The sequence below is a fragment of the Rhodococcus sp. 05-2255-1e genome (assembly GCF_002259025.1).
Lineage (GTDB): Bacteria > Actinomycetota > Actinomycetes > Mycobacteriales > Mycobacteriaceae > Rhodococcoides > Rhodococcoides fascians.
Window position 1 is genome coordinate 1 of sequence record NZ_NOZE01000005.1, and the last position, 54968, is coordinate 54968.

Below are 54968 nucleotides of genomic sequence, written 5' to 3' on the forward strand. Positions count from 1 at the left end.
CCAACAGGGATGGACCCCACACGCCGTGGGCTGATCAACCACGCACACCACCCCGAAGAAGTGCTCTACCCACCCGACCACCACAGCGACACAGGCGACGAAGAACCACGACAACCCGCCTGACGACCCACACAAGCGTCAGGGCACAGCTCTGTCTGTTGTCAGTACATCGCGACCGACCGCACCGGCGTGCGCGAAAAATAGGAGGGCTCCCGAGTCGGCGCCCGCGTACGGTGACCCCATGATGGTTCTCGCCAGCAGGACTGCGGAGTTGTCGCCGCCGGTCTTCTTCGTCTGGAAGGCACTGATGCGCCCAGATGTGCATCCGAAGAATCAAGGGTTCGCCTGGCCGGTGATGTTCGAGGGTGCCGCTCTGCCGCGCATCGTCGAGAGTAGTGAGTTCGACCGCGTGGTGTGGAGCTCGCCGTGGCCGAGTCTTCCCGACATCCTGGTGCAGTTCGATCTGACCGCAGCAACCCGACTTCGCTGGACGCTGTTGGCCCACACACCCGCCCCCAACCCGCAGACGGTTGAATGGCTCCGCGACCAGGTAAGCCATCTGATCAACATCGACCTACGCAATGCGACTGGACACTGAACTCTCAGCTGTTGCCGCCGTTCACCCCATACGGATAGCGCTTCCCGACTGCGAACCACAGGATCGGGCCGACGATGGGCAGGATCAGTGTCACCACTACCCATGCCAGCTTGATGAGCCAGTTGGAGCCTGTGTCACGGACGATCGACACGAGAGCAATGCCGAAGAGAGCCAATGCAATCGCGCCGCCGGCAGAAGTCATGGTCGCACCTTATGCCTGCGTCGTGGCTAGTCTTGCCCTGAGGTGAAAGGAGTCGGAAGACCATGGATGCTGACGGTAACCCGGCTCTGCCGTTATGGTTCGATCTCGCATGGATGGCTGGGATCGTGTTGTGGCTGCTACTCGTCGGTGTCGCATGGGTGTCGATTCTTCGGAGCAATCAGGCTCGTCGGGGATCCGCGTTCTGGTGGTGTCTGCTCGTGTTGCTGATGCCCATCTCAGGCGCACTGATATGGTTCGTCGCTCGCCCGCGTAAGCCCGATACAGATCAACGGTTGAGTTCGTAGCGGGACAGCCACAGTCCCGGCAACACCTCTTGATTCTGGCTGTGCACGAAGCCGAGTGACTCGTACAGGCGACGGGCCGGGGCATTGTCTCGCCCGGTAGCCACCAGCACACGTTCTCCGGCAATGTAATTCAGTGCCGCGGTAACCAAACCGCGACCGATGCCCTGGCGATGTGCGTGCGGAGCCACCACCAGACGGTCGATCTCGGATCCGGACCACGCTGCGGCACTGAGGATTTCGTCCAGATCGCGCGCGACGAGCCAGTGGACCTGTGCTGCACACAGATCATCCACCGACTCGTGCAGTAGTGGGATGCGGTCGTCGCCGATGAGCTCGGCCTCGACAGCGTACGCACTCCTCTGTACGGCCAGGATTTTCTCGGCCGACAACCGATCCGTCGACGGATCGACCTGCGCTATCTCAATACCGGCCACCAGCGGGCTCGGGCAACGTGTCGAGTGCGGCGAGGTGCTCGGAGCTCAACGTGAGCGAGGCGGCACCGGCGTTCTCGTCCAGACGTGAAGTGCGGCGAGTGCCGGGAATCGGCACCACGTGCTCTCCCTGCGCCAGCACCCATGCCAGGGCCACCTGCGCAGGCGTCGCACCGAGCTCGTCGGCGATGGCCGCGATGGCGTCGACGATGACGAGGTTCGCATCGAGGTTGTCGTGACTGAAACGCGGCAGTCGAGAGCGGAAATCATCTGCAGCGGGTACGGTTCCGCGGAAGTTGCCCGTCAGAAACCCTCGGCCCAGCGGCGAGAACGGCACGAATGCCGCACCGTTGTCTTGCGTCCACTTCAGCGACGTGGCCAGGTGGTCGCGTGTCCACAACGACAACTCCGACTGCACAGCGGATATCGGATGCACCCGCTGAGCCCGATCGAGCTGCTCGACGGTGAACTCCGAAACACCCAGTGCGCGAACCTTTCCGGCCTGCACGGCCTCCGCCATCGCGCCGATACTGTCTTCGACGTCGACCTCAGGATCGGGACGGTGCAGGTAATACAGATCGATGTGGTCGACGCCCAACCGTCGGAGCGAATCGTCGATGGCAGACCGCAGATGCTCGGGCTTGCCGTTGGGGCCGGAAATGACCGGCTCTCCGGCGTCGCCGATGTGGGAGGTCAATCCGCCCTTGGTCGCGAGCACCACCTCGTCGCGTCGACTGCCGATGGCTGCGCCGACGACTTCCTCGTTGGTGAACGGTCCGTACACATCGGCGGTGTCGATGAAGTTCACACCCAGGTCCAGGGCGTGCCCGATGACGCGATCGGGGGACTCCGTTCGGTCGTCTGCCTTGTATGCCCAGGTCATTCCCATGCAGCCCAAGCCGATGGCACCCACCTCGGGGCCGTCGTTCCAGAGGGTGCGGGCGGGGGTGGAGCCTGCGGAACGACCAAGGGGTGGCCAGGGTACTGTGCGTTCGCTCATGTACTCGACCATAGAGAAGTAAATGCGTTGTCGCTTGGACTCACCGGGCGACTAGCATCGCCGCATGGCACTCCCGCACTCGAAGGTGTATTTCGGCGACAGACTGGTCGATGCGAAGGACGCGACACTCGGGGTCGCGACCTCGGCCGTCCTCTACGGCCTGAGTGTCTACACCGTGTTTCCGGTGCAGGTGGACGGAGATCGACGCACCGCTTTCCGGTTGCTCGATCACTACCAGCGACTCGTCGAGTCCTGCAAGATCATCGGCATCGACACCTTCGCGTCACAGTGGAGTTTCGAGCGGTTCGTACAGGCGACACGCGACGTCATCGCCGCCAACGTCCCGACCGACGAGGTGTACGTGCGGGCAACCGTCCACGTCGACGAGTCCATTCCCGGAACACGGGTCCGTGGCCTGCACACGACAGTGTCGATCTTCCTCTATGACGCCAATCCCATTGTGCCGCAAAACGGTATGAGGTTGAAGACCAGTGTGTGGCGTCGCATCCCCGACTATGCGATCCCGTCGCGCGCGAAGGTCAACGGAGCATACGTCAATTCCGTTCTGGCGAAACAGGATGCGATCGACAGCGGTTTCGACGACTGCATTTTCCTCGACATCAACGGACACGTCTGCGAGCTCAGTGCCGCCAACATCTTCCTCGTCCGGAACGGAGTGCTCGTCACACCCGACGTCACCAGCGACATTCTCGATGGCATCAACCGTCGAATGCTCCTGACGTTGGCGCGCGAAGAAGGAATGACGGTTCAGGAACGCACGGTCGACCTCACCGAGCTGTACATCGCCGACGAGGTCTTCGTGTGTGGCACGTCGGCCGGGGTTGCCCCGGTATACGAAATCGACGGCCGCGCAATAGGAACTAAGGAAACCGGACCGGCGACTCTCACTCTGCGGAAGCGTCACCAGGCTGCACTCACGAGCGACGAAGTGCACGGCTGGGTGACGACCCTCTAGCTACGCCGGGCAGGTCGATGCCAGTCCGGCGATCAGTGCTTCGGATGCGGGTTGTAGCAGCGGATCGGTGCCCGGGGTCGGCGCGGCTGTGGTCCAGGCCAGTGACACCTGACGGCTGCCGTCGGGACTCGAGAACTGGAACGTGCGATATCCGAAGCCGTTGCCGCGCTGGCCGAACACCAGCTCACCGGACTCTGGATCGCAGGCGTCGATTCCCAGCAGCAATCCGAGGCCGTAGCCGGAGGGGCTGACCACCTGCATGTCGTCGACTATGTTGCGAGGTAGCAGTGTGCCGTCGAACAAAGCACGAAAGAACGTGTTCATGTCCTCTACGGTGGAGACCACTGCAGCAGCGGCAGACCAGATACTCGCGTCGTATTCGGTGACGTCGGTGTAGATCCCGTTCTCCAGCACGTAGCCGTGCAGTGCATCGCCGGCGATATCGGCGTCGGTGGGGTAAGTGGTGTCGGTCATCTGCAGAGGTTCGATGATCCTGTCCTGCAACGACTGTCCGACGGGCTTCCCATCGAGATCGGCCACGATCCGCCCGAGTAGAACGTAGTTGGTGTTCGAGTAGCTGAACTCCTGGCCCGGTTCACTTGTCCACGGCATGGCCGACGCCTTCGAGATCAGCTCATCATCGGTGACGGAATCATCGGCGCGAGAAGCGATCTGCTGCGCCGTATCGAGTCCGGTGAGGTAGTCGGGTATTCCGCTCGTATGGTCGAGCAGTTGTCGGACGGTGACGGACTTGGACAGCAGGCCCGGAAGGAGTTCGTCGACCCGCTGATCGAGCTGCAGTTTTCCCTCGTCGACGAGCTGCAGCACCACCGCCGCGACCATCGACTTGGTGACGCTTGCAATGCGCACCGGATCGTCGGCACCCGCCGGCTCGGTGCCATCACGCTCGACGAGTCCTGCCGCTCCCGACCAGGAATCCTCGCCGTCGCGCACCTGCGCGACGGCGGCGACGGACCCTGCATCGACCAGGGCGTCCAGAGCCGCCTGGACGTCGTCGGTCCTGATGCTCCCACTCGACGTCGTCGTAGAGGTCGCCTGCACGGCTGAGGGCTCGTCGGACGACGTGCATCCACTGACCAGCAGGGGCGTCGAGACGGTGAGGGCGGCGAGGACTCGTAGCTTGCTCATGGATTCGACACTAACGTCCCGAATCGGACAATTTCAGTGTCAAATGTCAGTGATCCGCGATGCCGGTCACTTCGCGCTCGAATTCAACAGAACCTCGGCCGCAGTCTTTGCTGCAGAGGCGGATTCGGCCAGTTCGGTGATGGCGGCGGTGGTTTGAGCACCCTCGGCGAGAAGTGCGATTTGCAGACCGACGGTCGGCTCGCATCCGTCTTCGACGGCCAAGGCGGTGACGTACTCGATGAAACGTTTCTTGTGCTGATGCGCGGCGTCGGCGACCTCGGGCATGGTTGCGCCCAGTTCGCCGAAGGAGTTGATGAACGCGCACCCGCGAAAGTCGTCCTCTCGGAACCATCGATCCAGGAAGTCGAAGATGGACAACAACTTTCCGCGCGGTGTGTCGTGTCGATCCGCCTCGGCGCGGATCCCGTCGTTCCACTGGGCAGTGCGGCCACGGAGGACCTCGGCCACGATGGCCGTCTTGGACGGAAACAGTGTGTACATGCGTTTGAGGGAGATTCCCGCTGCGGTGCGCAGCTCATCCATGCCGACGGCCTGGATGCCGCGCGCATAGAACAGTTCGTCCGCGGCGTTCACCACCTGTGCCCGTCCGATTTCCGTACTGGTCATCGCTTACCCCTTGCCGAGAGAACCAACGTTCTCTACAGTAGTCCACACACGGAGAGAACGACCGTTCTCCCGCTCGATGCTCAGGACACAGGAAGGCAGGATCATGGCGTACATCAACGTCGGAACCGAGAACTCCACCCCCGTCGAGGTCTACTACGAGGATCACGGCTCCGGCCAGCCGGTTGTGCTCATCCACGGCTACCCGCTCGACGGCAACTCGTGGGAGCGCCAGTCGCGTGCGCTGCTCGATGCCGGCTACCGCGTCATCACCTACGACCGCCGTGGATTCGGGCAGTCGAGCAAGCCCACCGTCGGCTACAACTACGACACCTTCGCTGCAGACCTGGACAAGGTGCTCACCGAGCTCGACCTGAACGACGTCATCCTCGTCGGATTCTCCATGGGCACAGGTGAACTGGCTCGGTATGCCGCGAAGTACGGCACCGATCGCGTCGCCAAGTTCGCGTTTCTCGCCTCGCTCGAGCCGTTCCTGCTACAGACCGACGACAACCCCACCGGCGTTCCGCAGTCGGTGTTCGACGGCATCGAGACCGCAGCGCGCGAGGATCGTTTCACCTGGTTCGAGAACTTCTACAAGGACTTTTACAACCTCGACGAAAACCTCGGCAGCCGCATCAGCGAGGCCACCGTGCGCGCCAGCTGGAACACCGCCACCACCAGCGCACCCGTCGCGGCCTATGCCGTCGTGCCCACTTGGCTCGAGGACTTCCGCGGTGATGTGGAGAAGGTGCGCGAATCGGGCAAGCCGACGCTGATCCTGCACGGCACGGCCGACAACATCTTGCCGATCGATTCGACGGGACGTCCGTTCCACGAGGCGTTCCCCGAGGCGACGTACGTCGAGGTCGAGGGCGCACCACACGGACTGCTGTGGACACACTTCCAGGAAGTGAACGACGCGCTTCTCGCGTTCGTGAAGTAGCACCGACGTCGTACAAGACGCAAAAGAAAGGGACGGCACCGCGGCCGTCCCTTTCGCGTCGGATCAGACCGCGACCACTCCGTCGTGATCGCTGTAGACGATCTCGCCGGGGGTGAAGGTGACGCCGCCGAAGGTCACCGGCACGTTCTTCTCGCCTGATCCCGTCTGCGTGCTCTTGCGTGGGTTCGTCCCCAATGCCTTGACGCCGATGTCGAGGGTGCGCAGAATCGCCGAGTCCCGCACAGCGCCGTTGACGATGACGCCTGCCCAGCCGTTGTCGACACCCCGCCCGGCGATGATGTCGCCGACCAGCGCGGTGTGGATGCTGGCGTCGCCGTCGACCACGAGAACGCCGCCGTTGCCGGGCTCGCTCAACGTCTGCTTGACCAGCAAGTTGTCCTGGAAGCAGCGGATGGTGGTGATGGGTCCGGCGAACTCGGTGTGCTTGCCGAACTGGATGAACTGGGTGTCGCAGCTGCGGATGTCGGGACCGATCTCGTCGGCCAGATCAGCGGTTGCTTTGAATTCCACAGGTGAAGTCATGCGCAGAAGACTAACGTCCGATCGTCAGCCGCGGCCGTGACGTCGCTCGTAGTCGTCCCGGGTGCGGTCGACACGGCTCTGCGCCTTGGCGTTGATCAACTGGGGATCGAGGCCGTGAATCAGCAACCGGTGCCGCCGATATACGTTCATCAGCGCTATCGCGAAGTACACCAGCGGAATGAACAGCAACGCCATCATCGCCAGCGACATCCACAGTGGGCCGGGAATCAGCAGGAACAGCAGCAGCAACGGGATGACGGGAACCGTGAATCGAGCCAGGTAGCGCACCTGGGCACCGTTGCCGACGAGGTCGTTTCGGACCCAATCTTGCATCGACGGGGGCAGGACCCGACCGAACGAGTACCCCAAAAATTGCACAGGACTGGGCTTCGTACGTTCGGTCGTCATCGCGCCATGCTAGTCCTACATCAGTTGGTACAAGTCACCGTTGACTGCGAATATTCTCATATGTGACGATAGCGTCAGTTCGGACCGGGTGGTGTCGACGACAAGGACGTGGACCGTGATCGACCGCAGAACCTTGCTCGGCGCGCTCGGTGCAGCCACGCTCTCGGGAGTCGCCTTGTCCGCAGCGACCGCGTCGGCGTCACCGACGCCTGCCGCCGGGGGAGTAGTGGACGTGCACTCGCACATGGTCCCCGACTTCTACCTGCGGGAAGCGCTCGCGTCCGGCATCGTCTTTCCCGACGGCATGCCGAAGTGGCCGTCCTGGTCGGTGACCGAGCATCTGCAGATGATGGACCGGTGTGGGATCGACAGGGCGATCCTGTCCGTGTCGAGCCCTGGGGTGCACTTCGGCAACGACGGCCAGGCTTCCGATCTGGCCCGACGGGTCAATGACTTCGGAGTCGGAGTTGTCCAGGGTCAGCCACGCCTCGGATTCTTTGCGTCGCTGCCCCTTCCGAACGTCGTCGACTCGACGGTCGAGGCCATTCGGGCTCTCGATCAGCTCGGTGCCGACGGGGTCACCGTGATGTCGAACGCCGGCGGCATGTATCTCGGCAACGCCATGCTTACGCCGTTGCTCGCGGCGCTCGATGCGCGTTCGGCGGTGGTCTTCGTGCATCCCACCTCGCCGCCGAATGCAGCTGCGGTAGCGCTCGGTAGGCCCGCTCCGATGGTCGAATTCCTCTTCGACACAGCGCGAACCGTCATCGACTTGATTCTGCTGGGCGTGGTCGATCGGTTCCCTCAGATCCGTTGGGTGTTCACTCATGGCGGCGGAGTGCTGCCGCTGTTGGCAGATCGGGTCGACTTCTTCCGGACGCAGGTCGGTCTCGGTACCCCGTCGACGCCGAATGTACTGCAGCGCTTGTGGTTCGACCTCGCCGGTACGCCGGTTCCGCGGCAGCTGCCGGCGTTGCTGTCGGCGGTCGGACCCGATCGTCTGGTCTACGGCAGCGACTTCTGCTTCACCCCGATCGGCGCGGTGCAAGAACAACTGCGATCACTCGACGCCGGTGCCGCGGACGGTGGACTGGAGAACTGGCGCGCCGTCACATCCGACAATGCCCGCAGTCTGTTGAGTGTCTGATCCGTACGGGAGTTCGATGAAAGCACAAGCACTACAACCGTTCTCAGAGCACTGGGATTGGCAGATGAATGCCGCTTGCCGCTCGCGTCAACCCTGACGAGCAGCGTTCGCCCGGACATCTACGCCCCGGGTCGGAATCCGCACCTCCTGCAGGGGGTGCGGATTCCGAAAAGGGGTGCGGATCGAGACGCGTCAGCTCTGACGAGCGGCGTTCGCGACGATGACGTCACGGAGATACTGCGCCAAACCGTCGGCGATACCGTTGTAGTGCTTGGCAAATCGCTCGTCGGCGATGTACATCTCCGCCAGGTTCACCTGCATCTCGTAACCGCAGTCGTAGTACCGCTCGATCGACGCGCGATGACGCTCGGCCAGTACCCCGGCTTCGGGGGAATTCGGCGACACACCCCGCTGCATCGCGGCAGCGAGATCGGCTTCGAGGAGGTCCGTCTCTTCCTTGACGGCCTTCCAATCGTCCTTGGTGAACGACGCCGTACGCTGCTGCGACTGCTTCCACTCGTCGGTTTCGCCCCAGCGCTGCTCGGCCTCCTCGGCGTATTCCTCGCCGGGCCAGTTGTCGCCGAAGATCTCTCGCTGCTCCTCGGGAGTCAATTGCATACCCATCTTCTTCGCCTCCATCATCTTGTCCACGGCCGCAGCCATTGCGTGCAAGTGGTCGATCCGCTCGCCGAGCAGGTCGCGCTGCCGCCGCAGATGCGCCATCGCGTCGACGGCCGGGTCGTCGAGCAACGCTGCAATGACCTCGAGCGGGAACCCGAGCTCGCGGTAGGTCAGTACCTGATGCAGCCGTTCGACATCGGCCGACGAGTACGTCCGATAGCCCTTGGGGGTTCTGCCCGACGGCACCACCAACGCGATCTCGTCGTAGTGATGCAGCGTTCTGACGCTGACACCCACCAACTTCGAGACCGCGCCGACCTGCATGCCGACCTGGACGTCAACCGAACTGTTCGCGGACGAATCACTCACGAAGGACACTGTGCTGCCTCCCGTGGCGTGAGGGTCAAGACGAAGAACGATTCGTTATGGACCTCTAGCGAATCACACGTTCGCAACCCGAGGTGGGTACTCCGGCCAGGCGTTGTGCCAACCAATCGTAGGCACCGGGACGGCCGTTGGTCTGGGCCAGCGAATGATCCCCGGGAATCTCTTCGAGTCGGACCGACGCCCCGGCCGCGCACCACTGATCCTGCACGGCCTCGGCACCTTCTTTGGGAATGAGGAAGTCCTGCAGGCCCTGGTAGATGTACACCGGCGCGTCCGGCTTCGTCTGGCCCATGCGGTTTTCCTCGACGACGGCCGTGGTGATCGGATGCGCGAAGACGTCCGGGACGTTGGAGAGATTTCGCTGGTCCAACAGCAGTAGTCCGCTGTAGGACAACACATCCACGCATTGATCCTTCTGTGCCAGCGCCAGTCGCTTGCCGTTGTCGTTGGCGAGCTGCCGCATCTCCGGGTACTCCCGGGACAGTCCGATCGTCGCCGCAGTGAACAAGCCCGACCCGATCTGACCGTTCAACGACGTCTGCAGAATCTTGTAATCGGTGGGCGGACCGCCGAACGCGACTCCGGCGATGTTCAGCTCGGGTGCGTACTCGGGTGCCAACTGCGCCGCCCAGCCCGAGGCGATCGCACCGCCGGAATATCCGGTGATGCCGATGGGTGCATCCGCGCTCACGCCTGCAGTCCGGGAGGCACGCAGACCGTCGAGCACGGTGTGCCCCGACACGAGACCGGCCGAATACGCCTGACGCGGCCCCTGATAATCCGTCATCACCACGGTGTAACCGCGGCCGAGGAGGATCCGGACCTGATCGATCTCTTTGTTGTTGCCCCGCGGGAGGGTGTACGACGGCGCGCACGTGTTCCCGAGTGAATCCGTCGCCTCGTTGTATGCGATGACGGGGCGATCTCCACCACCGGTCCACGGCGCAGTGGGAGTCAGCACCGTCGTCGCCGCTGCGATGGGACGATTCTTCGAATCGGTGGAGCGGAAGAGCAATTGGACGGACGAGGCCTCGGGCGTCACCGCGACATCGCGTCGAGCGAGGACAGTGCCGGGCACGAGATTCTCGTATCCCGCCGGCGGATCGAACCACGGATCGCCGAGTGACGAGGGGAGATACGCAGCCGGATCGCTCGGCGGAGCAATGAAATCTTGGACCGGATCTGCCTGCGCAGACCCCGCGAATGCCACCATCAGTGCTGCTGCTCCGGCCAGAACTAGTGCCTTGCGCATGGATTCCCCACCCTGTTGCTTCCGAACGCCCCGACGTCGGAGTAGACCACCGCCCATCGTGCCACAGGGCCAGGGAACATCGGCCCTGTGAACTGAGCCGAAGACCAGGTAGGTTGTCTGTTACTCCGAACACTACTCATCAGTAGGGATGCAAAAATGCCTGCTCCGTCCACTGCGACCTTTTCCCGGCTCGCTGATCTCATCGCCATTCCCGACGCGGACTCGCGTCCCACCAAGACGATCACCGAGGTGTTCACCGGTAAGGAGCTGGCGACCATTCCGGTCGGTACGGCTGCAGATGCCCTGGCTGCGATCGCGCGCGTCCGCACCGCCCAGGCGGTCTGGGCCAAGCGTCCGGTCTCCGAGCGCGCAGAGATCTTCCACCGCTACCGCGACCTGGTGCTCGCGCACCGCGACGAGCTCATGGACATGGCGCAGGCCGAGACGGGCAAGTCCCGCGCCGCCGCCCTCGAGGAAGTCCTCGACATCTCGATGACCTCGCGGCACTACGCACGCACCGCCGCCAAGCTGCTGGCCCCGAAGAAGGTCACCGGCATGCTTCCCGTGCTGACCAAGACTCGCGTTCGGTACCAGCCCAAGGGCGTCGTCGGAATCATCTCGCCGTGGAACTACCCGATGACTCTCGCGGTGTCCGACGCCATTCCGGCGCTGCTGGCCGGTAACGGCGTCGTGCTCAAGCCCGACAGCCAGACGCCGTACTGCGCGCTGGCCTGCGTCGAGCTGCTCTACAAGGCCGGTCTGCCCCGCGACCTGTTCGCCGTGGTCCCCGGCCCCGGCTCGGTGGTGGGCACCGCAATCGTCGAGAACACCGAATACGTCATGTTCACCGGCTCCACGGCCACCGGTCAGCTCCTGGCCGAGCAGGCGGGGCGTCGACTCATCGGTTTCTCCGCCGAGCTCGGCGGCAAGAACGCCATGATCGTCGCCAAGGGCGCCAACCTGCGGGAAGTATCCGACGCGGCAGTGCGCGCCTGCTTCTCCAACTCCGGTCAGCTCTGCATCTCCATCGAGCGCATCTACGTCGAGAAGTCGATCGCCGCCGAGTTCACCGAGAAGTTCGGCCAGCGGGTACGCAACATGACCGTGGGTGCCGATTACGAGTTCGGCATCGAAATGGGCAGCCTCATCTCCGAGGACCAGATCAAGACGGTCTCGGCGCACGTCGACGACGCCAAGGTCAAGGGCGCGACGGTCGTCGCGGGCGGCAAGGCGCGTCCCGACATCGGCCCGCTGTTCTACGAGCCGACGTTGCTGACGAACGTCACCGAGGACATGGAGTGTGCGGCGACCGAAACCTTCGGGCCGTTGGTGTCGATCTACCCCGTCGCGGACGTCGACGAAGCCATTGCGAAGGCCAACGACACCGACTACGGATTGAACGCAAGTGTCTGGGCCAAGACGAAGGCTCAGGGCGAGGCCATTGCGGCACGTCTGCACGCGGGCACGGTCAACGTCGACGAGGGCTACGCGCCGACGTGGGGCACCACCGGTGCACCGATGGGCGGAATGGGCGTCTCCGGCATGGGCCGCAGGCACGGAAACGAGGGACTGCTCAAGTACACCGAGCCACAGACCATCGCGACGACCCGCCTGCTCAATCTCGGTGGACCGCGCGGACTTCCGCCGAAGCTGTGGGCAAAGATCATGCCTCCCTTCGTCAAAGCGCTGAAGTACATACCCGGCCGGTAGTAGTCGGTAGACGGACGAGAAAAGGCCCCGCACTCCCTTTCGGGTGTGCGGGGCCTTTCGCTGTTCTGTGGCAGATCAGTTGACGCTGTGGCCGTTCAGTCCGGCGTTGGCGTAGTGATTGTGGCTGTCGGGAATGTGGTTGTCTCCCAACACCCGAGCCACCTGCTGCTCGCTGAGTCCGAGTCGGCGGAGTCGCTCGCACACTGCATCGAAGTCGAGCATCTTGGCGTCGAGCTCCTGTTGCAGCTCGATCACCTCGGCGCGAATGGCCTCGGCCTCGTCGAGTGCGGTCAACGTGTCCTCGGGCTGGGGCAGCAGCAGCGTGAGCAGTCGATCACGGGCATCGGTGCTCAGTCCATCGAAGGGACGCTGACCCGGCTGAGCCTCGTGGCGACCTTCGTTGCGACGCTCGAAGCGCCGTTCGTTGCCGTACTGCGCTCCGACGTAATCCTGAGTCGCCCCGAAGGACGGGATCTCGGCGAGCTGCTCCCGACGCTCGGGCTGTGCCTGAGCAGCACCGTCGAGATCGTTCTGGTCCAGATCGGTCTTGTCCAGATCGGCGACGGGTCCCTGCGCCGGTGCCGACGCGATGTCGATCGTCTTGCGCAGCGGGCGGTTCGGGATGAAGACCACTGCGATGAGCGTGACGATCGCAACGAAGCCGGCGATCATGAAGATGCGTCCGGTCGCGTCGCCGTATGCGGTGCGGATGACGCTGACGATCGGAGCCGGCAGTGCCGTGAGGTCGAGCGATCCGCCGCCTCCGGCCGAACCGTCCACACCGAGCTGCGCCAGACCGGCTGCCGACTTCTCGGCGACCCGGGTTGCCAGCAGCGAACCGAGAACCGAGACGCCGATCGCTCCGCCGAAGGTACGGAAGAAGGCAACCGTCGACGATGCTGCACCGACGTTCTGCACACTGACCGTGTTCTGCACTGCGAGAACGAGATTCTGCATCAGCATGCCGGTACCGAGACCGACGATGGTGATGAAGATGCCGACCGTCACCAGGCTGGTGGCGTGGTCGATGGTGCCCAGCAGCAGGAATCCGATGACCAGCAAGATGGAGCCGGTGACGATGAACGGCTTCCACTGACCGAACTTGGTGATCAGCTGACCGGAGCCCACGGAGGCGACGAGCATGCCGAACACCAGTGGGATGGAGAGCAATCCAGCTTCGGTGGGGGTGTAGCCGCGAGCAGTCTGGAAGTACTGGCCGAGGAACGTGGTGGCTCCGAAGAGGCCGACGCCGACCGCGATGGACGCGATGATGGCCAGGCCGGTGGTGCGCTCGGTGACGATCTTGAGCGGGATGATCGGCGACTTGTGTCGAGCCTCGACGATGATCGTCAGGACGAGCAGCGCAACTCCGCCGCCGACGAGGTACGCGGTCTCACGAGAGATCCAGGCGTAGTAGTCGGCCTTGCCTGCGAACGAAACCCACACGAGGAGAACGGACACGCCTGCGGTCAGCAGAAGTGCGCCGAGCCAGTCGATGGAGACGTTGTCCTTGCGGACGGTCTTGATGTGCAGCGTCTTCTGCAGCAGGCCGAGGGCGATGACAGCCAACGGGACGCAGACGAAGAAGCACCAGCGCCACCCGAGGGGGCTGTCGACGATGACGCCGCCGAGGATGGGGCCACCGGACATCGATACGGCCATGACGGCACCGGTGTAACCGGAGTAGCGGCCACGATCACGCGGGGAGACGATGGTTCCGATGATGGCGATGACGAGTGCCGTCAGGCCACCCATGCCGATGCCCTGCACCACACGTGCGGCGAGCAGCACCGGAACGTTGTGCGCGAAGCCGGCGATGAGCGAGCCCGCGACGAAGATCAGAATCGAGCTCTGGACCAGGACCTTCTTGTTGAACAGGTCGGCGAGCTTGCCCCAGATGGGCGTCGACGCGGCGTTGGCCAGCAGTGCGGTGGTGATGACCCAGGCGTACGCGGTCTGCGAACCCTTCAGGTCACCGATGATGGTCGGCAGTGCGGTCGAGACGATGGTGGTGCTCAGCAGCGCGGTGAACAGCGCGGCCAGCAGACCGGTGAGGGCTTCGAGGATCTGGCGATGCGTCATCGCATCGGGATCGGCGACTGCCTGATTCGGCGGATTCTCCGCGGATGTGGTGGTCATGTCTTATCTCGCAATCAATTCAATGCGGGCCACGTCCTGGTGCTGGGCGTGGGCGTCTTCGGTGAACGTGTCGTTGAGCTTGCGGATGGAATCGAGAGCATCCAGTGCTTCGGTTTCACTCCACTCGCTCAACATCTCTGCCAGGCGACGAGCTCGCCTGTCCCAAATCTGTTTCAGTCGAGCCTGGCCGTCGTCCGACACGCAGACCCGGGACGCTCTTCTGTCGTCCGGATCGGGATGCCGATCGATGTAGCCGAGTTCGACGAGGTCCGCGATCTGCCGGCTGAGGGCGGACTGGCTGACGCAGAGCCTGCTGGCGAGGTCGGTCTGTCTGCATTCACCCTCTGTCGCGAGGATGGCCAGAACTCCGGTCAGCGCCTGCGGCAACGGTGAATCCTCGACTCCGGTGGTCACGGCCCGCTTCAGCGTGCGCCCGAAGAGGAAAACCTCTTCGACGAGCGATTCCGCTGTCGTGGATTGAACTGCCATGAGTACTCCAACGCTGAGTTCGATTTACTTGCTGTCTGCAACCATATATATACATACATGCGCTAAGCAAACAATATTCCTGTCTGGTGGGTCACAGCGTCGTGGCGAGGTGGGGCCGTGGTGGGGGATCGGCTCCCCCGATCTGGATTCCAGCCTGCGATCGGCGGCACAAATCCGAAGCTGGGGAGCCGATCTGGGGCCCAGGGGAGGGCGATACAGTCCGAACATGGACGTTGTGCGCGCGATGCCCCTGCTCACGGTCACCGATCTCGATGCGGCGCTGGACGCGTATGTCCAGGTCACCGGCATGGAGGTGGTGATGAACCACGGTTGGATCGCCACACTTGCGTCACCGGGAGACAGCACCGCGCAACTGAGTCTGATCACCGTCGACCCCACCGGCCCGGTGAATCCGTCGGCGTCTCTCGAAGTGGACGACGTCGACGCGGCCTACCGCGCCGCGGTAGATGCGAATTTCGAGATCGTGTACGAGATCACCAACGAGGAGTGGGGCGTGCGCCGATTCTTCTTCCGAGACGCAGGCGGCAACGTGGTGAACGTGCTCGCGCACATGTGAGATCAGCTGGGCTGCAGCAGTTTTCCTCGCCACACGCCTCGGAGGGTTCGAGTAGCGACAGTGATCCAGGCCGTCACGAGTACGACGTACAGCAGTACGGCAAGGGCACGGACCGCGCCGAAATCGAGGGCATTGCCCAGTGCGGTCGCTCCGGTGACGCAGGTGCCGATCGGGAACGTGAACGACCACCACGTCAGTGAGAAGCTCAACCTCCTCCGTGCCGCGTGCACTGTCAGCGCAGTGGCCAGCGCGAACATCAGCGCGCCGAATCCGCCCATGATCAGTCCGTAGCCGATCCCGACCACGTGCAGCCCGACGGCGATCGACGACTGTGTCTCGGTGAACACCGTCGCTGCATCGGTGCCCAGCAGATTGGCCGCCGTGACCGACTGGCCGATCAACCCCAGCGTGATCCAGACCGTCGGAGCCGCGTCGACGCACGGCAGACCGCCGTGCAGCAGGCGTCCGTAGATCAACGTCATGGTGAGCATTCCGACGATCAGCGACAGCCCGAACATCGCGTAGCACGCGCACAGCAGCGCCAACCGCCACTGGCCGTCGGGCAGGTGGGGAAGCAACAATGCGCCGGTCGACGCCGAGACCATCGGCGGAACGACGGGCATCAACCACGCCGGCAATGCCGTGACCTGCTCTCGGGGACCGGCCGTAATCATGCGAAACGGCACCGCGACGCTGGTGAGCAGGCCGGTGATCGTGCCGACGACCCAGAGGACTGCGAACAGTGCCGTGGCCGCCGTGGGACCGACGAGGTCTCCGCCGAGCAGGTCGGCCCCGGCACCGACGGTGAGCAAGGCCATGGGCGGTGCGCCGTAGAACTGCATCATCACCGGGTGCTGCGCGTAGTCGACTGCGCGTGCGCGGTAACCGATCCAGTGCCGCACGAACGCCGCGCCGATCACTACGAGTGCACCCGCAGCGAGCACCCAGACGACGACGGCGAAGACGCGCAACGCAGGAAGGTCGACGGGCAGTGTGGCGGCCGCGGTGGCGACGATGCCGGTTCCCATGACGGCGGCGAACCAGTTGGGGGTGATGTGCTCGACGGTCCGCCTGCGCGACAGCCGGGGTGCATACGAGACGGACTCGAGGACGGTCATGACTTCACTGTGCGCGACGCGGCCCACGTCCGGTAGACAGCAATTCGCTAGCCAGCCATAACTGAAGATTATGACTGGATGGACCCAGCGACCGTCAGAAGTTCCGCGGCCGGGCCGCTGGGCTCACGGCCCGATCGCCAGATCGCGCGCAAGTCTCTGTGCAGGGACAGATCGGGGAGCGGCACTCCGATCAGACTGCCCGCCGCCAGCTCCGTCGCGACGGCCAGTGAACTGAGGACGGCACCGCCGATCCCCGCCGCCACAGCTGACTTGATGGCCGTCGTCGACGACACTTCCAGCAGAGGAGTCGTGGGCGGGCCGAAACCTGCTGCAGCAACCGCACTCTCGTACACGGACCTGGTTCCCGACCCGGCCTCGCGGGTGACCAGCGCCGTCTCGACTACCTGCTCGGTCGACGGTGCAGTGTGTGCCCACGGATGTCCGGGTGCCACGACGAGAACCAGTTCGTCGGTTGCGACGGTGCGGTACGTGAGTTCGGCCTGGACACTGGGGTTTTCGATGAACCCCAGGTCTGCGTCTCCGGCGAGCACCGTCGCGGCGACCACCGCCGAATTGCCCGAGCTCAGCGTGGGCACGATCTGGGGCAGCGTCGTGTGCAGTGTGACCAGCCATCGCGGTAGAAGGTACTCGGCGACAGTCTGACTGGCCGCGATCTGCAGGTGGCCGATGCGCTCGGCGTGCAGCGTGGCGATCGCCGTCGCCAAGTCCTCGGCCGACCGGACGACCGGCGCTGCCCAACTCGCGACCAGCTCGCCGAACTCGGTCAGCACCGTTCCGCGTGCGCCCCGCTTGAACAACGGCGCTCCGACGCGACGCTCCAGCGCGCGAATGCGAGAACTTGCCGCGGGCTGCGACATGCCGTGGGCGTGTCCGGCACGGCCGATGCTGCCGAGCTCTGCCACCGACAGCAACAAATCGATGCTGGTGAGATCGGCAACGTGAGGGGGAAGCGGCACAGGTCGAGCCTACGGCGACGGGAGTCAGAAGTCGCTGAACAGGTCCAGCTCGGCGTCGGACTCGGGTAGGTCCTCTGGGTCTCCGGGGTCGTCTGGATCCTCGGGATCGCTACGTTCGTGCAGCACCGAACCCACCAGGGCGGTGACGTCGATGGCCGCGGGATCGGGAATGGGGTGACCCTCGACGAAGGCGAGTCGCTCCGCAGACAAATACGCCAGCCGCACGGCCTGCACCACCAGGACGCGTCGCAGACCCTCGGACACCTCACCGCGCTCGCGAGTGACCGCAGCCAATCGGGAGATGGTCTCCGCGCGTCGCGCGATCCGAATGTCGGGGTGACCGCGCTCTATTCGGGTCTGCTCGGAGATCAGCGACCGCCGCAGTGACGCAGGCAGAGTGATGGGCTCGGAGACCGGCGGGATCTTCTCGTTCAGGATCGCCTTGTGACGCGACCTGTCGATGGCCTCGAGGTACGCCGTGTACTCGTGGGCATTCAAGTCTCGTTCAGCTGTGCGGAATTGTTCTGCGCCGTCGGACTTCTTGAGGTCCTCGTACTGCCAGAGCGGCCAGATCTCGATCTCCGCGACCTCGAACACGTCCAGCACTCGCATCGCGACGGCGTCGGTCCGCTGATTGGTCAGATGCCGCTGCACCCGAACGCTGAGCTTCTCCTTGGTCTGCCCCACGTAGATCGGCTCGCCGTCGTAGTCGTAGAACGCATACACGCCCCACTTGGCCGCCGACCAGACGCGCCCTCGATCGTCCTTCTCGCTCAGCACTTCTCGCAGTGCAGCTCGAAATGACTGCACATCGTCCGCAGGCAGACTGCTCTTGCGCGGCGCGACCGCCGACGCCCGCAGCGAGGACTTACCGTGACTGGACATGCGCAGCAGTTCCATTCGGCGCGATGGAACCGAGTGTCCCGTTCACCAGGGGCATCAGGTAGTGCTCCGCCAGCCACGCGACCACCGGAACGCACACCGCATCACCGAAACCGAAGAGCGCCTGGTTGTTTCGCAGACCGCCGAGCGTGTAGCCGCCGGCTCCCATCAAGCGGGCGTACTCGAGAGGCGTCATCCAGCGCACCTGCAACCGGCCGTGGCCGATCTTGACCACCGCCTGCTTCGACGACCCACCGCGCGCAGTACGCAGGCAGCCGGAGATGTCGTCGGGGCGGGCCTCCCACACCGCGACGCCGTTGCGGGTACGACGGTAGGCGGTACGGTAACTGACCTTGCGCGCCTTCTTCAGAATCTCGATGCGCTGCAACTGAATCGGAGACAACGAGCGTACGAACGCGTCGGTGCGGTCTGCATCCCACCAGCGCTCGTCGCGATAATCCATCCGCTCGACCAGATCGCCGAGACCACTGGTCAATGGGATCGGCGGGCTGGGCAGCGGAGCCCGATGCGTCGACAGCGTCGAATCGCCGTAGACCGCCTGCAACCAATCCGGACGCAGTTCACTGTTGGGATCGCGGGCATCCTCCGGCGGATGTTGCGCACCGATCAGGAACAAACGAGGACGGGACTGCGGGACGAACCGTCGAGCATCGATGGTGAGGACGTCCACCGAATAGCCGAGTTCGTTGAGCTCACGGACCGCAGCCGCCAGATCGTCGCCCCCATGACTGGTGGCCAGACCGACGACGTTCTCCAGCGCGACCACCTCGGGACGACCGTCACCCATTTCGTCCAACACCCGAGTGAAGTGCCGAAATGTCGAGGAGTTCTTGCCCGCGAGACCGGCCCGGCCCCCGGCCAACGACAGATCGGTGCACGGAAACGACGCCCATGCCAACGACAGACCGTCCGGCAGATCGCCGCCGCGCGTGCTGGCGACATCCCCGAGCTGGAAATGGGCCGCGTCGTCACCGAAGTGTTGGCGATACATGTGGTGCTTGTCGCGCTCGATGTCGTTGGCCCAGCACACCTCGAAACCGGCCTGCTCCAAGCCCATTCGCACCAAACCGATACCGGCGAAGAACTCGGCGACCGTGGGAATCCGATCGCGCGCGGACACCGAGGAACCACCCGGCACCACAGTCAACTTCGGCATGCACTCAGGCTAGTACAGAGCCCCGACAGACTCGCTTAGGCCGTGGTCGCCAACGCCGCCGCCAGTCCGAACGCCACCGTCAGCAGACAGACATGAGCGGCAGCTCGTCCCACCGAGTAGTCCGCCGTGGAGCGGTGCGCAGTGGCGGTCGGCAACCACGTGCGGCGGATCCGAGATGCCAGGGCCACCAGGATCACGGTCATCACGACTTTGGCGAGAACGATTCGGCCGTAACCAGTCTCGATCGCAGCCGCCGGGCTCTCCAACTTCAGTACCGCGTCGAATACGCCCGTCAGGGTCACCCCGACGACGCACCACAGCGCGATCCGGGAGTAGGCCGGTAAAAGCGTCGCCCAGGCTGTCTTGGTCCGCAGACTCAGCGCCATCGCGCCGAGCACACCGAGCCACACCGAGGCGCACACCACATGCACGGCAACGGCAATGGACCCGAATGCGAATTGCGACATGTGTCCGGTGATCGGTCGCGCGACCAGGGCCAGCGCCGCCGACGTGACCACGGGAACCGGGGACCAGGATGCGTCTCGTCGATATCCGAGAACGCCCATGGCGCACAGAACGAGCGCGAGGAGCACCGTCGTCGCGCCGAGTCGACCGACGGAGATCGACGCGACGAAGGCCGCAAATGCACTCGGCGACAGCGCCGTCACTGCTCGGCCCTCGGCCTCGGCTGCGGCCGCTGCCAACAGGACGAACTCGGCCACCGCCCACAGACCCGACAGGAACCCGATCGACCGCCACATCACCAGCGAGTCGAGGGCGGGGCGTCGAGATGCGGAATTACCGTCCAGGACAGCGAGAATTCCGAACCCCAACACCACCGAACCCGACGCGACAGCGATGACGCGGAGCCACGACGACCCGCTGGGAAAGGTGGGGTACGCCAGTGCGAACGCTGCCGCGACCCCCACCACCGCCGAGGCTGCGGCGGCGAGCACGAGCCGAACGCTCCTCTCGCTCACCGCAGCCACGTCGGATCTACTTCTCGCTCTTCGGCTTACGCTGGTCTTTCGGCTTACGCAGTGCGAATGCCAATGCTCCGCCGAAGGCGAGGACCGCAACCACGACCAGCACGATGGGACCGTAGCCGCCGAGGAACCCGTCCTCGGACTCTTCCGAGGTGCCCGACGCATCGGCCGGTGCCCCGGGTGTTCCGGACCCTTCCTGCGTCAGCGTGAACGTGGCCGTGCCGCTCACCGGATGACCGTCGGCCGAGGTGATGCGGTAGGCGAGGGTGTACTCGCCGGCAGGGCCCAGATCGCCGACGTCGACGATCACGCTCTGGCCCTCGATGCGTGCATCGCCCTTCGACCAGATGTTGCCGTCGGGGCCGACGACGTTGAGCGTGGCGAACTGCGACTGCGGCACCTCGTTGAAGGTCACCGATGCCGTCGCCGGAGATGCGTCGAGCGAGGAGCCGTCGGCCGGGCTGTACCCGGTGACCTGCGAATGAGCCGAGGCAATCGGAGCCGCGACCAGCAGTGCCAGCAAGGCCACCGCCGATACGACCACCGCTTTGGCGGACACGGTCAGCGCCCTCACGAGCGTCGGCTCCGTACGGTTGCACCGATTCCGAGGCCGGCGCCGACGGCACCGAGAACGAGCCCGGCACCGGCAATCCACCGGGCGGTGGTGTCCGAGGAGGACGTGGACGTCTGCTCGGCTGCGTCCGTCGTCTCGGCGTGGGCTCCGCCGTGCGCGTCACCGCTCGATGCTGCGAGGGTCAGTGTGGGAGCGGGCAACTCGGGCTCGCTGCCGTCCTCGGTCATCGGCTCGTTCCACTGCACGACCTCACCGTCGGTGTAGGTCTGGGTGGCCGGGAACGACACGGTTTCCTGCTCGGGCAGCGGCCCCGCGGAGAGCAGGAACTGCTGGAACTGGCCCGGACCGACCTCGGCACCGGGATTCGCCGTCCAGGTCACCGACACGGCGAGATCGGCGGAGTCCTTCTCGACGGTGGACGTCCACCCCGGAATGGGCTGGGTGCGAGCAGAATTGAGGCCGGGCAAGGTGACCTTGACCGAGTTGGTCGATGCGGTGTCGGACTCGGTGGGGACGCGGAACGTCAGGACCGAGTAGCCGCCCTGCGCGGCGTCGGGCGCGGAGACGACCACATGGGCGGAGGCTGCGCCTGCGCCGATCAGCAGTGCGCCGACGGTGGCACCGGATACGAACAAGGCACGCGGAATGGAACTCTTCATGAGTGTTGGGTCATTTCTGTACGGAGGTGGAAAGAGGATGTCGGATCAGAGTTACGAGCTGATCGACATCGGAGGCCCACGACGAGAAATGGCCCAGTCCAGGGCAATACCGTGCACCGACGGCATCGCGACGGAGAACCGGACGCGACCGACAGCAGAACCGTCGGGCAGGGGAGTGAGGAGCGCGAGAACGGCACGAACAATCGATGTGATCGGGCCGTAGAGACGTTCGGCTGCGGCGATCAACAGCGCGGCGACCAGCGACGCGGCCGCGTGAAAGCCGATCATCGCGGCGCTGGGCAGCAGCGAATGGCTGTGTGACGAGCCCGACATGCCGGCCATGTCGCTCAGGCTCAGTGCGGTATGAGCGAGGAGTTGGCCACCCATCAGGGCGGGCAACAGAACAGTCGAGCGACGCGGAACGGCAGTCATGGCACCGACGCCGAGGCTGACCACGATCAGCAGAGCCAGGCCCGATCCGCTGAGATAGCCGCCGCCCGCCATTCCGTGCGCAGCAACCGCCAGCGCGGCGGTGACCGTACCGACAGCTCCGCCGCGAAGCGGTGCAGCAGAGCCGTCGGTCATCGGATGGTCGGTGAGATCAGCGCACGCCGAGGCGAGCGAGCACGTCCGCTTCGATGCCGTCGAGCTCAGCGGAAATGGCGGCGTGGGCAGTCTTGCGGCGTGCCGGCGGCATCTGCTCGGCGGCGCGGACAGCGGTGGTCAGATCGTCGAGACGCTCGCTGATCGCGGCACCGAAACTCTTGGTCTCCGGATCCGAATGACGCGATCCGATGGTGCTCAGCGACTTCTCGGCACCGGCGATCCGGGCACTGAGCTTGCCGCCATGGCCCGAGTACTCGCTCAGCTGGTCGGGTGCGACACCCAGCTGCTGCGCCTTGCGGTTGTCGAGCTGCCCGCGAACGACGGTGGCAGCGCGGTAGGCGATCGGAGCCAGCACCGGCAGCAGAAGCCGAGCAATACCGAGATACTTACGAATCTGTGCCACGTTCAGCGTGCCGGCCGCAGCCGCCTTCTGCTGCGCCCGCAACGCCGAGACCTGGGCCTTCTCGACGTTCTTCTGCGACTTTGCCTCCACCGCGCTGAGCTTGCGCTGCGCCTTGGCGATCGACTTCAGCTGCTTGCGCTCGTTCTTCGCGCCGAGCTTCGCCTCGAGAGTGGCCTTGTGCTTGAGGGCCTTCGCCTCCGCCTTGCGAGTGGCACGACCTTTGCGCTTACGGAACAGACCCATCGACAAGGCTCCTGACATGTGCTGCTAGGCGGTAACGGTGCGTTCCACACAGCCTAATGGGTTGGTCCCCAGGCTCCACTCCCGCCTAATGGGTCGGTCCCCAGGCTCCACTCCCGCCTGATAGGCAGCTGTTCTTCTTCGGCTGTCGGAGGGCTCACCTAATGTCTAGCGGTGTGAACGGTCAACGAGATGCGGCAGCGTCGCACGTACCTGTGCTGCTCGACGCCGGATCGTTGACGCGATGTCGGCACCGGCTCTATCTCGACACCGCTTACGGGGCGCTCCTGCGCGGTGAACCCGAGAATCCCGGGGTGCGGCAACGCCGAGAGGCGGCCCAGGCGCATCGCGAGAACATTCGCGCGCAGTTGGCAGCGGCCGACCCCATGCAGTGGACCGAGATCGACGAGCCCACGGCCCGTGCTGCGGCCGATGCGACCGTCGCGGCCTGCCGCGCAGGCGTCGAACGTATCTGGAATGCAGTTCTGCCACTCGAACGCGATACCGGCCGCCGCGGACGGAGCGAGCTTCTCGTGCGGGACGCGTCGGGCGGCTACATTCCGGTGATCGTCGTCAATCACAAGGTGACCGACCCCGGGCGCGGCGCGCGCACCACCCCGCTCACGCACTGGGCTCCGGCCGTCGACGAAACCCGCAAGGTGCGCAGCCAGTTGCGCGATCAGCTCCGCCTCGCGCACCTGTACCGCATGCTCGCCCACGAGGGCTTGGCCACGGCTACCCCGGTCGGGGGCGCAGTGGGTTATCGCGGAGAGTGCGTGTTGGTACACGACCTGACTGCCGCGCTCGACGAATACGACATTCGATTCGCGGACCGGCTTGCGGTCGCGAGCGGTGACGCGGTGACCGTTCCCTCGCAGATCAGCGAATGCCGTTCGTGTGCTTGGTGGTTCGACTGCAAGCCGCAGTTGGTGGCGGCCCGCGACGTCTCACTCGTCGCATCGGGATCTCGAGCGGACGTGCTGCGCAGCGCTGGAGTGCGGACGATCGACGAACTGGCGCAATGGACCGGTCCGGCTCCCGAGGAGTGGCCCTTCGGCAACTTCGACGACGCGGTGTCCGCGGCGCTGGCCTGGCGCGCCGACGTGCCGCTTCTGCGTCGATCGGAGACCGTGACGGTCCACCGCGCCGACGTGGAGGTGGACGTCGACATGGAGAGCTATCAGGAGCACGGCGCGTACCTGTGGGGCACGCTCCTCACCGAGGCAGGCGGACCGCCGCCGGAGTATCGCGGCTTCGTCACGTGGGATCCGCTGCCCACCGTCGACGAGGGACGCTCGTTCGCGGTGTTCTGGAACTGGTTGATGGACACGCGGGCCGATGCCGCGGCTCGCGGCAAAACGTTTGCAGCGTATTGCTATTCGAGACAAGCCGAGGACAAATGGCTACTCGACTCGGCCCGACGCTTCGCCGACGTCCCCGGAGTGCCCACCGAGGCGCAGATACGCGAATTCATCGACAGCGAGCAGTGGGTGGATATCTATCAGGCCGTCAGCGACCAGTTCATCTGCCCGAACGGCAAGGGGCTGAAGAAGATTGCCCCGGTGGCCGGATTCTCCTGGCGCGACGAGGAAGCCGGCGGCGAGGCGTCGATGGGCTGGTACCGCGAGGCCGTCGGATACGACGCCGATCCCGATCACACCCAGCGAGAACGGCTACTCGTCTACAACGAGGACGATGTGCTCGCCACCAAAGTGTTGCGCGAGTGGATGTCCGACCGCGCCGAGGACGAGATCCCGACCGTGGCGGACCTGCGCGCTCGCGTGTGACCCCGCGCCCGAGAAGTCGGGGCCACACGCGAAAGGACTTCTAGCGCGGTGCCATCCGGATCGCGCCGTCCATGCGGATCGTTTCGCCGTTGAGGTAGTCGTGCTCGGCGATCATCTGCACCAGCTGGGCGTACTCGCTGGGCTGTGCGAGACGCGACGGGAAGGGCACGGACGCTTCGAGTCCCTGACGGTATTCCTCGGTGACACCGGCGAGCATCGGGGTGTCGACGATGCCGGGGGCGATGGTGTTCACGCGAATGCCGACCTGGGCCAGGTCACGGGCCGCGGTGATGGTCATCGCGTGCACGCCGCCCTTGGAGGCGGTGTAGGCGATCTGGCCGATCTGACCCTCGAATGCGGCGACCGATGCGGTGTTGATGACAACGCCGCGCTGGCCGGCGTCGTCGACGGTGGACTGCGACTGAATGCGGTTGGCGGCCAGCCGCATCACGTTGAACGTGCCGAGCAGGTTGATGGTGATGACCGTGCGGAACAGCTCGAGATCGTGCGGTCCCTTCTTGGACAGGATGCGACCCGCCCAGCCCACGCCTGCACAGTTGACGACGATGCGCAGCGGCACACCGGACTCGACGATGGTGTCCAGTGCGGCCTCGACCTCGGCCTCACTGGTGACGTCGGCGGGAATGAGGGTCACGCCGTCCGGGACACTGTCTCCGGCGCGCTCGATGGACTGCGGCAGATCGAGACCGAACACCGTGACGCCGGCGCCTGCCAGACGTGCTGCGGTTGCTGCTCCGAGGCCCGACGCGCCACCGGTGACGAGTGCTGCTGTTCCTGAAATCTCCACGTCGTACGATCCCCTTCGTTAGCGGTGTCGGGTCGCGGCACAGGCAGCGACCACGCTGTGTTCTGCACCATAACCGGCGGGGGACCTCACCCCACTCCCAGGCACCCCGCTCTCCCGCACCCGACTCTCCCGCACCGAGGGGTCGGTCGGCCTACCGCCCTTCGAGTGACGGTGATACTCCCTACGGATTCGTGAGTCCATGCTCGTTGTCACTTCTGCGCTCGTCGTCACTTCTGCGGCGAAATGTACGAAGCCCGGTCAGGATTGCGGCCGCAGCAAACAAACAAGTAGCCACCCAGGACCAGATCGAAAACTCACCGTCCTGAGTTCGACTCACGGAAACAACGGCCCACAGCAGCGTCAGTGCCGACCAGAAGAAGACCCACCTTGTCCCGATCGCAACATTCATCGCCAACTCCTTGCATCCCGACGGGAGCCCGTGCCCCGTTGACACTGAATCGTGGTCGTTCCATCACATGCAGCCAACGTTATCGCCTCGGTCGGCCGCGACGGGCCGGCCTCGACGAAACCGCATCCGGCCAGGAGTAGTAGGACGGCGGCCGATGAGGGTCGGCTCCGGCCCCACACCAGGCAGGACGGAACCTCACTCCCGTGCCCGCCGATCAGGGCAGAATGCGGCCGGAGTCGTCGTACTCGACTCGCTGGGCACCGTCCCCGAGGTCGTCGAGCAGGATCGTCGCCGCGGCGGGTCGGCCCGGAGGCAGCAGGCGAACCGTCACCGATCCCGTCACGGCTCCGTCCAGACTGCTCGACGCCCCCGCAGCGATGTCGTTGCGGACCTTCTCGCTCAGTGCCGTGGGGCTTCGGTCGTCGAGCATCGTGACCTCGACGCCACGGGCGCGAGCCGAGCGTGCCGCTCTGGCCAACTCGGGCAGTACGAGCCCGCGGGCCCGCAGGGTGTCGCGGAGCTCGGCTTCGAGGAGTCGGCACGCCAGGACTTCCTCGTCGGTGAGATCGGGGCCGTCCGCGATGCGCTGCAGGAGCGGGCGGGCGAGCGTATCGAGACTGGCCAGGCGGGCGTCACGTTCTTCGAGTACCGCCGCAGCGGCGGCCTGGGCGGCGATGCGGATGGTGGATTGTTCACGGAGCTCGAAGATCGCTGCACCGAGGGGTCGGATGGTGAAGGCGAAGAACGTCGCCATCAACAACGGAGCAATATTGATGGCGCTGAACGACAACCCGAACAGTGCGCCTTGACCCGTCCAGGCTGCCCAACCGACGACGACAGACATCGTGAGCGCGAGTCCGAACCACGCGGCCGGCGTGCGGCCACGGACACACATGAACGTGTAGATCACGACGGACATACCCAGAGGCCAGGACTGCAGACTGCCGGTCAGCGGCACCGGCACCACGGCGAAGACGAACGACGCGGCCACCGGCCCGGACACTGTGAGCAACGCCGTGGACCGTGGGCTCAGCGGATCCCCCGGCGCTCTGAGCAGCAGGATGACCGCGGCCGAGAACACCAGCACCGAGATGAACGGCGGCCACACCGCGGACATACCCTTCAGCGTCGCCGACGCACACACGGCGCACGCGAGGATGTAGAAGCCGGCGACTGCGTACGCGGCCCCCGACTTCATCGACAGCAGGTCGCGAACATCCTCGCCGTTCATCGCGCCCAGCTCAATCGCACAGTGGTTCCGCGGCGGGAGGTGTCGATCTCGGCCGAACCGCCGTCGAGCTGACGCATCCGCCCCTCGATGCTGACGGCGACGCCGAGTCGGTGCGGAGGCACCGAGCGTCGATCGAAGCCGATACCGTTGTCTCGCACGATGACTCGCAGTGCCGACGGGGCCAGCTCGACCGTCACCGATCTGGTCGACGCCTGAGCGTGAACGACGCTGTTGCGCAGTGCTTCTGCTAGTGCGCCCGCGATCGACCGGACCGCATCGGCAGGGTAACTCGCCGAGGAATCGGCGGGGTCCTCGCGGACCCTGAAATCGATCGACTCGTCGACCGTCGATGCGGAGGCCCGCATCAGAGCGATCGTGTCGTCGACGGTGAAATCGTGTGTCGCAGTGTCGGTGTGCAGTCCGTCCAGATGGGCCAATGCCGAACGTGCTTGACGGGCCAGGCTGGCAGTGCGGCCCTGGCGAGCGACCGCCAGCAGTGACGACATGACCTCGTCGTGGATGAGGGCGTCGAACCGTTCCCGTTCGACTTCGCGTGCATTCGCCGCAGCCGCCCGTGCGGCATCGCCGTGGGTGGCGCTGATGGTGGCATCGAGAATGCGACCGGTACGCAGTGCGGCCAGAGTCGCCGCGACGAACACCGTGCAGAACATCAGCCCGAAGAATATTTCGGCGATGATGTTGCTGCGAGGAAACGGCTCTCGCACAGCTTGATTGATCAGCTGCACGATCACCACCGAGACGGCCGTGTGCACGAATGCCGGGATGGGTCGCCACACGGTCGCGGCCGCGAGTGAGGCCAGGCCGGGGAATGCGGACAGGAACATTCCGCTCCGATCGAAGGTGGTCCCGTCCCAGGCCACCCACCACAGCAGGGCCATGACCGGGAATGCCAACGCTGCGATCGAACCCGCAACCTGGCTGACCCTGATGCTCGGGTGAAAGGTGAAGGCTCCGAACGCGAGACCGGTACCGAACACGACGATCACGGCGGCCGGGGTCCACCACCCGGGGACCGTGACGCTGCTGCGCGCGATGTCGGGAACGAGCAGCAGTAGATATGCCGCGTAGCCGGTACCGACGAACCGGCCGAAGATCCTGATGAGCCGATCGGTCGAACGGTGTGCCGCGTCGCTACCCGTCGCCTGCAGGTTGTCGTTCATTCACCCCTCCGCGAGGAGTGTAAACCAAGGTCAGACGTCTTCGGTGGTGCTGCGCTTCTCCACTTCCTGCGGAGCGTCGCTGCGGGAGCGTCGGACGAACGCAGCGGCGACGATGAGGGCCGAGATCGCCACCACGACTGCGGCCGCCACGTACGGAGCCGACGTACCCGGCATCAGTCCCTCGAAGAACAGGACCGCGCCGAAGACGAAGAACAGAATGGCCGCACCGTACTGAATCAGCCGTTCCGGCAGGTGCTTTCCGAGAACGGCACCCAGCACGATAGCGAGGGCGTCGGCGGCGACCATGCCTACCGTCGAGCCGATCCACACTCCGACCCAATCGTTGTCGGCGGCCAGAGTGACGGTGGCCAGCATCGTCTTGTCGCCCAGTTCGGCGAGGAAGAACGCGGACGCGATGGCCAGGAAGGCCGACTTGGTGACTCGCGACGCCTTGGCACCCTCGTCGTCGGACAGCGAATCTCCGCGCAGGGTCCACAGACCGAACACGACGAACGCGAGCCCGCCGACGATCGAGATGGCTTCGGTGGGGATGGACACACCGAGGAAATGGCCGACGGCGACCGAGACCAGATGCACGACGGTCGTGGCCACCGTGATGCCGCCGATGACGACGTACCACTTGTAGCGCAAGGCGAACGTCATGGCCATCAGCTGGGATTTGTCACCCAGCTCGGCCACGAAAATGACAGCGAAACTCAACAGTAGAGCGGACAGCACAGCAGACTCCTCGGTCGTCGAACGGACCGAAGGTCTCGCCCACCGGAAGTACCGGTTCAGGTGCCGGGTCGTGGAAAACGACCAGTATGTCGACACGTTGATTGGGGGCTACTCCCCTTCGCTGCAGACGACTTTAAGTGCCGTTTCTCCAATTGTCCAATGCGCCAATAAGTTTGGGGACCCGAAAAATCGTGTACGGGGAGCGGTCAGGATGCGAGGAGCATCGCCAAAACTGCGGTGTCGGGATCGCTGATCGGATCGAGGCCGACCCGACTGATCATCGACGTCACGGTGCCGTCGGATTCTGCCTCCACCCACGCGGCCCGGTGATCGAGGCCCAGATGCGGAAGACCGGGCAGCAGAACGCAACCCGAGGCCGCGCCCGCACATTCCGGCAGAGAAGGCGTCGTCTCCGACGGTGGATGCAGCATCAGCAACGCGGCCGGCTGATGGTCCGAGAACCGCCCGGGAGCCAACGCGAAATCGCCGATCACCGGTCCCTCGGCCAACACCAGGCCGACCGTCCCCGGCTCCGGATCCTCGGGCAGCTCCTCCCGCACCCCGAACACCGTCGACGTCGCCAACAGACCCGGCATCGACGCGACCCGGACGGCCAGCGCCAGGAATTGAGCCCACTCCTTGGTGGTGTCCGGCCAACGACCGGAGATCACGAACCCGCGCAGTAGACCGGCGGCGTGAAAAGGTGCGACACCGATGAGATCTCGATCGTCCATTGCGCATCCCTCCCAGACAGGTACGAGGCGGAAGCCGGGTACACGACGTTGGGTAAGGAGAAGAATGACCCGAAAACGGCTGGCACACAAGATGGGGAGAGTGCCAGCCGAAAACGTAGCCGGCCCACTGCGGCTCGGCAGCCGATACGCTGCTGCGGTGAAAAACAGAGGATCCGCCCGGCGAACCGTCGTCTCGTTGCTGTCCGTTGCGCTACTGCTGAGTGTCGCCGCATGCAGTCGGGAAGAATCGACCCCGGGCGAGACCGGCGGCGAGGTTCGCACCGTGCAGCATGCGTTCGATGAGACGAGTGTTCCCGTCGATCCACAGCGCGTGGCCGTGCTCGACGGCGACCGCACGTTGGAAGCCGTCGTCGCGTTGGGCATCCAACCCGTCGCGGCAGTGAAGCCGCCGCTCACCGGTGACTACGCACCCGTCGTCCGGGATCGGCTCACCACCGAACCGATCGACATCGGATCCGTCGACGCCGACGTCGACATCGAGGCTCTGACGGCTGCCGCACCGGACCTGATCGTCATGCGAACGACGGGTGAGGACAACCGAGCGCTGTACGACCGGGTCGCCCCGATCGCGCCGACCGTCGTCGTGGAATACACCCCGGCCTCGTGGCAGAACACCTTGCAGCAGCTGGCGGGAATCTTCGATCGGCAGGAGATCGCCGACGGTTTGCTGGCCGACTATCGACAGGCGGTCGACGAATCCGAGTCACGCTCACCTCGGGAAGGCAGCACGTTGACCGTCGCGCGAGTGCGCACCGACTCGCTGCGGTACATGACGCAGGACGGATCGTTTCCTTACGCCGTCCTGGCCGATCTCGGCTACCGCGCGCCCGCACAGCAGGATCGCGGATCCGACGCTGTGCAGACGGTCGACGTCAGCCCGGAACTGATCGACGTGCTGGCGGCCGACGACATCCTTCTGCTCACCGATGCCGGGACGGAGGACGCCGTGGCGCAACTGCGACAGAACCCGCTCTTCACCGGTCTCGGAGCTCGGGTGACCGAGCTGCCGTCCAAGGATTTTCTCTTCGGCAACGTGCTGACCGCCCAGGCCCTGGTCGAGACCGCGACCGAAATCGGGGGCTGACGTGCCGGCATCCGAACGCTGGGTCGGCTGCGCTGCAGTGGCGCGCGAGAACGACGAATCGCTTCGCGGGACAGCTGCACGCGCACACGGCTGGGTGTTGATCGAGCACCGAGGCCCGTGGGGCCGCGAACCGTGGGGGCCGGGCGGTCCGCTCGGTCGAATCGGCACCGAACTCTCGCGTCGCTGCAAGGCCGTCGGGGTACGCCCGCAACTGGTGCGAGAAACGCACGGCAGGCGTGAACCCACCGAGACGCGACAGGTGTTTCTCGCGCACTCGGGTCGCCGCGGCCCGTGGCTGGAGAAATGCTCGGTCGATACCGTCGAGCAGATACTCGAACTACCGCTCGAAGCCGCCGCGGCGGGCACCCCACCTGGTATCGGGACTCGCGTCGACCAGCGGCTCTACCTCGTCTGCACGCACGGAAAGAAGGATCCGTGCTGCGCGGTGCTCGGTCGGCCGGTAGCGGCGGCCCTCGCCGGATCCAGCGGGCGGGTATGGGAATCGACGCACCTGGGCGGGGATCGATACGCAGCGGGCATGGTGGCCCTGCCCGACGGCAGCTACTACGGCAACCTCGAACCGACCAACGCGCAGGCCGTCGTGGACGACCACGACCGCGGGCATCTCACGCTGCGCCACTACCGAGGCCGCTGCACCGACGACACCGTCGCCCAGATCGCCGAACACGCAGTACGAACCGAATACGGGCTCACCGGAATCGACGACGTCCACCCGTCCGATGTCACGTCGTCCGGCGCCGCGTCGGATGTTGTGGTGGTGACGACGTCGGGAAGCGTGCAGGTACACGTGACACCCGATCCCGAGCCCCCGCGCCGAACGACCTGCCGTTCCGAGGACGTCGCGAGACCGGACCACGGCGTCACGACCATCGGGTCGGTGCCCGCCGCCGGGAGGGCGTGACCTTCGAAATGCGACAGGGCCACCGCGTCGAACGCGGTGGCCCTGTCTGCGATTGCGCGTCGTGCGGCAATCTCGAAACCTACGGGAAGATCAGGCCCGGGGTCTTCGACGTGGCGGCCTCGAAACGAGCCTGGACGTCGGCCCAGTTGACGACGTTCCAGAACGCCTTCACGTAATCGGCCTTGACGTTCTTGTACTGCAGGTAGAAGGCGTGCTCCCACATGTCGACCTGCAGCAGCGGAATGATGCCCAGCGGCACGTTGGCCTGCTGATCGTAGAGCTGGAAGGTGAGGAGCTTCTTGCCCAGCGAGTCGTAGCCGAGCACTGCCCAGCCGGAGCCCTGCAGGCCGTTGGCAGCAGCGGTGAACTGTGCGCGGAACTTGTCGAACGAACCGAACTGGTCGTCGATCGCGGCACCGAGTTCGCCTTCGGGCTTGTCGCCACCGTTGGGCGAGAGGTTCTTCCACCAGATGGAGTGGTTGACGTGGCCACCGAGGTGGAACGCGAGGTTCTTCTCCAGCAGGAAGATGCTGCCGTGATCCTCGGCCTCGCGGGCTGCAGCCAGCTTCTCGAGCGCGGTGTTGGCACCGGCGACGTAGGTGGCGTGATGCTTGGAGTGGTGGAGCTCGTTGATCTCGCCCGAGATGTGCGGCTCGAGGGCGGAGTAATCGAAATCAAGGTCGGGCAAGGTGTACTCGGACACGTGGTTCCCTTCTCTAACGACGCCGTGCCCATCGCGTGATGCGGGCACGTTCGTCCTACTGCGGATCTTTCGTAGGGTTCAACCCAATCTCATTCCTACCCCTTGTGCAACCGTTGTAACCGAGATGCTTTTCTCGGAATAAATCCACGTGAACAAGACAGTCGAATTCCTGGGCTGCGAAAACCTGCGATTGTCACGAAATAGTTGCGTAACAGCGCCGAATTGGTCCACACCATGAACGGAACCTAAACTCGAGGGTGTGAAAGGGGACCGTCCGAACCGAAATTCGGTCGACGAGTCCGCCGCCGCACCGGCCGTGACCGCGCCCCGCGTCCAGATGAACGGTGCCGATCTCCTGCGCGTCATCGCCGTCTGCGCCGTCCTCTACTCGCACATCTCGTTCTACCTACTCGACGACGTCGGCGGCGACTGGTGGATGCTCGACATCGTCAACCTCGTCCTCATCGACGACGTAGGCCTCAACCTCCACCTCTCCTTCGTGGGCGTGAGCATGTTCATGCTGCTCACGGGGCTGCTCATCACCCGATCCGCTATGCGGCAATCGCGTCGGGACTTCATGGTCGCGCGCCTCGCCCGACTCGTGCCCGCCCTCTGGTTCGCCATCGCCCTGGCCGTCGTACTCGTCAAACTCGGCGTCAACGGCATGTTCAGCGGACAACCCGGAATCAGCAACGGAGAGGCCGTACTCAGCTTCTTCCTCGGCGGCTTCTTCCTCCGACCCGAGGTCGCCGTACTGGGCGTCACCTGGACACTCGTCGTGCAAATCGTGTTCTACCTCTACTGCGTCGCAATGCGCTCGGCGCTACGCGCAAGCCCGATCACCGTGCCCCTCATCGGAGCCGCACTCTGCACACTGGTGATCCTCTGGAACCTCTACCTGCCCCAGCCCTACACCATCCCGTTCCTCACCAAAGTCGCCGGAGTACTGCCCACCCTGTTCCTCGGCCAGATCTTCTACCTCGGCTGGGCGAAACTCGTCACCTGGCGCTGGATCGTCATCGGCGTCGTCGCACAAATCGAAGTGATCCGCCTCGCCATCGACGTCCACACCTTCTGGATGGGCGAGACCTACCTGTGGTCACTGCTCGTCGTCACCGGCACCGTGCTGATCCTGGCCCGATACGACGGACCCATCACCCGCTGGCCCATCATCGGCTGGATCGGCACCCGCAGCTACGCCATCTACCTGATCCACACACTCGTGCTCTACCGCATCTACGCAGCCGTGGAACCGCACTTCGGACCGACCGCCGCCGTCCTGGCCTTCCTGACCGGCACCGCCGCACTCGCCGAAATCATCTACCGCTGGATCGAACTGCCCGCAGCACGACACATCAGCACGCGATACCGACAACTACGCACCCGATCTGCCGCTTGACCCCAGCCCGCTGGGTAGTGACCCCCGCTGGGTAGTTCACCCCCGCTGGGTAGTGACCCCCGCTGGGTAGTGACCCCCGCTGGGTAGTGACCCCCGCTGGGTAGTGACCCCCGCTGGGTAGTCACCCCCGCTGGGTAGTCACCCCCGCTGGGTAGTGACCCCCGCTGGGTAGTCAATGTGACATTTGGTGGCCTTTTCGGGGGTGGATGTCACGTTGAGTGGACTTGGGTGCGGGGAGATCAGAGCTGCGGGATGACTTCGGAGGCGACCAGTTCGAGGTGATCGAGATCGGTGAGGTCGAGGGTCTGCAGGTACACGCGAGTCGCGCCGATGGCCCCGAAGCGGCCGATTTTGTCGACCAGTTCGGCGGGACTTCCCGCGGCCCCGTTCTCGCGGAGTTCGGAGACGTCGCGGCCGATGGCGGCGGCGCGTCGGGCGATGTCCTCCTCGGTGCGGCCGCAGCACAGGACGAGTGCGTTGGAGTAGACGAGGGAATCGGGGTCACGGTCGGCGGCAGAGCAGGCGGCGCGGACGCGTCCGAACTGCGTTTCGGTGTCCGCCAGCGAGGCGAAGGGGATGTTGAACTCGTCCGCGTATTTCGCGGCCAGGGCCGGGGTGCGCTTCTTGCCTCCGCCGCCGATGAGGATGGGGGGACGCGGCGATTGGACGGGCTTGGGGAGGGCGGGGGAATCGGTGACGGGGTAGTGGTTTCCCGCGTGCGAGAACGTCTCGCCGGTCGGTGTTTCCCACAGCCCGGTGATGACGGCGAGGGACTCTTCCAGTCGGTCGAAGCGCTCACCGAGCGCCGGGAACGGCAGGCCGTATGCCTTGTGCTCGTCCTCGAACCAGCCGGCACCCAACCCCAGGTCGACGCGGCCACCGCTCATGGCGTCGACCTGCGCGACGCTGATGGCGAGTGGGCCGGGGTAGCGGAAGGTGGCGGAGGTGACCAGCGTGCCGAGCCGGATGGTCGACGTCTCACGAGCCAGGCCGGCCAGGGTGATCCACGCGTCGGTGGGGCCGGGCAACCCGTCGCCGCTCATCGCGAGGTAATGGTCGGATCGGAAGAAGGCACCGTAGCCGAATTCCTCCGCGGCTGTGGCGACCCGGAGGAGGTCGTCGTAGGTTGCGCCCTGTTGCGGTTCGGTGAAGACGCGTAGCTCGACCGAGGAGTGAGAAGTCATGTTTGCCAGGGTAATCAGCTTGGACAAACGACCGCAGACAACAGCTGTGTCAAATCACGATCGATCCACAGCCTTCGTTGGTACTCGATACACCGGCAATCAGTTGTGAGGCCGTGACCTGTGGATAGAAACCGGCACGGGCCCCGATTCTGTGCATCAACCTGTGGATATTGTGGATAACTTTCGTGAGACAAAGTGACGTAGGTCATAGCTGGGGCCGTCCATCGTCAGGCGGGCACGAGTGGCAGTCGCGATCGCACCCGTGACAAGATCGAGAGGTGTCTCACCCCGAGCAGTCGCCCGCCGTCACCGTAGACCGCCTTCCGGTGCCGTTCCCGGAAGCGGCAGTGCTGCTCGACGTCCGAGAAGACGACGAGTGGCAGGCCGGACATGCACCCGGTGCCGTGCACATCCCGATGGGCGACATTCCGTCCAGAGCAGGCGAAATCGACAACCAATCCGAGATCTACGTCGTCTGCAAAGCCGGCGGGCGCTCGGCTCGGGTCGTCGAATACCTCAATCGCGTGGGCTACGAGGCGATAAACGTCGAGGGCGGGATGCTCGACTGGCATGCCGCCGGTAGGCCGATCCAGCGCGACGACGATTCGGACGAAGCGAGAATCATCTAGATGTCGGCACCGCAGGGGCGCGCACAGGCGTTCCAGGTCTGCGCCCGCTGCAGCACTCGCTGGGCGGTCGGCGCACGGCCGGGTACGTGGTGCCCCCGCTGCCACGGCGTGCTGCTCTCGCCGGTGTCCGCTCGGGCACCGGCACAGGGCCGCCGCAATTTTCGGTGGGTTGCGCGGCCTGCGTCGTCGAAGGGCAAAGCCGTCTGTCCCGCCCGGGTCGCGGTACCGACCCCCACTCCGCGGTACGACTCGACGCCCACGTGGGGACTGCGCGACACCCCACGCGACCCCGCAGCACACACGCCCGCCGGCCGCGTCGAGCAGTACGCAGCCAACGCGCAGACGTTCGTCTGGATCACGGCGCTGCTCTTGGGGCTGGCGGCGTTCGCCGAGCTGTTTCGCTACGGAATTCTGCTGTACAACCGCACCCGATTGCTGTCGCCGATCACGCTGGCAATTTCCGATGCGCTGGTCTATTTCGCACAGGTCGGCGCGCTCATCGTCGGTCTGCTCGCGCTGATCACGACGTCCTGCTGGCTGATTCGGCAACGCCGGCTGGCCTACGCATCGGTCGGTGCGACCGAGCCGCGGTCGGTGCGATGGATGCTGCTGCTCTCGATGCTGCCTCTGGTTCGGATCGTGATGCCCGGGGTGTACCTGACGGAGATCGTGCGCCTCCGAGCCGAATCCGACGGCGACGTGTACCGCGAGCTCACCTTGATCCGGATCTGGTGGGCCGTCTGGGCGACGAGCAACGCGCTGGTCGTCGTGCAGGTGCTGTGGAGTCTGCGCAACACACTGCAAGCCCGCGCCGACGGCGTTCTGCTCGCCGCCGTCGTGGCGCTCGTGGCCGCAGTTTCCGCGGTGCTGACCCTGGCCGTCATGCGCCGACTCGAGGGCCGCACCCTGCGCGGTTCGGCGTTGTCTCGTCCCACCCGCTGGGTCATCGCACCCAGCATCGAGCGAAAGACCACGCAGTCCGAGACCGAGCAGACCGAGACCCAGACTGAGCAGACCGGGACCGAGCAGACCGAGCAGACCGAGCAGACCGTGACCGAGCAGACCGACGCAGCTCGTGCGGACTCCGGGGCCGAGAAGGACGACCGGGCGGTGACGGTCTCGTGAGCCCGGACCGACGCGGCCCTTTGGTCGTCGCGCACCGAGGAGCATCTGCGGCGAAGAAGGAACACACGCTCGCCGCCTACGATCTCGCGTTGCGGGAGGGAGCGGACGGCGTCGAATGCGACGTCCGGCTCACGAAGGACGGCCGCATCGTGTGTGTGCACGACCGCCGCGTCGACCGAACCTCGAACGGCACCGGAATCGTCAGCGAGATGACCTTCGACGAGCTCGCCCGGTTGAACTACGGCGATGCTGACGAACCCGCCGAACTTCTGACGCTGCACGACCTGATCGCGCTGATTCTGGATTGGACCAGCAAGCCGGTCAAGCTCTTCATCGAAACCAAGCATCCGGTGCGCTACGGCTCGCTGATCGAGGCCTCGGTGCTGGCCGAGCTGCACCACTTCGGAATCGGCGCGCCTGCCTCGGCGGATCATTCGCGGGCGGTCATCATGTCTTTCGCGCCCTCGGCCGTGTGGCGAGTGCGCCGCTCGGCACCGATGCTTCCGACGGTCCTCCTCGGCGACAGCTCGCACTATCTGGGCGGCGGAGCAGCGACGACCGTCGGTGCCACCGCAGTCGGTCCGTCGATCCGGGCGTTGCGTGAGCACCCGACGCTCGTCGATCGAGCAGCCGCGTCGGGCCGTGCCAGTTACGTGTGGACGGTCGACGAGAAAGAGGACGTGGACCTGTGCCGCGAACTCGGTGTCGGGTGGATCGCGACCAACCATCCCGGACGAACGCGCGCCTGGCTGGAATCGAAGAACGTGTAGGTTTTCTGGCGTGGGTAAGAGCAAAAGAAACAGCGGACCGAAGCAGGACAGCAACCGGGCGGCCAAGCTCGCACAGCGTGAGGCCGAGCGCGCCAGCCTCGAGTCGGGGACGACGCGGCCGTTCGAGGGCCTGGCCGCAGAATGCGACCTGGTAGCGCTGCGCGAATTCGTGCCGTCGGCCACCGCCACCGCGCCGATCACGTCCGGCGGCCGCACCGTCACTCTGGCAACGGTATTGCCGGGAGCCGTCGCCGCTCTGGTACGCGAAGAGGCGGGCACTGTAGAAGGATTCGTCGGCCTGCAGGTTCAGACGCAGTCGAAAGACGTTGCAGCAGATATCAGTAGCGCGTTGGGCTGGGTCGCCGCCGCCCCCGCAGGTGAGTCGCTCGAAGCCTCGACGGTGGACGAGAACACTCCCGCATTGACCGATGTCCTCGACCCGTCCGCACTCCTCGAGATCACCGTGCATCAGGATTTCAATTGGTGGATACCGGAAAGTGCCACTCCCGCAGCCGATGTGGCCGCAACCGTGGAGCGCGCGAATCAGGCGATCATGCCCTCGGCGCGGATCGAGGCGGACGGTGTCGTTGCAGCATGGTGGGTCGATGCCGGCGACAAGGCGCACATCCGGTGGGTTCGCCCGGAGAGCGAGGACGACGTCATGCTCGCCCTCGCACGGTTGCACGCTGCCGGAGACCTGAATCTCGGTGAGGGCTCGCGTTATGCAGGCTCGTTCCGTACGCACGGGTTGCTGGTGCCGGTGTTCGATCTCGATCCAGAGATGCTTCCCACCGAATGGGCTGCTCCGACAAAGGAATTCGGGGAGAAGCTGAACGAGGCTCTTGCCGTCGACGCCCCGCTCACGGGAGCGCAGCTGCGCTCGCGGGACGGCCTTCGTGGCCGTCAGGTCACCCTGCGCTGAGCAGTCGAGCCCAACCGAGAGGTGCGGCGGCCCGAAAGTTGGTGCACCGAAACGCACGTCGGGTGGCCGTCGGACAAGGGCTGCTTGTCCGACGACCACCCGTATGAGCGCGAGATCTCTCGCGTTACTCGTCGATGCGTGTCGCGTGAAGCGAAATTACAGCGATCCGCCGGCGACGGTGGGTGCGCCTGCATCGGCGACGACGCTGGTGTTCATCTCGCGGGCAACGAACTGCTCGAGGTCGAACAGGTTGTGGCCGGCGCGGTCTGCGATGTTGAGCAAGGTCTTCATGCTGGCAACTTCCTCGACCTGCTCCTTGAGGAACCACTGCATGAACTGCTCGCCCAGGTAGTCGCCCTCTTCGCGGGCGGTGCTCGCCAGAGCGATGATCTGCTCGGTGACCGTCTCTTCCTGTGCCAGTGCGAGGGCGATGGCCTCACGCGGGTCCGTGAACACGGACTTCGAGGCGTCGACACCGGTCAATTCGACGGTGATGTCGCGATCGAGGAAGTACTGGACGATCATCATCGCGTGGTTACGCTCTTCGACCGACTGCGCGTAGAAGTGCTTGGCCAGCTGCGGCAGGTCGACATTCGCGAAGTAGACGGCGGTGGCGATGTATTGCTGCGAGGCGTTGAACTCGTTGCGGATCTGGTCGCGAAGAAGTGCGTGGAACTTGGTGTGGTTCGTTTCTTTGATGTCTGCGCTCATGATGAGGACAATATGCCTGGTCAGAGGGCATTGTCATCCAAGTCGAGCCTTATTGAGGCGAACGTAGCCTAATACAGTGAATCCTAAATGTCCCCTCTGAGCAGGGCGTTAGTTACGCGCTTCCGGCCTCTTTGGGTGCATTGGTGGCGCGGGTCACCGAGCCGAGCTCGCGTGCCACGTACTGCTCGATGTCGAACAGATCCGAACCTGCTCGCCGCACGATGTTGAGGAGGCTCTGCATCGCGGCTACTTCCTCGACCTGTTCGGTGAGGAACCAGTGCATGAATTGCTCCCCGATGTAATCGCCCTCGGCTCTGGCCGCCTGTGCGAGCGCGGTGACCCGATCGGTGACCGCCACCTCCTGCGCCAACGCCAACTCCACCGGTTCGGCGACCGAATCGAACGCGGTCACCACGTCGTCGATGCCCGACGCGTCCACCTCGAGTCGGTTGTCGATGAGGAACCGAATCATCATCATGGCGTGCCGACGCTCTTCGGCCGACTGGGCGTAGAAGCGGTGCGCCAACTGCGGAAGATCGTTGCGGTCGAACCAGATCGCGATGGCGACGTACTGCTGCGAGGCGGTGAACTCGTACCGAACCTGGGCGCGCAGTAGATCGTGAAACGAGGTGGTGGGCTCATGCGACGGCAATGTCATGATCCACAACGTACCGGCCGCACGCCCCCCGTCAGGGGCCGCCGGTCAGCAGATCTGCCGGAATTTCCCGATCTTGAGCGATGGCGTCGAAGAATGCCGGTGCCCTGGTGTCGTCCCACACGAGGACGTTGCCGACATCGGAGTCCTGGAAGCCGCCGACCGGCACGGTCGTCGTCACCGGCCCACCGCGCATCGCCCAGGCCAACCCGGCCAGGTTCCAGATGTGGTCTCCGTCGTCGACACTCAACGACGACGCGGTATCGGACACCAACGGCCACAGTTTCAAAGGATTGAGGAAAGTGGAAGCGCTGGTTGCCTTGTCGAGCAGAGCGGACATGAAGGCCCGCTGGTTGTTCATCCGGTCGAGGTCGGCCAATGCGGTCGCGCGGGATCGCACGAAGCCGAGTGCCTCGGAACCGTCGAGATCCTGACAGCCCGCGGGAATGTTGATGCCCGCCAACGGATCGTCGATCGCGTTCTGCACACACACGTTGACTCCACCGACGGCGTCGACGATTCCGGCGAAACCACCGAAGCCGATCTCGGCGTAGTGATCGATGTGTACACCCGTCGCGCCCTCGACCGTCTGCACCAACAGGGACGGCCCGCCGAACGCGAACGCCGCGTTCAGCTTGTCCTCGCCGTTACCCGGAATCGGCACGTACGAATCGCGGGGCAGGCTGACCATCGTCGTCGCCCCGCCGCCCTCGGGGATGTGGATCATGATGATGGTGTCGGTGCGGCTGGGGCCCACTTCGCCGCCGGTCGCGAGAGATGCTTCCTGCTCCGGCGTCAGGCCGGCTCGTGAATCCGATCCGACGAGAAGCCAATTGGTGCCCGGGGTGTCGCCGATCCTGCCGGGGTACGAGGTCAGGGCGTCGACTCGCGTGAGCGAACTGTCGACGTAGTAGACGATGCCGCCGATGCCCAGAACGAGGACGAGCAGGACGATCAGGAAGCGACGGCCCCAGCGCCGACGCTTGCGCGGCTTCGCAACCTTGGGGGGACGTGAATCACGTTGTGGCCGAGCTGGTTCCGGTCGGCGTAAGGCGCACTGCGGAGAAGCCGGTGGCTGCCTGCGCTCGTCGACGTACGGTTCCGGCTGTTGGCGCGGTGCGTACCCGGTGCGCCCGGCCTCGTCCTCGGCAGCGCGGGAGTACTGGCGCGTCGAGTTCGGCGGAACGGAACCGGCAGGGCCGGGTTCGGGTGCCTGCGACCACGCCTGTTGCGGTGGCACCGGGGCACCGTGACGAGGTGCGGCCGGGCGACCGTCGCGCCTGATGAATTCGGTGCCCTCGGGTGCGGGCCCCGGACGGCGAGGGGTCCCTCGCTCCGCGGGAGGTTCCGGGTTGTACCGACGGGGGTTCGGAACCGGCGGCGGACCGGGTCGGTACTGACGTGGTGGCGGCGGTGGCTGTCCAGGGGCCCCACCGGCGCGCCGAGGCGGGGGAGGGGGCTGCTGGCCGGGTGGTCGACGCGGTGGCGGCGGCTGGCTCGGCGGCGGGGTACGCCGATTGGGCGCGCCGTGCCGTCCGTAGCGATCGTCGTCGTTCACGAATCGACTGTACCCATCACGGCAACCATGCCAGGTGTTCGCGCAGCAGGGCGTAACCGACGAACGCGACGATGTCGATGAGTGCGTGCGCGATCAGTAGTGGCCACAGCCTCCCGGTGCGCTGCCAGTATCGGCCGAACACCAGGCCCATCAGGAAGTTGCCGACGCCGCCGCCCACCCCCTGATAGAAGTGGTAGCTCCCGCGCAGCAGCGAGGAGCACAGCAAGGACTTGTTCTCGCTCAAGCCGAGTCGGCGCAGTCGAGAGATCAGGTAGGCGACGACGATGATCTCCTCGGCACCGGAGTTGGCCAGCGCATACAGAATCAGGGCTGGCACTCGCCACCAGTGGTCGTCGAGCGCGCTGGGTACGACGTTCAGATTGAATCCCAGGGCGTTGCCGACCAGGTAGAGCGCGAGACCCGGCAGCCCGATGAGTGCCGCCAGCCCGACGCCGTGGCCGAGATCGATCTTCAGGCGCGGTTTCGCCAGTCCGATCGCACGCGGTGCCAGATCTGCTCGCCACAGCAGGTACAGCCCCAATGCTCCCCATGCGCACAGGCGCAGGATGCTCAGCAGCTGGAACAGCAGGTCGATGACGCTGAAGCTCGATCGCGAGGAGTTCAGGGCGACCGTCTGATCGGACAGCGCTGCGGTCTGCAGGGCATCCTCGACCAGCGAGAGAATGCTGCTCATGCCACTGAGGCCGAACGTCGCCAGCAGCACGATCGCGATCTCGACCTTGATGGTCGTGCGTTCGCGAGCATCGGGCGGTGGAGCGGCGCTCTCCGGCGGCGGTGGCGTCAACCAGTTCCTGAAGTCGGTCACGGCACGAGTGTGCCCTGTTGTGCCTCGCGGCGGCGTCAGCCCCGGGCGCGCAGACCGTTGAGGAACGGGCAACCGGCGAGGACCCGGAGGGCCCGGCTCAGGGAGATCGTGTCGTCGACGGGCGCGGCGAAGCCCAACCGGACGTCGTTGTCGCCGCACTCGCCCTCGATACGCAGACGAATGCCGTAGCGGTCGATGCCCAGCGGACGCACGCGTCCCTGCCGCAGCGACGGTGGGAGGCGTCGGGACAGTTGCGCGAGGAGGTCGGGATGATCGGAGTCGAGGTGCTCGAGCCAGCTCGTTTCCATCTCCCAGAACGGATCGGGCTCGGCTGCCAGCAGCGAGTCGACGTCGACCGGCTCGGCTCCGGTGCTGTCCGCCACCACTGCGGAGCCGACGATCAGACGCACCAGGGAGGTGGTGTGGCCGACGTCGAGCAGAGCCGCGTGGGGATGCTCGGCGGCCACCGCGCCGGCCATCGGTCGCATCAGCGATTCCGGCACCGGGCGCAATTCTCCGCGCAGCCACACCAGTGACCGCACCGGTTCGCGCAATGCGAGAGGTGCGTGATCGGTGAGCTCGACGACGGCAGGAACGCCGGCGCGGGAGGACTGCCACCTGATCGCGTCGTCGATGGAATCGGTGGGGACGGCCAGAATCATCTCGCCGTTGGGTCGCAGGTGGTGCAGGGACGTCACGACGGGGTCGCTGCCGTCGATCACGAGAGCTGCGCCCTCGGCGCGCATGCAGGCGCTGCGCACGCGCTCGGCGGTGGACGGTCCGGTGGTGGTGGTTGCGCCGAGCATGGGCTCCTCCGATGCGATCGGTACAGTTGAATGGCCAGTAGGTGAGGCATACCTAAGTAACGTGCCCCTAAGTTAGCCGGATGTGGCGGGTATCGCAAGGGCAAGCTGGGACTACCGTGAAGACGTGCCGATTCCGTTGACCCTCGGTGTGCCGCACCGACCAGATCCGAACGCGCTCGTCGCCGGACTGCTGCAGCCGTTCTGCGCCGATGCCCCTGCCGCGCAGGCCGCTCCACGCGCCGCCGAGTACGGCCCGCCCGTCGTGCTGGCCTCGACCCTGCTGACGCTGCCGCCCACCGAGAATCTCGGGCGCATCGTCGTGCGACTCGACATCGACCCGGACGAGCTCCGGGCCTCGAGCGCAGGCAACTACGAAGCCGTCAGATTCGAGGTCGACGCAGTCTCCGAGCATCTTGCCGACGCGCTCGGGTTGCGACTGCCCTCGCCCCTCGTCGTCTTCCCGGTGTTCGACGCGATCGACGTGGCCGAGACCGCGGAGACCATCGTTGCCGCTCATCGGACCCCCGGCATCGGTGTCGGCGACACGGCGAGGCGTATCGCCGACGTGCTCGCCGTCGTCTCGCATGCCGATGTCGGTCTGGTCGCCCGCGCCGACACCGGAGACGACGTGATCGCGATCCTCGCGGCGACGGTGGCATCGCTGCGCGGAGACGACATCGCGTCGGCTCTGGCCGCGCCGAATGTCGACGCTCTGCGCAAGCTCATACCCGAGGCCGCCGAGGCCGTGCGGGAGGTACTGCTGGGGGTCGAGATCGCCGACGCCGTCGCCGCCCGCGCCCGGCTGGTCGACGTCGGTTTGATCGCTTCGGGGACGTCGACAACGTAACCTCGAGACGTGCCTCGCATCGCTTACTTCGGCCCATCGGGAACGTTCACGGAGATGGCGCTGGCGCAGTTCGAAACGCTCGGCGCATTCGATGGGGTCGGCCTGAGCGGGAACGTCCAGCGGGTGTCGGCCGCGAGCCCGCCCGCGGCGCTCGAGGCCGTTCGATCCGGTGCCGCCGACGCCGCAGTGGTTCCCATCGAAAGTTCCATCGAGGGGGCCGTGCCGCCGACGCTCGACGCATTGTCCGAAGGACGGCGATTGCAGATCGTCGCCGAGACCGAGATCGAGGTCGCGTTCACCATCGTCGGCGGGCCCGGTGTCACGCTCGACTCGGCCCGCACGATCAGCGCGTACCCCATCGCCCTCAGTCAGGTCCGGCAGTGGTTGCAGGCCACGATGCCCGACGCCGTCGTGCAGTCTGCGACCTCGAATGCCGGTGCAGCAGAAGATGTTGCCGCCGGCGTGGTCGACGCCGCTGTCTCGACACGGTTGGCCGGGGAGCGATTGTCTCTGCCGATGCTGGCCGACGGCATCATCGACGTCGAGGGTGCGCGCACCCGCTTCGTGCTGGTGACTCCGCCGCAGCCGGTGCCAGCCCGCACCGGTGCCGACCGCACCTCGGTGGTGCTGAAGCCGCCGAACGACCCGGGTACGCTGCCGGCAGCGTTGGCGGAGTTCGGAATTCGCAACATCGATCTGACGTTCATCGAATCACGCCCTACCCGTTCGCAATTGGGCACCTACATGTTCTTCGTCGATTGCGCCGGGCATGTGGACGATCCCCTCGTCGCCGAGGCGCTGACCGCGTTCCATCGGAAGATGCCGCTACGTTTCCTCGGATCATGGCCCACAGCAACGACATCGGGAGGTTCGGTGCCGCAACCGATCGACGAGCACGTGCAGTGGTTGTCCGAAATTCGGTCCGGTCGGGGTGATCTGTGATGGGCAAGCTCATTCTCGTTCGGCACGGGCAGACCGTCTCCAACGTCGCGAAGAAGCTGGACACAGCGCCGCCGGGAGCCGAACTCACCGAGCTCGGGCACCGACAAGCCGAGGCGTACGCGCAGACGCGGCTGGGTAATCCTCCCGCCGTGTTGGTCTCGTCGATTGCGTTGCGCGCCAAGCAAACTGCGGGCTACGTCGAGCGCGGTACCGGAGTGCCCCTCGTCGTGACCGACGGTATCCAGGAGACGTCCGCCGGAGAACTGGAAGATCGAGACGATCCCGAGGCGCACCGACTGTTCACCGAAATCTTCTACCGGTGGCATACCGGAGATCTGGATGCGGCCGCGCCGGGCGGCGAGAGCGGGCGCGCAGTGTTGGCGCGCTACGTCCCGGTGCTCGACGAGCTGCGTGGACAGTACCTGGGTGACGACACCGCAGGAGACGTCGTCGTCGTGAGCCACGGTGCCGCAATTCGATTGGTCGCGGCGGCCCTCACCGGTGTCGACGGCACCTTCGCCGCCGACAACCATCTCGACAACACCCAGACAATCGAGCTGTTGCCGCTACCCGACGGTGGCTGGGCATGCGCCAGGTGGGGCACGTTCCTGCCGCCGTTCGAGGGCAAGGGCAGCGACAAGGCAGACAACCCGATCAGCTGATCGCGGGATTGCCGATCGCTGGGTTGGTGGTCGCTGGGTTGGTGGTCGCTGGGTCCTTGGCCGACGAGATCAGCTCTGTCAGAGCCGCTGTCACCCGGTGATCCGACGCGCCGGTCAACGAGCTCCACGAACGACCGTCCGCGGCGACAGCGGAGGTGGCGACGATCCGTCCGGCGCGGGTGTCGAACAAGGCCACCGGACGCCCGGCCCCGCGCCGAGTCCCGTGCCTGCGGGTCACGGCCGTGATCTCGGTCCTGCCCGCGCACGTGGCCATCGCCGAGGCCAGTGTGAGGGCCCGGTCATCGGCGATTCCGATGCTGCGCAGACGGGAAGCGGTGCCCCCCACGTCGGACGGTGCCGCGTCCAGTGCCTCGGCCAGCAGGTCGGTGGGCGCGTTGATGCTGCCGGGATCGAACGGCGGTGCCGATCCCAGCGACGAGACGAGATCGCGAGCCGGATCCCCGGCGATGACGCGCAGGGTGACGATGTTCTCTCGCCGTACCGCCGACACCGCGATGGTGTCGTCGGATGCGATGCAGATCCGGGTCACAGGAACGGTGTCGCCCTCGAACTGTCGAGCCGAGACGTACCAGCGGGGTTGTTCCATGACCCGCAGCCAGTGGCGAACGTCCTCGTGGACCGCGGAGCCGTCCCACAGTCCTGCCGCCGCGAGGGCCTGACGGCCGCGGTCGACAGCACGGTCGCGGGCTGTCGCGTCGTCGAAGCGTGGGAAGACGTCGAGCACAACGGGTAGTTCGGCAATCGACAGCTCGTCGACCAGGAAATCCATCTCGTCGACACCGAGTGCGGCACTCGGCAGTGTGTGGCCCACCGGCACGGTTCCCAAGTCGATCACCGGCCGTTCTCACTGATGTTGTCGAGGGCTGGGTCCGCTCCGATGACCGACGGTGCCACCGTGCGGCCGTCGGCGAAGTGCTCGAACTGTTTGAGGTATTCCGGGGTGTCGTGTTCGTCGTCGTCCTGCGCCCGTGTGCCCGATGCGGGCGCAGCACCGGCACCGGTTCCGCGCTGAGCGAGACCACCCTCGGCTGCGGTCGGTGCGCCGACCGTAGTGGCAGGACTGCTCTGGACTGCACCCGTGAGTGCCGATCCACCGCCGAGGGGACTCGACGCCGAACCGGGCATTCCCAGCCCGCCGCCGATGCTGCCGCCCAGTCCGCCGAACGCCACCGGACGGGTGGACGCCGGCCCGACGGCGAGAGATGCCGAACCACCGGGTGCGAAGGAGTGGCCGATGCCGGATCCGGGTCCACTCGGCGGCGGCGTCGAGACCAGGTTCGATGCCGCGGTGGCCACCGTGGACACGCCTGTTCCGGCGATCGAGGTGGCGGCACTGCCGAGCTGCCCGGCTGCGGCTGCGACGCCTGGGTTCTGCGTCGCGGCCATCAGACCGCCGACCGCAGCCTGAACGGGGGACGTCATCAGCGCACCGTTGGCGAATTTGCCGAGACCACTGCCGGACTCGGACACGATGGCGGGCGCATGATCGAACGTCGTCTTCGCGATCAGGTGCGAGGAGACCAGCTCGAATCCCTCCATGACCATGGCTGCGCGGATGTCGAGCAATCGATCTGCGACCTCGGCTGCCTCGTAACTTCCGTTCAATGCGCCGCCGGTCGACGCAGCCGTGACCTTGGCAGCTTGCACGGCACCGATCTCGACGAGCGACGGCATGGTGGCCAGCGCGACGCCGTACGAGGTTCCCGCGGCGGGGGCTTCGATCGACAGTGCCGCCGCCTTCAGTGCCGTGGCTCCGGTCCACGTGGCGAACCGGGCGAGGGCGGCCTGCGCGAGGAGGGCCGACTCACCCTCCCAGCCCGCGGTCAGGGCTGTCGTGATCGCGGCGATGCTCACCGAGGCCTCGGTGAAGGCCGCGGCCACCGAACCCCAGGCCCCGCCTGCGACATGTAGAGGCACCGGTCCGGGCCCCAACAGTCGCGTCGAATTTCCTGTCGCAGTTCGTGGTAGCCACACCACACCTGTCACACCGAGCGTCATTGTCCAGCCCCCATGATGTTCGAGCCCCCGTGTCGTTTTCGAAACCGCTGCCGGTCGATGAGTGCGTCAGATGCCGGCGAGCCCCGGCAGGCCCCCGGCGGTGTCGTCGTCGGTCGCCAGGTAGTCCGCGGCCTGCTTGCGCAGTTCCTCGGCGGCCCGGTGTAGCTCCGAAATGCCCCGTGCTGCAGCAGGGCCGAAGGTATCGGCCGCGGTGGCGAAGAAGCGATCGGTCAAGAGCGACACCTCGTCGGTGCCCGGCGGCAACGGCCGAACAGGAAGAGCCGTCGCAGTGACGGCGGCCTGCAATCGGGCAGCGACCGCATCGAGTTCCGAGGCAGCGAGCTGCAGAGCCACCGGATCGACTTTGATGACGGTCATGAGCACGCTCCCTGCGATCGACCAACTGGGCTGTCGGTAGGTAGGACGCCGCCGTGCCCGGATCGGTTCCATCGATGCCGGAAAGAATTCAGAGAGACTTCTGTGCCACCGAATCCATCGTCCACAGCGAGCCTCGGCGATGGATCGAGGTGCGCGTCAACGGTGCGACGTCGACCCGCCAGAACGAGCTGACCGGTGCCGCCAGCACCAGCACGACCACGGCCCTGATCACTGCGGGTGCGGTCACGGCCAGCGTGCGGCCCGGCGTCGAACCGACCTCGTCGAGCCACGTCCGGACGCGAGCGAACAACGCCTCCAGAGATTCACCGCCCGGCGGTGTGAATGCCGGGTCGCCGAGCCAGGCCATCGCGTCGGCGTCGGGCAGATCGGTCATCTCGAGACCGGACCACCGGCCGTACGCGACGTCGGCCAACGCGGGTTCGACCGCGACGTCGCTGCCGAAGATCTCGGCAGTGGATCGGGACCGCAGCTCCGGGCCGGACACCACTCGGTCGGCACGCGGAAAATCGGTCACCTCGGCCAGTGCGCGCACACCAGCCTCGTCGAGTGGCTCGTCGGCAGGAAAGCGGCCCGAGCGCATCGCATCGGTCCTGGCGTGGCTCACCAACGTCAGGCGGGTCGCAGGCGCAGTCACCGCGTCATTGTGGCATCGGACGGTGTTCTTCGAGGACAGTGATTGACACGGAGTCGAACGCGGTGCCACAGTGCGCAGGTAAGACGCGATGTACGCAGGTAATCCGGTGAAAATCCGGAACGGTTGCGCCACTGTGATCGACGTCGGGCAGATGTCCGAATTCGAGAGCCAGAAAACTCGTACATCGCATGGCCGTCCCTTCATCTCCGAAGGGACTACGGGACGCACAATCCCAGGAGGACACCCCCATGGCAATACTTCATGCACCCAGCAACACGACGGAATCGGCGGCCCTCGCCGTCATCGTCGCTGCGACGATACTGCTCGCATTCGTTGTGCTCTACCTCGTCGGATTCGACCAGGGCGCGATCTCGCGCAGTGGCATGTACATGCACGAACTGATGCACGACGGCCGCCACCTGCTGGGCCTGCCATGCCACTGACCGGGACATTCGTTCAGTTGCTGGTGCGAGGTCTGCTCGCCGGTCTCGTCGCGGGACTGCTCGCCGGCGGAGTTGCCTTCGTCATCGGTGAGCCGCACGTCGATTCGGCCATCTCCATCGAAGAAGCAGCAGGCGAGGCACACCACGCCGACTCCGATGCGACTGCTGCGCACTCGCACGGAGACGAGGACGCCCTCGTCAGTCGCGACGGGCAACGCGTCGGACTGTTCCTCGCCACCGGACTCGCCGGACTCGCACTCGGCGCGATCTTCGCGTCGGTACTGCACTATGCCCGACGGTTCAGCTCGCTTCCGGGCTCGATCCTCGCGCTCCTCGGAGCCGGGGCCGGATGGCTGGCAATCGAAGCGGTGCCGTTCTTCAAGTATCCGGCAAACCCACCGGCCGTCGGAGACCCGGAGACGATCACCCAGCGCACCTGGCTGTGGTTGGCGTCGGTGATTCTCGGTCTGCTGGCCGTGGGCGTCGCGATCTATGTGGCGAAGGCGGTGGCGTCGCAGTCGTCGGTGGCGGTTCGCGTCGGTGCTCCGACGGTGGCGTTCCTCGTGATCGTCGGTGTGGGCTACGCACTTCTGCCGGGCGTGAACGAAGTGGGTTCGGGCTTTCCGGCGACCCTGCTGTGGGAATTCCGACTCTCGTCACTGGCCACGCAGGCAACCCTGTGGCTGGCCCTGGGACTGGGATTCGCGTTCCTGACCGACCGCGCGGTGCGACCTGTTCGCCGAGAGGCTGTCTCGGCTTAACCCTGTTTTGCCCGCCCCCCAGGTTGGGATCAATGCGCCTTTGTTGCAGTCTGACCGACTGAAACCCACATTGATCCCAACCGGGGGTGGCATTACGGGGGTGGGGGTGGCGATCGGGGGCGAGCGCGATCAGCCGAATCCCAGTTGATGCAGGCGTTCGTCGTCGATGCCGAAGTGATGGCCGATTTCGTGCGCGACGGTGATGGCGATTTCGCGTCGGGCCTCGTGTTCGTCGTCGACCATGTCGAGGATCGGTTTGCGGTAGATCGTGATGACGTCGGGCAAGTGGCCGCTGTATTCGTAGCGTTCGGTCAACGCGGTTCCCTCGTACAACCCGAGGATGTCCTCGGTGGGGTGCTCCTCCTCGACGAGGACGACCACGTTGTTCATGAAGTCGGTGAGTTCTCGCGGCAGTGTGTCGAGAGCGTCGGACACCGCTTCTTCGAAGTCGACGCGGGTCATGTGCGTGGGGATGTCAGCCTCCGGTGGTGATCGGAGCAGCACCGGGCAGTGGGGTCGGGAGGGCGCGGCCGTCGGGGGCTGCGGGCGGCGGCACGGGCGCGGCACCGTTGATGAGGATGTCGCCCTTCGCGCTGCCGACGATGGTCGCGAATCCACCGGAGTCGAGTTCCTTGCCCACCGAGCAGGTCACCTGACGGCTGCCGGCGAGCCAGCTCGAGACGTCGATGGTGTCCCAGAACAGCGTCAACGTCTTGTCCCGCAGCGCGTTCTCCGAGCCGAGGTATCCGTTGACGGCGTCGGTGCAGGTCTTCTCCAGGTACGCGTCCTGGTCGCCTTCCGACGGGTGCCCGCCGGGGAACTGCTGCGTGAGGTTGATCACCGAGGCCACCTCGAACGCGTGGGGAGTCGAGCATTCCACCGGGTCGGCAGGCACGTTCTGGTTGATTCCGATGCACGTGCCCGTCGGCCACACCTTGGACTGGTCCTGGTCGAGGATCGAGCCGGTCATCTCGAGCAGCGCACCGGTGTTCGACGGCATCTGCACACCGCACCGCAGCGTGCGCTCGCCCTTGGCCCATCCGGCCTGGCTGGGGAACATCAGGCCGACGCCGTAGCGGCCGTTCGGGTCGAACTTGGCACCGACGTAGCCGTCGACGGCGGCGGTGCAGTGCTCGTCGCGCAGTTCGCCGAAGCGCAGCGCTCCCGGGTACGGCGCGCCGGGGCCGAATTCGATACCGGGGTAGACACTCATGTCGATGTCGCGGGCCACCTCGAAGCGGTGGGCGTCGGCGCACGGCACTTCGCTGAGGTCCTGACGATCGGTCTCGGGATCGTCGGTGGGCGTCCACTGCAGGCACACGCCCGGGTCGGCGGCACCGAAGGACTTCGCGGACACCGGACCTGCGGTGGCGGGGCCACCGGCCGTCGAATGCGTGGTGATTTTCTCGGGAGTCGAGAATCCGCCGGACAGGAACACTGTTGCCCCCGCGGCCAGGACTGCACCGACGGCCACCATGGCGAGGCCGCGTCGAGCAGTGGTGGCCGAGAGAGTTCTCCGACTCTCGCTCGTCGTGGGGTCTGGTTCTGTAGCGGACATCGCCCTCCATCATGCCCGAGTATGTTCGGTCGACATGAGCGACCCAACGGGTGACGACGACCTCAGTGAGCTGGCCGGTCGACTGTTCGCAATGGCACGTACCGGTGACGCCGTCGGTCTGGCGAGTTACGTCGACGCCGGAGTTCCGGTGAATCTGCACAACGAGTCGGGGGACACCCTGCTCATGTTGGCCGCCTATCACGGTCATGCCGATGCGGTACGGGTGCTGGTCGAACGCGGTGCCGATGTGAACAAGGCCAACGACAAGGGCCAGAGCCCACTCGCGGGCGCTGTGTTCAAAGGCGAGGACGAGGTGGTGCGGCTGCTCGTCGACGGCGGAGCCGACCCACACGGCGGCCACCCGTCGGCGATCGACGCAGCCACGATGTTCGGACGCGAGGACTACCTGGGCTTGCTCGGCAAGTAAGGTTTGCTCTCGTGATCGACCTGAAATTGCTTCGCGAGAACCCCGACGCAGTGCGCGCCTCGCAGCGCACCCGAGGCGAGGACCCCGCTCTCGTCGACGCTCTTCTGGACGCCGACGCTTCCCGCCGCGCCGCTGTGTTGGCCGGGGATCAGTTGCGTGCCGAGCAGAAGGCGCTGGGCAAGAAGGTCGGCAAGGCTTCGGCCGAGGACCGTCCCGCGCTGCTGGCCGGGGCATCGGAACTGGCCGCAAAGGTCAAGGCGGCCCAGGCAGCCGAGGCCGAGGCCGACGCAGCTCTCGACACGGCTCACCGGGCGATCTCCAACATCGTCGAGGAGGGAACGCCCGCGGGCGGCGAGGACGACTTCGTGCTGCTCGAGACCGTCGGCGACGTCCCTGAGTTCGACTTCGAGCCCAAGGATCACCTGGAACTCGGCGAGTCGCTGAACCTGATCGACATGGAACGCGGAGCCAAGGTGTCGGGCTCACGCTTCTACTTCATGACCGGCTACGGCGCGTTGCTGCAGCAGGGGCTGCTTCAGCTCGCCGCGCAGAAGGCCGTCAAGAACGGGTTCACCATGATGATCCCGCCGGTTCTCGTGCGGCCGGAGATCATGTCGGGAACCGGCTTCCTCGGAGCACACGCAGACGAGATCTACCGCCTCGAAGCCGACGACCTGTATCTCGTCGGAACTTCCGAAGTTGCTCTCGCCGGCTACCACTCGGGCGAGATCATCGACCTCGCCGACGGCCCCAAGCGCTACGCCGGTTGGTCGTCGTGCTTCCGTCGTGAAGCGGGCAGCTACGGCAAGGACACCCGCGGCATCATCCGCGTCCATCAGTTCGACAAGATCGAGATGTTCTCGTACATCAAGCCCGAGGACGCGTCGGCCGAGCACCGGAAGCTGCTGCAGTACGAGAAGGAAATGCTCGCCGCAGTCGAATTGCCCTACCGCGTCATCGATACCGCAGGCGGAGACCTCGGGTCCTCGGCCGCGCGCAAGTTCGACTGCGAAGCATGGGTCCCCACGCAGCAGGCATACCGCGAGCTCACCTCGACCTCGAACTGCACGACTTTCCAGGCCCGACGCCTCGGCGTGCGCTACCGCGACGAGAACGGCAAGCCTCAGACCGCCGCCACCCTCAACGGCACCCTCGCCACCACGCGGTGGATCGTGGCGATCCTCGAAAACCACCAGCAGGCCGACGGCACCGTCCGAGTTCCCGAGGCCCTCGTGCCTTTCGTCGGGACCGATGTCCTGAAGTAATTCAGGATCAGGCGATGTCGCCGATGCAGTAGCCCTCGCCGCCGATCGCCAGCAGGAACGTGCGGTTCTGGTACACCCCCGAGGCGTCGATGATGTCGGCATTGACCTGCGTGTAGACGCCGTTCTGAGCCGTCACTAACACACTGTCGGGATCGAACGAGGTGATGCTCGGCAGAATTGCCGGGTTCTCGGCCAGAGGTGGGGCAGTAGGAGACCCGGTGCCGTTCGGATCCCACGTGCCGCGGCTGTCGCACACCAGCGGGTAGCTCTCTTCGACGTCGCCCCGATTGACGGGGATACCGGCGATGCGTCCCAGATAGCGATCGACGGTGTAGACCGCGTCCGTCGCGTCGAACACCGGCGTCGTGCCGGTGGGATAGACGGTCGGGCAGGCGTAACCCGACGCGATCTCGCTGCGTTTGATGGCGACCGTTGCCGTGGGTCCGGTCCACGTCACCGCGTACTGACCGTCGACCGCGGGAGCCGCCACCGCAGCGAGGATGGCGCCGGTGTCGAAGTACATCGTCGGAATGTCGGTCGGCGGCACAGTCCAGCACCTCGCGGTGACGACACCTATTCCGCCGCCGGTGAGATCGTTGACGAACGGCCGTAGTGCCGCGGCGGCCGCAGGATTTCCGGGGGCTTCGCCGACGGGCGGACCCGGTGGGATGGGCGGCGGTGCCGGGGTGGTGGTGGGCTCTGGGGTGCTCGACCCGGCGGCATTCGCGGACTCGGCGGTGGACCCTGCACTGCTGCTGGACGGGGCTGCGGCCTGCTCGGATGGGATCCCGACCGCGGAATCGCAGGCACCGACCAGCGCAATCATCGCTATCAGCGGCAGCGCGGTTCGGCAGACTCGGCTGCGCCGCGGTGAAGCCGCTCTGTTCTTCACGTGAATTCTCTCCCCCGTAGCTTCTCGAACTGCGCACGACCCGACCGCGCTCCTGGCCGGACCTTTCTCCGACCCCGTCCACCGACTACGCTAACCGACTGTGGAACCCGTCTACCGATCAGTCATCGGCATCGCTCGCACAGTGTTCGCGTTCGAGGGCCTGAAGTTCGAGGTCGAGGGCGAGGACCACATCCCTGCTACCGGTGGAGCGGTCATCGCCGTCAACCACACCGGATACATGGACTTCACCTACGCCGGGTTGCCGCCGCGGCGAGTGAAGCGCTACATCCGCTTCATGGCCAAGAAGGAAGTCTTCGACAACAAGATCTCCGGACCCATCATGCGCGCGCTCAAGCACATCCCCGTAGATCGTGGGGCAGGTGCGGAGTCCTACAAGTCGGCCGTGCAGAGTCTGCGCAACGGCGAACTGGTGGGCGTCTACCCCGAGGCCACCATCAGCCGGAGCTTCGAGATCAAGGAATTCAAGTCCGGTGCAGCGCGTATGGCCATCGAGGCCGGCGTCCCCATCATCCCGACGGTCATCTGGGGTGCGCAGCGAGTGTGGACCAAGGGCTACCCGAAGCGATTGGGCCGCACCAACACTCCGATCTCCATTGCCGTCGGTGAACCGATTGCGCCGGTCGGGCCGCCGAACGAACTGACCGACAAGCTGCGGTCGGTCATGCAGAAGATGCTGCTCGAGCTTCAGGAGGGCTACCACCACGAGCCCGGCGCGTACTGGGTTCCGGCCCGACTCGGTGGCAGTGCCCCGACCCTGGAGGAAGCCGAC

63 protein-coding genes (1 of these 63 running past the window's edge) are annotated in these 54968 nt (G+C 65.6%); 24 read left to right on the forward strand and 39 right to left on the reverse strand.

Translation table 11 applies throughout. The features are described 5' to 3' along the window. The first annotated feature begins 241 nt into the window (after positions 1-241). Complete coding sequence (locus CH262_RS01490; protein WP_052056619.1) at positions 242-598, forward strand: hypothetical protein; 357 nt, start codon at positions 242-244, stop codon at positions 596-598. Positions 599-602: 4 nt separating this feature from the next. On the opposite strand, the gene CH262_RS01495 is transcribed toward CH262_RS01490, so the two are convergent. Next, complete coding sequence (locus CH262_RS01495; protein ID WP_032366706.1) at positions 603-800, reverse strand: PLD nuclease N-terminal domain-containing protein; 198 nt, start codon at positions 798-800, stop codon at positions 603-605. A 113-nt stretch (positions 801-913) separates the two neighbouring features. Here CH262_RS01495 and CH262_RS28385 point away from each other — a divergent pair, with 113 nt between their 5' ends. Beyond that, positions 914-1105: a PLDc N-terminal domain-containing protein gene (locus CH262_RS28385; protein ID WP_032371728.1), complete on the forward strand. Its 192-nt coding sequence runs from the start codon at positions 914-916 to the stop codon at positions 1103-1105. Here the strand turns inward: CH262_RS28385 and CH262_RS01505 are convergent. After that, positions 1087-1539, reverse strand: a complete 453-nt coding sequence (locus CH262_RS01505) for a GNAT family N-acetyltransferase (protein WP_052056621.1) — start codon at positions 1537-1539, stop codon at positions 1087-1089. The genes CH262_RS28385 and CH262_RS01505 overlap by 19 nt on opposite strands. Beyond that, positions 1526-2536, reverse strand: a complete 1011-nt coding sequence (locus tag CH262_RS01510) for an aldo/keto reductase (protein WP_052056683.1) — start codon at positions 2534-2536, stop codon at positions 1526-1528. Before CH262_RS01510 ends, CH262_RS01505 begins: the two co-directional genes overlap by 14 nt. A gap of 64 nt (positions 2537-2600) precedes the next feature. Here CH262_RS01510 and CH262_RS01515 point away from each other — a divergent pair, with 64 nt between their 5' ends. Beyond that, a complete protein-coding gene (locus tag CH262_RS01515) occupies positions 2601-3512 on the forward strand; it encodes an aminotransferase class IV (protein WP_179274886.1) in 912 nt (303 codons plus the stop codon). Here the strand turns inward: CH262_RS01515 and CH262_RS01520 are convergent, their stop codons facing one another. Together CH262_RS01520 and CH262_RS01525 are read right to left on the reverse strand one after the other, a co-directional pair. Continuing rightward, entirely contained in the window at positions 3513-4661 is a 1149-nt protein-coding gene (locus CH262_RS01520) for a serine hydrolase domain-containing protein (protein WP_052056623.1), read from the reverse strand. 66 nt (positions 4662-4727) lie between these two features. Next, entirely contained in the window at positions 4728-5288 is a 561-nt protein-coding gene (locus CH262_RS01525) for a TetR/AcrR family transcriptional regulator (protein ID WP_032366709.1), read from the reverse strand. A 103-nt stretch (positions 5289-5391) separates the two neighbouring features. On the opposite strand from CH262_RS01525, the gene CH262_RS01530 reads away from it, so the two are divergent. After that, positions 5392-6231, forward strand: a complete 840-nt coding sequence (locus tag CH262_RS01530) for an alpha/beta fold hydrolase (protein WP_032385325.1) — start codon at positions 5392-5394, stop codon at positions 6229-6231. A 63-nt stretch (positions 6232-6294) separates the two neighbouring features. Here the strand turns inward: CH262_RS01530 and rraA are convergent, their stop codons facing one another. Together rraA and CH262_RS01540 are read right to left on the reverse strand one after the other, a co-directional pair. Further along, positions 6295-6774, reverse strand: a complete 480-nt coding sequence (gene rraA / locus CH262_RS01535) for a ribonuclease E activity regulator RraA (protein WP_027494882.1) — start codon at positions 6772-6774, stop codon at positions 6295-6297. A gap of 24 nt (positions 6775-6798) precedes the next feature. Continuing rightward, the gene (locus tag CH262_RS01540; RefSeq protein WP_032385326.1) at positions 6799-7182 is read right to left on the reverse strand and encodes a DUF5313 family protein; all 384 of its coding nucleotides are present in this window, start codon (positions 7180-7182) and stop codon (positions 6799-6801) included. Positions 7183-7297: 115 nt separating this feature from the next. On the opposite strand from CH262_RS01540, the gene CH262_RS01545 reads away from it, so the two are divergent. After that, complete coding sequence (locus CH262_RS01545; RefSeq protein ID WP_230591050.1) at positions 7298-8329, forward strand: amidohydrolase family protein; 1032 nt, start codon at positions 7298-7300, stop codon at positions 8327-8329. A 192-nt stretch (positions 8330-8521) separates the two neighbouring features. On the opposite strand, the gene CH262_RS01550 is transcribed toward CH262_RS01545, so the two are convergent. Together CH262_RS01550 and CH262_RS01555 are read right to left on the reverse strand one after the other, a co-directional pair. Continuing rightward, positions 8522-9274, reverse strand: coding sequence for a MerR family transcriptional regulator (locus CH262_RS01550; protein WP_032385443.1), 753 nt, complete (start codon positions 9272-9274; stop codon positions 8522-8524). Between the two features lie 109 nt (positions 9275-9383). Then, complete coding sequence (locus CH262_RS01555) at positions 9384-10589, reverse strand: lipase family protein (RefSeq protein WP_032385327.1); 1206 nt, start codon at positions 10587-10589, stop codon at positions 9384-9386. Positions 10590-10745: 156 nt separating this feature from the next. On the opposite strand from CH262_RS01555, the gene CH262_RS01560 reads away from it, so the two are divergent. Then, positions 10746-12299: a succinic semialdehyde dehydrogenase gene (locus CH262_RS01560; RefSeq protein WP_032385328.1), complete on the forward strand. Its 1554-nt coding sequence runs from the start codon at positions 10746-10748 to the stop codon at positions 12297-12299. Between the two features lie 75 nt (positions 12300-12374). Here CH262_RS01560 and CH262_RS01565 read toward each other — a convergent pair whose 3' ends face one another. Together CH262_RS01565 and CH262_RS01570 are read right to left on the reverse strand one after the other, a co-directional pair. After that, positions 12375-14438, reverse strand: coding sequence for an MDR family MFS transporter (locus CH262_RS01565; protein ID WP_032385329.1), 2064 nt, complete (start codon positions 14436-14438; stop codon positions 12375-12377). Positions 14439-14441: 3 nt separating this feature from the next. Further along, a complete protein-coding gene (locus CH262_RS01570; protein WP_032385330.1) occupies positions 14442-14927 on the reverse strand; it encodes a MarR family winged helix-turn-helix transcriptional regulator in 486 nt (161 codons plus the stop codon). Between the two features lie 226 nt (positions 14928-15153). Between CH262_RS01570 and CH262_RS01575 the strand changes: the two genes are divergently transcribed. After that, the gene (locus tag CH262_RS01575) at positions 15154-15504 is read left to right on the forward strand and encodes a VOC family protein (RefSeq protein WP_032371721.1); all 351 of its coding nucleotides are present in this window, start codon (positions 15154-15156) and stop codon (positions 15502-15504) included. Between the two features lie 2 nt (positions 15505-15506). On the opposite strand, the gene CH262_RS01580 is transcribed toward CH262_RS01575, so the two are convergent. The 9 genes from CH262_RS01580 to CH262_RS01620 all read right to left on the reverse strand — a co-directional run bounded on the left by CH262_RS01580 (position 15507) and on the right by CH262_RS01620 (position 23129). After that, complete coding sequence (locus CH262_RS01580) at positions 15507-16622, reverse strand: TDT family transporter (protein WP_032385444.1); 1116 nt, start codon at positions 16620-16622, stop codon at positions 15507-15509. A gap of 68 nt (positions 16623-16690) precedes the next feature. Further along, entirely contained in the window at positions 16691-17599 is a 909-nt protein-coding gene (locus CH262_RS01585; protein WP_032385331.1) for a LysR family transcriptional regulator, read from the reverse strand. A gap of 24 nt (positions 17600-17623) precedes the next feature. Continuing rightward, a complete protein-coding gene (locus CH262_RS01590) occupies positions 17624-18484 on the reverse strand; it encodes a GIY-YIG nuclease family protein (protein ID WP_052056688.1) in 861 nt (286 codons plus the stop codon). Then, positions 18468-19658: a DNA cytosine methyltransferase gene (locus CH262_RS01595; protein WP_230591051.1), complete on the reverse strand. Its 1191-nt coding sequence runs from the start codon at positions 19656-19658 to the stop codon at positions 18468-18470. Before CH262_RS01595 ends, CH262_RS01590 begins: the two co-directional genes overlap by 17 nt. 35 nt (positions 19659-19693) lie before the next feature. Beyond that, a complete protein-coding gene (locus CH262_RS01600) occupies positions 19694-20638 on the reverse strand; it encodes a copper resistance D family protein (protein ID WP_143547041.1) in 945 nt (314 codons plus the stop codon). Between the two features lie 16 nt (positions 20639-20654). Further along, positions 20655-21218 carry a copper resistance CopC family protein gene (locus CH262_RS01605; RefSeq protein ID WP_094716736.1) on the reverse strand — a complete coding sequence of 188 codons (564 nt, stop codon included), beginning with the start codon at positions 21216-21218 and terminating at the stop codon, positions 20655-20657. Then, on the reverse strand, positions 21215-21877 hold the full coding sequence (locus CH262_RS01610; protein WP_032366718.1) for a YcnI family copper-binding membrane protein: 663 nt from the start codon (positions 21875-21877) through the stop codon (positions 21215-21217). The genes CH262_RS01605 and CH262_RS01610 overlap by 4 nt, the downstream gene beginning before the upstream one ends. A gap of 51 nt (positions 21878-21928) precedes the next feature. Then, complete coding sequence (locus CH262_RS01615; protein WP_032381961.1) at positions 21929-22462, reverse strand: hypothetical protein; 534 nt, start codon at positions 22460-22462, stop codon at positions 21929-21931. 16 nt (positions 22463-22478) lie between these two features. Further along, entirely contained in the window at positions 22479-23129 is a 651-nt protein-coding gene (locus tag CH262_RS01620; protein WP_027494864.1) for a DUF6474 family protein, read from the reverse strand. 215 nt (positions 23130-23344) lie between these two features. On the opposite strand from CH262_RS01620, the gene CH262_RS01625 reads away from it, so the two are divergent. Continuing rightward, the gene (locus CH262_RS01625) at positions 23345-24913 is read left to right on the forward strand and encodes a TM0106 family RecB-like putative nuclease (RefSeq protein WP_032385446.1); all 1569 of its coding nucleotides are present in this window, start codon (positions 23345-23347) and stop codon (positions 24911-24913) included. Positions 24914-24953: 40 nt separating this feature from the next. Here the strand turns inward: CH262_RS01625 and CH262_RS01630 are convergent, their stop codons facing one another. The 5 genes from CH262_RS01630 to CH262_RS01650 form a co-directional block, all read right to left on the reverse strand. Then, positions 24954-25721 (reverse strand): SDR family NAD(P)-dependent oxidoreductase, encoded by a 768-nt coding sequence (locus tag CH262_RS01630; protein ID WP_027494862.1) that lies wholly within the window; start codon positions 25719-25721, stop codon positions 24954-24956. A 623-nt stretch (positions 25722-26344) separates the two neighbouring features. Then, positions 26345-27361: a hypothetical protein gene (locus tag CH262_RS01635; RefSeq protein WP_094716737.1), complete on the reverse strand. Its 1017-nt coding sequence runs from the start codon at positions 27359-27361 to the stop codon at positions 26345-26347. After that, the gene (locus tag CH262_RS01640) at positions 27358-28260 is read right to left on the reverse strand and encodes a sensor histidine kinase (RefSeq protein ID WP_371828530.1); all 903 of its coding nucleotides are present in this window, start codon (positions 28258-28260) and stop codon (positions 27358-27360) included. Before CH262_RS01640 ends, CH262_RS01635 begins: the two co-directional genes overlap by 4 nt. 312 nt (positions 28261-28572) lie before the next feature. After that, positions 28573-29280, reverse strand: a complete 708-nt coding sequence (locus CH262_RS01645) for a TMEM165/GDT1 family protein (protein ID WP_032385334.1) — start codon at positions 29278-29280, stop codon at positions 28573-28575. A gap of 206 nt (positions 29281-29486) precedes the next feature. Continuing rightward, complete coding sequence (locus tag CH262_RS01650; RefSeq protein ID WP_032374202.1) at positions 29487-30014, reverse strand: hypothetical protein; 528 nt, start codon at positions 30012-30014, stop codon at positions 29487-29489. 157 nt (positions 30015-30171) lie between these two features. On the opposite strand from CH262_RS01650, the gene CH262_RS01655 reads away from it, so the two are divergent. Then, the gene (locus CH262_RS01655) at positions 30172-31119 is read left to right on the forward strand and encodes an ABC transporter substrate-binding protein (RefSeq protein WP_179274887.1); all 948 of its coding nucleotides are present in this window, start codon (positions 30172-30174) and stop codon (positions 31117-31119) included. 1 nt (position 31120) lies between these two features. Then, on the forward strand, positions 31121-32041 hold the full coding sequence (locus CH262_RS01660; protein ID WP_094715613.1) for a sucrase ferredoxin: 921 nt from the start codon (positions 31121-31123) through the stop codon (positions 32039-32041). A gap of 79 nt (positions 32042-32120) precedes the next feature. On the opposite strand, the gene CH262_RS01665 is transcribed toward CH262_RS01660, so the two are convergent. Then, positions 32121-32744: a superoxide dismutase gene (locus CH262_RS01665; RefSeq protein WP_019667073.1), complete on the reverse strand. Its 624-nt coding sequence runs from the start codon at positions 32742-32744 to the stop codon at positions 32121-32123. A gap of 259 nt (positions 32745-33003) precedes the next feature. On the opposite strand from CH262_RS01665, the gene CH262_RS01670 reads away from it, so the two are divergent. Next, entirely contained in the window at positions 33004-34143 is a 1140-nt protein-coding gene (locus tag CH262_RS01670; RefSeq protein WP_032381964.1) for an acyltransferase family protein, read from the forward strand. A 239-nt stretch (positions 34144-34382) separates the two neighbouring features. On the opposite strand, the gene CH262_RS01675 is transcribed toward CH262_RS01670, so the two are convergent. After that, positions 34383-35327, reverse strand: coding sequence for an LLM class F420-dependent oxidoreductase (locus CH262_RS01675; protein ID WP_094716739.1), 945 nt, complete (start codon positions 35325-35327; stop codon positions 34383-34385). 278 nt (positions 35328-35605) lie between these two features. Between CH262_RS01675 and CH262_RS01680 the strand changes: the two genes are divergently transcribed. Genes CH262_RS01680 through CH262_RS01695 form a run of 4 tightly spaced genes read left to right on the forward strand, consistent with a single transcriptional unit; the run spans position 35606 to position 38773 of the window. Further along, positions 35606-35956 carry a rhodanese-like domain-containing protein gene (locus CH262_RS01680; RefSeq protein WP_027494854.1) on the forward strand — a complete coding sequence of 117 codons (351 nt, stop codon included), beginning with the start codon at positions 35606-35608 and terminating at the stop codon, positions 35954-35956. Beyond that, on the forward strand, positions 35957-37081 hold the full coding sequence (locus tag CH262_RS01685) for a DUF4328 domain-containing protein (protein WP_094716740.1): 1125 nt from the start codon (positions 35957-35959) through the stop codon (positions 37079-37081). Beyond that, positions 37078-37851, forward strand: coding sequence for a glycerophosphodiester phosphodiesterase (locus tag CH262_RS01690; RefSeq protein WP_027494853.1), 774 nt, complete (start codon positions 37078-37080; stop codon positions 37849-37851). Before CH262_RS01685 ends, CH262_RS01690 begins: the two co-directional genes overlap by 4 nt. Before the next feature lie 10 nt (positions 37852-37861). Further along, a complete protein-coding gene (locus CH262_RS01695) occupies positions 37862-38773 on the forward strand; it encodes a DUF5926 family protein (protein WP_179274888.1) in 912 nt (303 codons plus the stop codon). Between the two features lie 156 nt (positions 38774-38929). On the opposite strand, the gene CH262_RS01700 is transcribed toward CH262_RS01695, so the two are convergent. The 5 genes from CH262_RS01700 to CH262_RS01720 all read right to left on the reverse strand — a co-directional run bounded on the left by CH262_RS01700 (position 38930) and on the right by CH262_RS01720 (position 43329). Continuing rightward, the gene (locus CH262_RS01700; protein WP_027494851.1) at positions 38930-39484 is read right to left on the reverse strand and encodes a ferritin; all 555 of its coding nucleotides are present in this window, start codon (positions 39482-39484) and stop codon (positions 38930-38932) included. A 112-nt stretch (positions 39485-39596) separates the two neighbouring features. Next, positions 39597-40142, reverse strand: a complete 546-nt coding sequence (locus CH262_RS01705; protein ID WP_032371710.1) for a ferritin — start codon at positions 40140-40142, stop codon at positions 39597-39599. 31 nt (positions 40143-40173) lie between these two features. Next, on the reverse strand, positions 40174-41424 hold the full coding sequence (locus CH262_RS01710) for an LCP family protein (RefSeq protein WP_256988637.1): 1251 nt from the start codon (positions 41422-41424) through the stop codon (positions 40174-40176). 289 nt (positions 41425-41713) lie between these two features. Continuing rightward, the gene (locus CH262_RS01715) at positions 41714-42523 is read right to left on the reverse strand and encodes a CPBP family intramembrane glutamic endopeptidase (protein WP_373453759.1); all 810 of its coding nucleotides are present in this window, start codon (positions 42521-42523) and stop codon (positions 41714-41716) included. A 35-nt stretch (positions 42524-42558) separates the two neighbouring features. Next, on the reverse strand, positions 42559-43329 hold the full coding sequence (locus CH262_RS01720; protein ID WP_032383014.1) for a DUF2470 domain-containing protein: 771 nt from the start codon (positions 43327-43329) through the stop codon (positions 42559-42561). A gap of 124 nt (positions 43330-43453) precedes the next feature. Here CH262_RS01720 and CH262_RS01725 point away from each other — a divergent pair, with 124 nt between their 5' ends. From CH262_RS01725 to CH262_RS01735, 3 genes are read left to right on the forward strand one after another with little or no spacing between them, the layout of a single operon-like run. After that, positions 43454-44176, forward strand: a complete 723-nt coding sequence (locus CH262_RS01725) for a hypothetical protein (protein ID WP_094716741.1) — start codon at positions 43454-43456, stop codon at positions 44174-44176. A 9-nt stretch (positions 44177-44185) separates the two neighbouring features. Beyond that, on the forward strand, positions 44186-45118 hold the full coding sequence (gene pheA, locus CH262_RS01730) for a prephenate dehydratase (RefSeq protein WP_094716742.1): 933 nt from the start codon (positions 44186-44188) through the stop codon (positions 45116-45118). Then, a complete protein-coding gene (locus tag CH262_RS01735) occupies positions 45115-45780 on the forward strand; it encodes a histidine phosphatase family protein (protein ID WP_094716743.1) in 666 nt (221 codons plus the stop codon). Before pheA ends, CH262_RS01735 begins: the two co-directional genes overlap by 4 nt. Here CH262_RS01735 and CH262_RS01740 read toward each other — a convergent pair. The 4 genes from CH262_RS01740 to CH262_RS01755 all read right to left on the reverse strand — a co-directional run bounded on the left by CH262_RS01740 (position 45773) and on the right by CH262_RS01755 (position 48832). Continuing rightward, on the reverse strand, positions 45773-46636 hold the full coding sequence (locus CH262_RS01740; RefSeq protein WP_094716744.1) for an ESX secretion-associated protein EspG: 864 nt from the start codon (positions 46634-46636) through the stop codon (positions 45773-45775). The genes CH262_RS01735 and CH262_RS01740 overlap by 8 nt on opposite strands. Next, positions 46633-47799 carry a PPE domain-containing protein gene (locus CH262_RS01745; RefSeq protein WP_094716745.1) on the reverse strand — a complete coding sequence of 389 codons (1167 nt, stop codon included), beginning with the start codon at positions 47797-47799 and terminating at the stop codon, positions 46633-46635. Before CH262_RS01745 ends, CH262_RS01740 begins: the two co-directional genes overlap by 4 nt. Before the next feature lie 66 nt (positions 47800-47865). Then, positions 47866-48177 carry a PE family protein gene (locus CH262_RS01750; RefSeq protein ID WP_032407187.1) on the reverse strand — a complete coding sequence of 104 codons (312 nt, stop codon included), beginning with the start codon at positions 48175-48177 and terminating at the stop codon, positions 47866-47868. 88 nt (positions 48178-48265) lie between these two features. Beyond that, positions 48266-48832 carry a histidine phosphatase family protein gene (locus CH262_RS01755; protein ID WP_256988614.1) on the reverse strand — a complete coding sequence of 189 codons (567 nt, stop codon included), beginning with the start codon at positions 48830-48832 and terminating at the stop codon, positions 48266-48268. A 248-nt stretch (positions 48833-49080) separates the two neighbouring features. Between CH262_RS01755 and CH262_RS01760 the strand changes: the two genes are divergently transcribed. Both CH262_RS01760 and CH262_RS01765 read left to right on the forward strand, forming a co-directional pair. After that, positions 49081-49275: a CbtB domain-containing protein gene (locus CH262_RS01760; protein WP_027494840.1), complete on the forward strand. Its 195-nt coding sequence runs from the start codon at positions 49081-49083 to the stop codon at positions 49273-49275. After that, positions 49266-50036: a CbtA family protein gene (locus tag CH262_RS01765; RefSeq protein ID WP_032385343.1), complete on the forward strand. Its 771-nt coding sequence runs from the start codon at positions 49266-49268 to the stop codon at positions 50034-50036. The genes CH262_RS01760 and CH262_RS01765 overlap by 10 nt, the downstream gene beginning before the upstream one ends. A 129-nt stretch (positions 50037-50165) precedes the next feature. On the opposite strand, the gene CH262_RS01770 is transcribed toward CH262_RS01765, so the two are convergent. Beyond that, positions 50166-50498, reverse strand: a complete 333-nt coding sequence (locus CH262_RS01770; protein WP_094716746.1) for a metallopeptidase family protein — start codon at positions 50496-50498, stop codon at positions 50166-50168. A 13-nt stretch (positions 50499-50511) separates the two neighbouring features. Next, positions 50512-51594 (reverse strand): septum formation family protein, encoded by a 1083-nt coding sequence (locus CH262_RS01775; protein WP_094716747.1) that lies wholly within the window; start codon positions 51592-51594, stop codon positions 50512-50514. 34 nt (positions 51595-51628) lie between these two features. On the opposite strand from CH262_RS01775, the gene CH262_RS01780 reads away from it, so the two are divergent. Next, entirely contained in the window at positions 51629-52021 is a 393-nt protein-coding gene (locus CH262_RS01780; protein ID WP_032366735.1) for an ankyrin repeat domain-containing protein, read from the forward strand. Positions 52022-52032: 11 nt separating this feature from the next. Then, positions 52033-53286, forward strand: coding sequence for a serine--tRNA ligase (serS, locus tag CH262_RS01785; protein WP_094716748.1), 1254 nt, complete (start codon positions 52033-52035; stop codon positions 53284-53286). A 7-nt stretch (positions 53287-53293) separates the two neighbouring features. Here the strand turns inward: serS and CH262_RS27925 are convergent, their stop codons facing one another. Beyond that, positions 53294-53809, reverse strand: coding sequence for a hypothetical protein (locus CH262_RS27925; protein ID WP_218829287.1), 516 nt, complete (start codon positions 53807-53809; stop codon positions 53294-53296). Here CH262_RS27925 and CH262_RS27930 point away from each other — a divergent pair. After that, positions 53796-54182, forward strand: a complete 387-nt coding sequence (locus tag CH262_RS27930; RefSeq protein ID WP_141215004.1) for a hypothetical protein — start codon at positions 53796-53798, stop codon at positions 54180-54182. The two genes, CH262_RS27925 and CH262_RS27930, sit on opposite strands and share 14 nt — an antisense overlap. A gap of 96 nt (positions 54183-54278) precedes the next feature. Then, positions 54279-54968 carry the 5' portion of a lysophospholipid acyltransferase family protein gene (locus CH262_RS01795; RefSeq protein ID WP_027494833.1) on the forward strand. 51 nt of this gene lie beyond the right edge of the window, so the window shows 690 of its 741 coding nt (coding positions 1-690); it begins with the start codon at positions 54279-54281; the stop codon falls past the right edge of the window.

Excerpts from the sequence above, each read along its gene's own strand:
- CH262_RS01490 (WP_052056619.1), top strand. The coding sequence starts at position 242 with ATGATGGTTCTCGCCAGCAGGACTGCGGAGTTGTCGCCGCCGGTCTTC.
- CH262_RS01495 (WP_032366706.1), bottom strand. The coding sequence starts at position 800 with ATGACTTCTGCCGGCGGCGCGATTGCATTGGCTCTCTTCGGCATTGCT.
- CH262_RS28385 (WP_032371728.1), top strand. The coding sequence starts at position 914 with ATGGCTGGGATCGTGTTGTGGCTGCTACTCGTCGGTGTCGCATGGGTG.
- CH262_RS01510 (WP_052056683.1), bottom strand. The coding sequence starts at position 2,536 with ATGAGCGAACGCACAGTACCCTGGCCACCCCTTGGTCGTTCCGCAGGC.
- CH262_RS01515 (WP_179274886.1), top strand. The coding sequence starts at position 2,601 with ATGGCACTCCCGCACTCGAAGGTGTATTTCGGCGACAGACTGGTCGAT.
- CH262_RS01520 (WP_052056623.1), bottom strand. The coding sequence starts at position 4,661 with ATGAGCAAGCTACGAGTCCTCGCCGCCCTCACCGTCTCGACGCCCCTG.
- CH262_RS01525 (WP_032366709.1), bottom strand. The coding sequence starts at position 5,288 with ATGACCAGTACGGAAATCGGACGGGCACAGGTGGTGAACGCCGCGGAC.
- CH262_RS01530 (WP_032385325.1), top strand. The coding sequence starts at position 5,392 with ATGGCGTACATCAACGTCGGAACCGAGAACTCCACCCCCGTCGAGGTC.
- rraA (WP_027494882.1), bottom strand. The coding sequence starts at position 6,774 with ATGACTTCACCTGTGGAATTCAAAGCAACCGCTGATCTGGCCGACGAG.
- CH262_RS01540 (WP_032385326.1), bottom strand. The coding sequence starts at position 7,182 with ATGACGACCGAACGTACGAAGCCCAGTCCTGTGCAATTTTTGGGGTAC.
- CH262_RS01550 (WP_032385443.1), bottom strand. The coding sequence starts at position 9,274 with ATGCAGGTCGGCGCGGTCTCGAAGTTGGTGGGTGTCAGCGTCAGAACG.
- CH262_RS01555 (WP_032385327.1), bottom strand. The coding sequence starts at position 10,589 with ATGCGCAAGGCACTAGTTCTGGCCGGAGCAGCAGCACTGATGGTGGCA.
- CH262_RS01560 (WP_032385328.1), top strand. The coding sequence starts at position 10,746 with ATGCCTGCTCCGTCCACTGCGACCTTTTCCCGGCTCGCTGATCTCATC.
- CH262_RS01565 (WP_032385329.1), bottom strand. The coding sequence starts at position 14,438 with ATGACCACCACATCCGCGGAGAATCCGCCGAATCAGGCAGTCGCCGAT.
- CH262_RS01570 (WP_032385330.1), bottom strand. The coding sequence starts at position 14,927 with ATGGCAGTTCAATCCACGACAGCGGAATCGCTCGTCGAAGAGGTTTTC.
- CH262_RS01575 (WP_032371721.1), top strand. The coding sequence starts at position 15,154 with ATGGACGTTGTGCGCGCGATGCCCCTGCTCACGGTCACCGATCTCGAT.
- CH262_RS01580 (WP_032385444.1), bottom strand. The coding sequence starts at position 16,622 with ATGACCGTCCTCGAGTCCGTCTCGTATGCACCCCGGCTGTCGCGCAGG.
- CH262_RS01590 (WP_052056688.1), bottom strand. The coding sequence starts at position 18,484 with ATGTCCAGTCACGGTAAGTCCTCGCTGCGGGCGTCGGCGGTCGCGCCG.
- CH262_RS01595 (WP_230591051.1), bottom strand. The coding sequence starts at position 19,658 with ATGCCGAAGTTGACTGTGGTGCCGGGTGGTTCCTCGGTGTCCGCGCGC.
- CH262_RS01610 (WP_032366718.1), bottom strand. The coding sequence starts at position 21,877 with ATGAAGAGTTCCATTCCGCGTGCCTTGTTCGTATCCGGTGCCACCGTC.
- CH262_RS01615 (WP_032381961.1), bottom strand. The coding sequence starts at position 22,462 with ATGACCGACGGCTCTGCTGCACCGCTTCGCGGCGGAGCTGTCGGTACG.
- CH262_RS01620 (WP_027494864.1), bottom strand. The coding sequence starts at position 23,129 with ATGGGTCTGTTCCGTAAGCGCAAAGGTCGTGCCACTCGCAAGGCGGAG.
- CH262_RS01635 (WP_094716737.1), bottom strand. The coding sequence starts at position 27,361 with ATGAACGGCGAGGATGTTCGCGACCTGCTGTCGATGAAGTCGGGGGCC.
- CH262_RS01640 (WP_371828530.1), bottom strand. The coding sequence starts at position 28,260 with ATGGCCCTGCTGTGGTGGGTGGCCTGGGACGGGACCACCTTCGATCGG.
- CH262_RS01650 (WP_032374202.1), bottom strand. The coding sequence starts at position 30,014 with ATGGACGATCGAGATCTCATCGGTGTCGCACCTTTTCACGCCGCCGGT.
- CH262_RS01675 (WP_094716739.1), bottom strand. The coding sequence starts at position 35,327 with ATGACTTCTCACTCCTCGGTCGAGCTACGCGTCTTCACCGAACCGCAA.
- CH262_RS01685 (WP_094716740.1), top strand. The coding sequence starts at position 35,957 with ATGTCGGCACCGCAGGGGCGCGCACAGGCGTTCCAGGTCTGCGCCCGC.
- CH262_RS01700 (WP_027494851.1), bottom strand. The coding sequence starts at position 39,484 with ATGAGCGCAGACATCAAAGAAACGAACCACACCAAGTTCCACGCACTT.
- CH262_RS01705 (WP_032371710.1), bottom strand. The coding sequence starts at position 40,142 with ATGACATTGCCGTCGCATGAGCCCACCACCTCGTTTCACGATCTACTG.
- CH262_RS01720 (WP_032383014.1), bottom strand. The coding sequence starts at position 43,329 with ATGCTCGGCGCAACCACCACCACCGGACCGTCCACCGCCGAGCGCGTG.
- CH262_RS01745 (WP_094716745.1), bottom strand. The coding sequence starts at position 47,799 with ATGACGCTCGGTGTGACAGGTGTGGTGTGGCTACCACGAACTGCGACA.
- CH262_RS01750 (WP_032407187.1), bottom strand. The coding sequence starts at position 48,177 with ATGACCGTCATCAAAGTCGATCCGGTGGCTCTGCAGCTCGCTGCCTCG.
- CH262_RS01760 (WP_027494840.1), top strand. The coding sequence starts at position 49,081 with ATGGCAATACTTCATGCACCCAGCAACACGACGGAATCGGCGGCCCTC.
- CH262_RS01765 (WP_032385343.1), top strand. The coding sequence starts at position 49,266 with ATGCCACTGACCGGGACATTCGTTCAGTTGCTGGTGCGAGGTCTGCTC.
- CH262_RS01770 (WP_094716746.1), bottom strand. The coding sequence starts at position 50,498 with ATGACCCGCGTCGACTTCGAAGAAGCGGTGTCCGACGCTCTCGACACA.
- CH262_RS01775 (WP_094716747.1), bottom strand. The coding sequence starts at position 51,594 with ATGTCCGCTACAGAACCAGACCCCACGACGAGCGAGAGTCGGAGAACT.
- CH262_RS01780 (WP_032366735.1), top strand. The coding sequence starts at position 51,629 with ATGAGCGACCCAACGGGTGACGACGACCTCAGTGAGCTGGCCGGTCGA.
- CH262_RS27925 (WP_218829287.1), bottom strand. The coding sequence starts at position 53,809 with ATGTACTTCGACACCGGCGCCATCCTCGCTGCGGTGGCGGCTCCCGCG.